Here is a 57671-nt window from a genome sequence, read left to right as displayed (position 1 = left end):
CTTGGTTTTCTTGGCCCGGTTCAGGTGATAATTTACTGAAATACTCGAATAAATTTTTATCTGCTTGCGCATCTAACGGGCTGTGGAATATTTCAGCTTGCTCCAAAGTACGCAATCGATAATCAATACCAGAATCTACGTTAACGACTTCAGTGTTTGCCTTTACCAAAGCAATTGCAGGTAAGAATCGTGCTCGTTGCAGTCCATTTCGATATAACTCATCGGGAATGATATTAGAAGTCGCAACCAATACAATGCCTCGCTCGAACAAGGCTTCCATCAAACCACCTAACAACATAGCGTCTGTTATATCTTGAACAAAAAACTCATCGAAACAGATTATGTCGGTTTCTGACTTAAAAGTATCAGCGATACTTTCAAGTGGGTTTTTAACATCTTTGAGCTTTTTTAACTCGTTGTGTACACGATGCATAAAACGGTGGAAGTGCACGCGCATCTTACGCTCTGTTGGCAATGCGTCATAAAAAGTATCGACAAGGTATGTTTTGCCTCGCCCAACGCCTCCCCAAAAGTACAAGCCCTTCACTTTTGGTTGCTCAGCCTTGCCAAACAGGCGCGAGAAGAAACTCTGCTTGACCACTGGCTGATTGATAAGATCATCGTATAAGCGCTGTAAATGCTTTACCGCATTTTCCTGTGCACTGTCATATTGAAAATCATCACGTTGTAGATCTTGCTGATATTTTTCCCAAGGCGTCATCGACTTAAATATTTTTTACGATTTGTTTGTGGGTTATATTAACACGACTGCATTCACAGCGTATATTTAACTCTATCAGAGTTTTTATTTTTATTTGCCTTAGGGCATACAGGGAGAAACCTATGACTACCGTTACTTGGCTTGGATTACTGATCATTGTTGCCGTGGCTGCATTTTTTCTTGGTGGTTTTGTCACTAAGAAGCAATTCAAGCATGACGAGTTAGAAGTACAAGCACAGCAAGCAAAACATGATTTAGAGCAATATCGACAGGATGTTTCTGACCACTTAGCTAGCACTAAAAAGCTAGTGAACAGAATGCAAGACAGTTACCAACAACTGCTGACTCATGTTGAAGAGACCAATCAGCTACTAACGCAAGAACGCCCTTCTCATCCTGCTGATCCATTTTTCTCAAAGGAAACTACTGAGCAATTACAAGCTTCTCTTCAAGCTCGTCCAGAAAGACGACGTAAGCAAGATCCGAGCTTTGAAGTACCTCCTAGTGACTACGCAGAGGGCGAAACTGGGTTGTTTTCTGGTCAAAAAAAAGAAAGTGAGCAAATTAAAGCCTCTTGATGAAACTTTTTGTAGACCCCATAGTCTTTAAAAGAAGTTATTGATTCTAGGGGCTAGTTAGCAGCCCCTTACGAACTATATAAACGCTAATAGCGGAGTACTTCACGACTATGAAATTTAATTTATCTTTGTTATCGGCCGCTTTACTTTCTTCAAGCCTGTTGTTAATACCACAACAGAGCGTGGCCAAACTTCCTGTTGCCGTTGATGGTCAACAATTACCGACACTTGCACCTATGTTAGAAAAGGTAACGCCGGGTGTTGTTAGTATTCAAGTAAAAGGTGCAAAAGAGGTGCGCCGCCGTGTTGACCCATTTGACTTTTTCTTCGGTCAACCCCAACCTCGCAGCCAAAAGCGACCTTTCAGTGGATTAGGTTCGGGTGTCATCATTGACGCAAATAAAGGATACGTGGTTACTAATAACCATGTAATTGATGATGCCGACGAAATGCTGGTAACTTTAAAAGATGGCAGAGAATTTGAAGCAAAGCTCATTGGTAGCGATGCAGAATCTGATATCGCGTTGTTGCAGATCGATGGTGAAGACCTTACAGAAGTTAAGTTGGCGGACTCAGACAGATTAAGAGTGGGCGACTTTTCGGTAGCAATAGGTAACCCATTTGGCTTAAGCCACACAGTAACCTCAGGTATCATCAGCGCACTTGGTCGAAGTGGCTTGAATATAGAAGGCTATGAAGACTTTATTCAAACCGACGCTGCTATCAACCAAGGTAACTCTGGGGGAGCGCTTGTTAACCTCAATGGCGAGCTAATTGGTATTAATACCGCTATTCTTGGTGCATCCGGTGGGAACGTAGGTATTGGCTTTGCTATCCCATCAAATATGATGAAAAGCCTAGTCGATCAAATCATTGAATACGGTGAAGTGCGTCGCGGCTCTTTAGGGATCCATGGTCGTACTCTTGATGCAGGTCTTGCTAAAGCACAAGGCTTTGATGTTAAGCGCGGTGCTTACGTAATGCGCGTTGTTGAAGATTCAGCTGCAGATAAAGCAGGACTAAAAGCCAATGATGTAATTGTCAGCCTCAATGGTGATGAAGTCGAAAGCATGGCAGAGCTTGCTAGCAAGGTTGCCACTTTAGGTGAAGGCCGAGAAGTCAGGCTGGGCGTTTATCGAGATGGCAGAACCAAATTTATTGACGTAGAACTTGGCGGCAAACAAGAAGAGCAAGCCAATGCTGAAGATGTGCATCCAAACCTTCGTGGTGCCGTGCTTGAAAGTGGCGAGCGTGATGGTAATGAAGGAGTCGTAATTACTTCAGTTGAACCTCGCTCTCCTGCGGCTCGCGTCGGTCTCGAAGAAGGTGATGTGATCATGCAAGTGAACCGCAAGCGTGTCACCAGTGTCAAAGAGATGTCCAAACTAATTGATGGGATCAGAGGCAATATTGTACTTGGGATCAAACGCGGTCGTGAAACTGTATTCTACCTAATTCAGTAACACTTTGACCCAATATTAAAAAATGAAACACAGCGAAGCTTGTCGCTGTGTTTTTTTTTGTGTCATTATTAGTAATATTAAATAACGATAAATATAAACACGCGTGTTCAAATTAATTAAATTCATTTTTCCACCTCTACTAGCTGGACTTGGGATAGCGTTCATCATCATTTGGTTTAACCCTGAACTCAGGGCAAATCTACCAACACTTGAAGCGCCCCGTATTAAATCTCAGCATATGAGCTTTGCCGATGCTGTTGAAAAAACGGCTCCTGCTGTGGTAACGATTTTTTCTGAGGGGTTTAGTACGCAGCCAAGGTATCAACGCCAAAGCACGGTTCGAGAGCTCGGCTCAGGTGTTATTATGAGTCGTGACGGCTATATTCTCACTAACTACCACGTAGTGAATAATGCCGATCAGATAATTGTATTGCTTCCAGATGGCCGCCAATACAGTGATACTCAACTTATTGGTTTTGACACCATTACGGATTTAGCGCTACTGAAAATTCCTGGTGAAAACCTTCCCGTTATTCCAATCGACCCGAGCTATCAACCGCGGGTCGGGGATGTCGTGCTTGCCATTGGTAACCCGCTCAATATAGGACAAACGATTACACAAGGGATTATTAGTGCGACCGGCAAACAAACGCTGACAGAGAGCCAGTTTAATAGTTTGCTGCAAATGGATGCTGCCATCAATGTTGGTAATTCAGGAGGAGCGGTCGTCAACTCAAACGGCGCACTTGTTGGGATTACTTCAGCGCAGTTTCGTACCCGCCTCAATATTGACATTCAAGGCATATCTTTTGCAATCCCTTTTGATCTCGCCATGGATGTAATGCATAAACTCATCATGGACGGTAGAGTTATCCGAGGTTATCTAGGGTTTAGGGGTACACCTGTTGATAGCACAGGAAAAAGCGTCACCGACCTTTACACACCAATCATCGGCCTAGCCGTCAGTGAATTAGATCCATTGGGACCTGCTTGGCAAGCTGGTATGAAAGAGCATGATATTGTGGTGAAAGTCGGTGGGGAGTCTGTCACTAACCCACAAAGAACGTTGAAGCGAATAGGTAACACAGCCCCAGGCACAGAGCTCGAGTTTGAAGTGCTAAGAGCAGGTCAGCGCCTTACTATTACAGTTGAAGTCGCAGAGCTAGAAACGGGACTATATTGACCTGAACTCAGGTTATATTAAGCAAAAAGCGTCCAAGTGGACGCTTTTACTCAGACGATTAAGTTCAAGTTTTACGGCGCTTTATATTAGCTCCTAACCGACTCAATTTATCTTCTATCTTTTGATACCCTCTATCAACATGATAGATACGGTCAACAATAGTCTCACCTGTAGCGACGATCCCTGTGAGGATCAAACTTGCTGATGCACGTAAGTCCGTTGCCATTACTTGTGCACCAGACAAAGAAGCAGTATCGCCACAAATCGCTGTGTTCCCTTCTAAGCGAATATTCGCTCCCATACGCTGCAATTCTGGCACATGCATAAAGCGATTTTCAAAGATGGTTTCTGTAATTGTTGCGCTCCCTTCTGCTACTACGTTTAGTGCAGTAAACTGAGCTTGCATGTCTGTTGGAAACCCTGGATGTGGCATAGTCTTAATATTTACCGCTTTCAACGCGCGCTGACGCATGTCCACATAGATACTATCATCATTGACTTCAACGATAGCATTGGCAGCTCGAAGCTTTTCAAGAACGGGTTCAAGACTATGATAATCCGTGTTTTTACAAAGCACCTCGCCCTTTGCCATCGCCGCTGCAACAAGGAAAGTCCCCGTTTCAATGCGATCTGGAAGGATCTTATGCTCACACCCGCTGAGATGTTCTACACCTTCGACTTCAATTCGGCTAGAACCTGCACCACTTATTTTTGCTCCCATAGCAACCAAGCACTGGGCTAAATTGATGATTTCAGGTTCTCTGGCAGCATTTTCTAATACGGTTTTACCATCAGCAAGTGTGGCAGCCATCAGCAAGTTTTCGGTCGCACCAACACTGACCGTTTCCATGAAGATCTCTGCACCACGCAATCGCCCTTCTGTCGTTGCATGAATATAACCATTCTCAACTTTGATGGTTGCACCCATTTTCTCTAGGCCTGAAATATGTAGATCAACAGGACGAGCACCAATAGCACAACCACCGGGTAACGATACCTGTGCATTACCAAATCTAGCCACCAAAGGACCGAGCGCCAATACCGATGCGCGCATCTGCTTCACCAGATCATAAGGAGCAAGCACATTGTTTACCGTCGCGCCGTTGATTTCAAGCGTGTCGCCATCCCACTCCACTTCGGCACCTAGAGTCTTTAGTAATGCTTCTGTCGTACCGATATCACGTAAGTGCGGTACATTAGAAAAACGGCTTTTACCTTCGCCTAATAGCGCAGCAAATAGGATAGGAAGGGCTGCATTTTTAGCCCCAGAAATAGTGACTTCACCGGCAAGAGTGGTGCCACCTTGGATAACAAACTGATCCATTGCGGCACCCCGTTATTGTGGAAGAATAAATTTACGCTCTTTTTGCCACTCATCAGGCGTGAATGCGCGAATGCTCACCGCATGGATAGTCCCATCTTTGATGGTATCCATTAGTGGTCCATAAATTAACTGTTCCCTTTTTAGCCTTCTTAATCCGTCAAAACACGTTCCAACAGCAATGACTTCGTAGTGACTACCGTTTGCTTTTACGATAATTTCGTCAAGCGATAGCGCATCTTTTAATAAAGTTTCGACTTGATTTGTTTCCATTAGACTCACTCAAATAGGGTTGTCACCTGCCCCAACTCCATTAAATTTTGCAGTTGCTCAGGTGTATTTCTCAGCTCGAGACGAATGTCGCGCTGCTTTAATTGACCTAAAGAGTGAATTAACCAAGCTAAGCCCGCGGTGTCAACCCTTGAGACCTTAGAAAGGTCAAAATAGACGGTTGATTGTGCATTTTTCAGCAATTGAACGATAGCCGACTGTTTCAGTGCGCTTGGTAAACTCGCTCTTGTTAGTTCACCAGTTAACACGATTTCACCTTTACTTTCGGTGAATGAAATTTTAGGCGTCACCATCATCCCCTCTAAATTGCACAGGAAGCTTGCTCTTTTTGTCCAACAACTGGATCACATGTTCAATACCTTGTTGGCGCAAGATACCATGCAACTCACTTTGTTTGGCATCTAATAGGCTGATCCCTTCTGCCATCATATCAAAGGCACGCCAATCATTGTCTTTACCGCGCCTGACTTTAAAATCAATTTTAATATCCGGTTTACCAGCCTCAACTATTTTTGTTTTTACAATAGCAATATCTTCTTTATCAAATGGCCGATGTTCACCGAATTCTACTTTTTGATCTTTATACTGAGTAAACACACCTGCATACGTTGCTACCAGATAGCTTTTAAACACCTCAATAAAGGTTTTAATATGCTCAACTGCAGCTGCTTTTTCCTGTTTATCTTCAATGTTACGTACTGTTTGAATGTAGGATCCCAAAACGCGATATGCGGCATATTTGTAATCGATGTAAGGCAAAAGCTCTTCTTCGACGATAACACGTAGGTGCTCTTTATCCTTTTCGATAATGCTCTGCTCTTTTGTTACACGCTGAAAAGTTTGTGCTGCAACTTGCTCAACCATTTTATATGGATCGCTTGAGTCCACTTCTTTTGCCTGCAATGACATCGTAACCATAATGGCAACCAGCCAAATCAGGCATTTGGTATAAAGATTCATTAACATATTTACTCGCTCCCTTGATTAAATAGGAACTGACCAATCAACTCTTCTAATACAAGCGCAGACTTTGTGTCTGTGATCATATCGCCGTCTTTAAGCGCTTTTGTTTCCACCCCGAAGAGAGACTCAAGATCAACACTATCTTCGCTCGTCACTTCTTGACCTAAACACTTTTGCTTAGCTGACTCAGCGGCAATTACTGGAGAAATACCAAGATATTGCTCACCTAAAATGCCCGACGTTAATATAGAAACTGATGAAGTATCAGAAAACTGACATTCATAGTTTTTGTCGATACTCATCGAAACCACAGGTACAAATTCCTGCGGGTGTATCTGAATGCCATCAACACGGCCAATAACAACTCCGCCCACTTTGATTGGTGCACGTGTTTTCAGTGAACCGATATTCTCAAACTTAGCTTGCAGCATGTAGGTTTCACCATTACCACTCAAGCCTGAGTTTGCCACTTTGAGCGCTAACATGATAAATGCAGCGACACCCAACGCTACAAATAGCCCAACTAAAATTTCAATTTTCCGTGTATTCATTTTTTAAAACCTTTTAACTTGAGAACATAACCGCTGTTAATACAAAGTCGAAGCCAAGTACAGCCAGTGAAGAGTGTACTACTGTCTCTGTCGTCGCCTTACTTATCCCTTCAGATGTAGGGACACAGTCATAGCCTTTATACAACGCGATCCAAGTCACCAATAGTGCAAATACGAAGCTCTTAATAAGACCGTTTAAAATATCTTTTTGGAACGATACCTGTGATTGCATGATAGACCAGAAGCTACCAGAATCGACTCCTAACCAATCCACCCCAACCAAATGTGCACCTAAGATAGCGATTGCTGAAAATATCAACGCAAGCAGTGGCATACTGATAAAGCCTGCCCAAAATCGTGGTGCAATAACGCGCTTTAATGGGTCAATAGCCATCATCTCTAAACTAGATAATTGCTCAGTTGCTTTCATTAAACCAATTTCAGCAGTCAGTGCACTACCCGCACGCCCAGCAAATAACAGCGCCGTAACAACGGGACCTAATTCTCTTAGTAGACTCAACGCCACCAACGGCCCAAGGCTATCCTCAGCGCCATATCCTACTAATACGGTATAGCCTTGTAGCGCTAAAACCATACCAATAAATAACCCCGAGACCATAATAATCAACAGTGACTGATGACCTACCATGTAGAGTTGTTTGATTAATAGCGGTGTGCCTTTGCGAAAGTTAGGTAAACTAAATAACGCCCCAAATAGCATATTGGTTGCACGACCAAGAGCAGCAAAGCGACTTAGTGTTTTATGACCTATTTTTTGTAGAAAATCGACCAACTCTACTCTCCTTGCAACAGTGCTTGTTGATAATCAGGGGCATTGAAGTGAAATGGTACAGGGCCATCGGCAAGCCCTTGTAAAAACTGCTGCACTAGCGCTGAGTCATGCTTTAGCATTTGCTCAGGCGTCCCTTCACCTATCACGCCTTGCTCAGCGATAATGACAACATGATCCGCGATACTCAGTACCTCTGTCACATCATGGGTTACGATTAAGGATGATAGACCTAACACTTCATTTAGTGACTTAATTAAACGTACCAACACCCCCATCGAAATGGGGTCTTGCCCAGCGAATGGCTCATCATACATGATAAGTTCGGGGTCAAGCGCTATCGCACGCGCTAGAGCAGCGCGCCTCGCCATGCCGCCAGAAAGCTCTGCAGGCATTAAATCCTTTGCACCACGAAGTCCTACTGCTTGCAGCTTCATCAATACTACTAACTGAATGAGCTCTTCTGACAATTCCGTGTGTTCGCGCAAAGGAAAAGCGACATTGTCAAAGACACTCATGTCTGTGAACAACGCACCGCTTTGAAACAACATGCTCATGCGAGTTCTTGCTTGATATAATTCACTACGGGACATACTTGGGATACTGTTTCCAGCAAAAAGAATATCACCACTATTAGGTTTTAACTGGCCACCGATCAATCGCAGCATAGTCGTTTTACCTATGCCACTTGGCCCCATTATTGCGGTGATTTTGCCTTCTGGTACGGAAAAGCTCATGTTTTTGTAGATGATCCTTTCACCCCTGGAAAAGGTTACATCCTTGATTTCTACAATTGATTGCGACAAGTCGCTCTCCAGATCAAGACTATATTCATCGGAGTATGATACTTTTTTTTCAAACAAGATGGAAAATCGTTTTGGTAAAATTTTGTAAGTCGTTAAATGTGACGGTTTGCTTATACTTTCCAAGGCGCATTTGGTAGTATCTAACGAAATTTTAATCCTATTGGCTAGAGGTTCATGGTTTTATCGTTTGTTATTCTCATTCTTGGCTTTATTGCACTGGTTTGGAGTGCCGACCGCTTCGTTTTTGGCGCAGCAGCTTTAGCTCGAAACTTTGGTGTACCAACATTAATTGTTGGCTTAACCATTGTCGCCATGGGCTCTTCAGCCCCCGAAATGATGGTTGCTGCACAGGCCGCTCTTGCAGATAAAACAGACACAGCCGTTGGTAACGCCGTAGGTTCTAACATTGCCAATATATTATTAGTCCTTGGGATCACCGCCTTACTCCGGCCACTTTCGGTTGGCTCAGGAATTTTACGTCGAGAAATGCCACTTCTTATCATTGTTTCCTTGGGAGCTTGGTATATTGTCAGTGACAATAACTTCAGTTTTGTTGAAGGTATATTACTGCTTATTGGCTTCACAGCATTTCTCCTTACCTTAATTATCATTACCAAACGCAGCGGCAACAGCAATGACGATCCTTTCGTTAGTGAAGCGTGTGAAGAGGTGCCGGATAATGTCCCCACACAAAAAGCTATTTTTTGGCTTGTTGTTGGTATGATTTTGCTCCCCGTTAGCGCCGATTATCTGGTGGGTGCAGCTGTTGATATTGCAAAGTACTTTGGGATGAGCGACTTATTGATTGGGTTAACTATCATCGCGGTAGGAACCAGTTTACCTGAACTCGCAGCCTGTGTAGCTGGCGTATTAAAAAATGAAGACGATTTAGCGCTAGGTAATATCATTGGTTCGAATATTTTTAATATCCTTGCGGTACTGTCTATTGCGGGGATCATCAATCCCTCCGTATTAGATACCAATATCGCGGCTCGTGATATATTTATTATGCTTGGTGCAACACTATTGCTACTTATTATGAGCTTAAGCATTACTGGTAAACGTCGTATCAACCGCTTTGAAGGTGGTTTGTTACTCGCCTGCTTTATCGGATATATTTACTACATCATTTAAGGAATACACGTGACAACGACCCCATTTATTGAATCTGCTAATCAAGTGTTTGCTACTGAGCTTGCAGCAATAGAGGAAGTGCAGCAGTTTGTCGATCAACAGTTTGAGCAAGCTTGTAAAATAATGTTTAATTGCCAAGGTCGAATTATTGTTATTGGTATGGGTAAGTCAGGTCATATTGGAAATAAAATTGCCGCTACACTCGCCAGCACAGGAAGCCCTGCTTTTTTCGTGCACCCAGGTGAGGCTAGTCATGGCGATTTAGGTATGATCACCAAAGATGATGTGGTTTTGATGATATCAAATTCAGGTGAAACCCAAGAAGTTATCTCAATCTTACCGATAATTAAACGTTTAGGTGCACCTGTGATCTCTATGACAGGCAACCCAAGCTCAACCATGGCTCGCAACGCTAGTGTTCACCTTTGCGTTAAAGTGTCAAAAGAGGCGTGCCCACTAGGATTAGCGCCCACAGCAAGTACCACAGCAACGCTGGTTATGGGAGACGCATTAGCAGTTGCTCTACTTGAAGCCAGAGGATTTACTGCCGATGATTTCGCGCTTTCTCACCCGGGAGGAAGTTTAGGCAAACGACTATTACTCACAGTCGCTGACATCATGCACAAAGACAGTGCCATTCCTATGGTCAGTAGCAACTGTACCGTCAAAGAAGCCCTTTTCGAAATGTCTGCAAAAAGTCTTGGAATGACAGCGATTGTCGACGAGCAGACACAATTGCAAGGTATTTTTACAGACGGTGACTTGCGCCGTATCATAGAACAAAAAGTAGACATACACACAACGCCAATCACACAAGTTATGACCGCAAAAAGTACCACCGCACGCGCCGATATGCTCGCTGCTGAGGTGCTAAATATTATGGAAAATAAACGCATCAATGGACTAATTGTGGTTGACGAGAATAATGTCCCTGTGGGTGCATTGAATACCCAAGATTTACTTAGAGCGGGAGTGCTATGATGCAGTTTAGTGACCTTTATCAAGATATCTCAACAGATGCTTGGCAAAAAGCAACTCAAATTAAACTCTTAATTTGCGATATTGACGGTGTATTCTCTGACGGACGCATTTATCTAGGTAACAACGGTGAAGAATTAAAGGCATTCAATACCAAAGACGGCTTCGGTATCAAAGCGCTAGTAAACTGCGGTATTGAGGTTGCGGTCATCACAGGTAGACATTCACAAATAGTTCAGCAACGCATGACTAGTTTAAATGTAACGCATATTTACCAAGGTCAAGAAAACAAGCTAGTGGCATATGAAGCACTAAAAACGCAGCTTAATCTGAAGGATGCAGACATTGCCTATATTGGCGATGATGGCCCTGATCTGCCAGTGATGGAGCAAGTTGGCTTTGCTGTCGCCGTGAATGATGCACATCCGCTGATAAAACGCATTGCCCACTATACCACTTTGATGCCGGGAGGCTTTGGCGCCGTCAGAGAGTTAACAGATCTGCTCATGCTCAGCCAAAACCACCCTCTTACCACTACAGGGTCAAGTACATGACTGTGCTTCGTGTCATTCTGCTCATTACTTTTAGTGCGCTGATGATTTGGCTGTGGTCGCCGATGTTTAACGCATCAGAAATCAACAAGAAAAGTGACGATGAACCACTTGCTAAACCCGATTATGTGGCGACCGCATTAGAGCAGACTACCTACAGTGAAAATGGCTTACTAAACTACCATGTGACTGCTGATAAAATGGAACTTTATCAAGACCTTGGTTTTAGCCACTTTGCAAAACCCATTTTTACATTATATAACGGTGAGCAAAATTGGCAGATAAGCGCATTGGAAGCCACATTATACGAGAACAACACCCTGATTTTAGAAGGGGATGTTTTAGCAAAAAACCTCACACCAGACGCAATGATCAGTACTATCAATGCCGACAATGTCAGGGTTGAAATTAAACAAAAGTTGATGAAATCAGAACACCCCGTCATTATCACAGGCCCTAGCCTTAAAATTACCGGTAAAGGCCTACATGCAGACTTGCAAAAACAGCTGATTGAGCTCATCAACCATACAAAGACAATTTATTATGACCAGTAAAATAATTAACAAATTAGTTTTCTTCGGCTTGCTCGCAAGTTCCACTTTCGCAGCTGCTGCAGAGCAAAATGAAGTCATTATCGATGCTGGCCGTCAGCAAGCTCAACTGCAAAGTAACATAGGCATTTTCGAGCAAAACGTTGTCATTATTCATGGCACAAGAAAAATCAATGCTGATCGTTTGGAAGTGCACCGCCGCGCTGAGCTTGGTTCAAATAAGCAGCTACTAATTGCTACTGGCAACCCTGCGGTTTTTGAAGAAGCTCAGGCAGATGGTACAACCTTACGCGCAGCGGCTAATGAAATTCGCTATGATGTTGCCGAATTAAAATTAGTACTTACTGGCAATGCTGAAATATCGCAAGCGGGTCAAAAAAGTAGTGCACAAGTCATTACTTATCATATCGAAAAGCAACTCATTAGTGCCGAGCGCTCTGAACAGGGCGACTCTCGGGTTAGAACAATTCTGGTTCCTGTTGAAAAGAAATCTGACACCAGCGTGGAAAAAAGTGAAGATCCACAGGAAAAAGGTAACAATTCATGAGCGAGCTCAAAGCAACAGGCTTGGCAAAAAGTTATAAAGGTCGCCAAGTTGTCAAAAATGTAGGACTGAGTGTCGAAGCAGGTAGCATCGTTGGTTTACTTGGCCCTAATGGTGCGGGGAAAACCACTACTTTTTATATGATTGTGGGCTTAGTACCAAGTGACAAAGGCTTTATACAAATCGATGATGATGATATCACCCTACTCCCGATGCACAGTCGCGCACGCCTAGGGATTGGATATTTACCTCAAGAGTCATCCATATTTAGGAAGCTAACGGTATATCAAAACCTCATGGCTATTTTGGAAACCCGCAAAGATTTGTCTAAAGTTGAAAGAGAAGCTCAGCTTAATGAGTTGTTGGATGAATTTAATATCCAACACATCCGTGATTCTCAAGGGATGGCATTATCTGGAGGAGAGAGAAGACGGGTAGAAATTGCTCGTGCTTTAGCCGCTAATCCTAAGTTTATCTTGTTAGATGAACCTTTTGCTGGCGTTGATCCAATTTCAGTGTTAGATATAAAGACAATCATTGAGCACCTTAAAAATCGTGGGATCGGTGTACTGATCACCGACCACAATGTAAGAGAAACGCTGGACGTATGTGAAAAAGCCTACATCGTTTCACACGGTGAATTAATCGCCGCTGGTACGCCAGAACATGTTTTAGCGGATCAAACCGTAAGAGATGTCTACCTAGGCGAACAATTCAAGCTATAGTTAAGACGTAGTATTAATAACTGTTAAAAGGGATTGTTAGAGATACATGAGGCAATCATTACAGCTGCGCATGGGGCAGCAACTTACAATGACTCCACAACTGCAACAAGCCATACGCCTGTTGCAGCTTAGTACGTTGGATCTACAGCAAGAAATACAAGAAGCGTTGGACAGCAACCCACTATTGGAAGTGGAAGAAAGCGATACCGCAGACGCAGAAAGTACTGAACAACAAAGCCAAGATAAAAATAATACGGACGATAGTCAGCAAAGCTCAGATGAAGCGCCTGTCAGCGAGTATGAAATGGACTCAGATACCGCCATGAGCAAAGAAACGGTTAGTGATGATCTTGCCATGGATGTGACTTGGGATGAATATATGAGTGCTGCACCAGCATCAAGCGCAGCTCCTTTACCTGATGATGATAACGTCTACCAGGGAGAGACTTCCGAATCACTACACGACTACCTAATGTGGCAGTTAGAACTTACGCCATTTAGCCCAACAGATAGAGCCATTGCTATTGCCATCATCGAAGCGGTAGATCTGTCTGGCATTTTAACGCTTTCCTGTGAAGATATTTTAGAAAGTATCAATGATGAAAACAGTGAAGAGCCGGTAGAGTTGGATGAAGTCGAAGCCGTACTTAAACGTATCCAGTTGTTTGACCCTGTCGGTATTGCTGCACGAAGTTTGCAAGAATGTTTATGTATTCAGTTAAATCAATTTGCACCTGACACACCGTGGATCACCGAAACCAAGATGATCCTGACCGAGCACATTGATTTACTTGCGAGCCGTGATTACCGTACCTTAGCGAAAAAAACACGCTTAAAAGAAGCTGAGCTAAAAGAAGTTATGACGCTGATCCACAGTCTTAACCCTAAGCCAGCTGCGAGTATTATTCATGAAGAACCAGAATACGTTATTCCAGATGTGTCGGTAAAAAAAGTGAAAGGCCGCTGGGTTGTAGAGCTAAACCCTGATGCGATGCCTAAGATTAGAGTAAATGACCACTACGCTGCGATGTCGAGAACTGCTAAATCGAGTACTGATAGCCAGTTTATTCGCTCACACCTTCAAGAAGCAAAGTGGTTTATTAAGAGCTTAGAAAGTCGCAATGACACTTTATTGAAAGTTACCAATTGCATTGTGCAACAACAACAGGCATTCTTTGAACATGGCCCCGAAGCGATGAGACCTATGGTGTTAAACGATGTCGCAGAGATGGTTGATATGCACGAATCTACGATTTCTCGTGTCACCACCCAAAAGTACATGCACACACCAAGGGGCATATTTGAGCTGAAGTATTTCTTCTCAAGCCATGTCAGTACCGAAAATGGAGGTGAGTGCTCCTCAACAGCAATACGAGCACTCATCAAAAAGCTAATAGCTGCGGAAAACACTGCTAAACCATTAAGTGATAGCAAAATTGCAGATATTTTAGCTGAACAAGGAATTAAGGTAGCGAGACGCACGATTGCAAAATATCGTGAATCCCTAGCCATTCCACCGTCAAATCAGCGTAAAAGCTTGATATAAGACGTTAAACACAAGAAGGAAAAATGCTTATGCAACTAAATTTAACTGGTCGCCATGTAGAAATCACTGACTCTTTAAGAGATTATGTCACCAACAAGTTTGCGAAGCTTGAGAGGCACTTTGATCATATCAATAACGTTCATGTGATCCTTGATGTCGAAAAACTAGTTCAAAAAGCAGAAGCAACATTGCACGTAAATGGCGGCGAGCTATTTGCATCAACAGAGCATCAAGACATGTATGCAGCAATTGATGGCCTGATTGACAAACTAGACCGTCAAGTAATTAAACACAAAGAGAAGCTCACTCGACACTAAAATGAAATTAAGTGAATTAGTGAATAAGGACTGTAGCAAAGCTGCGGTCCTTTTTAGTAGCAAAAAACGTATTCTCGAGTACATTAGCGAATTAGCGCATAGCCAAATCCCTGATACCAGCCAGCACACTATCTTAGATGCCCTTATGGCACGAGAAAAGCTGGGAAGTACAGGTATAGGTAAAGGGATCGCAATTCCTCATGGGCGACTTGAAGGTATTGATAAAATACTGGCGATGGTCTTGGTAAGCGAACAAGGGATCCCGTTTGAGGCGATCGACAAACAGCCTGTCGATATTTTTGTCGCATTCATCGTACCTGAAGGAGATAATCAACAACACTTAAAGACCTTAGCTGCGATTGCTGATACACTCAAAAATAAGTCATTTTGCAAAATGCTCAGGCAAGCGAAAAATGACGATGAGTTATATGCAGTGATCCAAGGTGAATTTGATGAGTGATGAAGAAAAAGGACTCGAGCTTATCATTATCAGTGGCCGTTCTGGTTCTGGTAAGTCTGTAGCACTTCGAGTATTAGAAGATTTAGGCTACTATTGTGTCGACAATATTCCGGTTAATTTACTCCCCTCTTTAGTTCGTAGTGTTTCTGACAACTACAACAAAGTTGCTGTTAGTATCGATGTCCGCAACCTCCCCAAAGAACAAGATGAGTTCAACGATATACTCGAGTACTTACCAGGTTTTGCTAAACCAATCCTGTTTTATCTAGACAGCGATGATCAGACGCTCATTAAACGTTTTTCAGAAACGCGCCGTTTGCATCCATTATCAATACACAACCTGCCTTTAGACGTTGCAATTAAAAAAGAGCGTGAGCTGTTAGATGTATTGACGACTAGAGCTGACTTCTTAATTGATACTACCAGCCTTAGCGTGCACCAACTGGCAGAAGATATTCGTGAAAAGATTTTAGGTCAGAAAAATAAACAACTTATCATTACCTTTGAGTCTTTTGGCTTCAAGCACGGTATTCCAAAACAAGCAGATTACGTATTTGATGCGCGTTTTTTACCAAACCCGCACTGGGAACCAGAGCTAAAGCCATTAACGGGGCTAGATCAGCCGGTAAAAGACTATCTCTCAAGTCATAGCATAGTGCAGAAATTTACTTGGCAAATTCAAACGTTTGTCCAAACTTGGTTGCCACACCTTGAACGAAACAACCGTAGCTACTTAACCATAGCTATAGGCTGTACTGGTGGCCAGCACCGCTCTGTTTATTTAGCACAAACGATTGGTGAGCGCTTTGCAAAAACACACTCTAACGTAAAAATCCGCCATCGTGAGCAAGAGAATAATGTGTGAAGATACATTTTTAATCCAAAATAAGCTTGGATTACATGCTCGAGCAGCGACTGAACTGGCTCAGCTTGCCGTTCAGTTTGATGCAGAGGTGACTTTATATCAGGGCGATAAAAGCGCGTCAGCGGATAGCGTTCTGGCACTGCTACTTCTGGAGAGCAGCCAAGGTAAAGAAGTTAAAGTTGTGTGTAGCGGCCCTGATGCGCAGCCCGCACTGGATGCTATCGGTATGCTGATCCATAATAAGTTCAATGAATCAGAATAACTCCCCACAACCGTAACAGGTATTGTGTCAGCACCAATTCATATAACATGTGCTACACTTCGATACGCAAATTCAATTAAATAAGTCTCGCCTACTCGCCTGTAAACCTTGGTAGAACAAAGAAAACTGCGTTACACTGTAGTGGCTGTTAGCGCTAAAACTGGCTGCTAGAAGGGCGTGATACCAACTGTCTTAATACTTGCTCAATTTGAAGGGGTAAGCCTGACGCTAGTAACTGCGTTAAAAAACTCTTATTTAGAATAAATTAATGCTCCTAAGCTGAGGTGATTATTTCGATACATGAGGCTAAACGAAGCTAGTATGGTATATCCCAGTTTTGAGTCGGTTGAGGTGGTAATTCATTTATAATAAATAAAGCTAGAATAAACTGGCAGCCCACCCACGGAAATATATTGTGTCACATTTTTACAAGACATGGTTTCTGAATACATTACAGCATGTTGGGGCGAGCAAACCACTATCATTTACTGTCAACATTATCAAAAAGGACGCGTATGCCTGAAGTATTTGAACAAGACTATACACTGGAGCAACTTCAAAAGGTTACCAAAGCCTTAAACAGTGGTCAGTTTGTTCAAGTAAGGCGTATGCTAGCAGAAACCGCTCCTTGTGATACCGCACTCCTACTAGAGTCATCACCTCATAAAGTTCGCTCTATGCTCTGGCAACTTGTTGACCCAGATATTCAAGGGGATGTGCTCGAGGAACTGTCTGAGGATGTAAGGCTAGGGATCATCGCTCAGATGGAACCTGAGCTTATCGCAGCTGCAACCGAAGACATGGATGATGATGACTTAGGTGATGTCCTTCGTAGCCTTCCTGATACCGTTTATCAGGATGTTATCGGTGCGATGGATACACAGGATAGAGAGCGTGCTACACAGGCATTATCCTACAAGGAGAACTCCGCTGGCGCTCTGATGAGCACAGATACGGTCACTATACGGCCAGATGTCACTTTGGAAGTGGTATTTAGGTACCTTCGCCTCAAAGGTGAGCTACCTGATGGTACTGATGAGCTGTATGTCGTGGATAAAGATAACTGCTTTTTAGGCACGCTACCTGTCAATATTTTACTCACTAATTCACCAGATAGTATTGTTCGCGAGTTGATGGATGAAGATAAGGAAACCATTCCTATCTCCATGGATGAATCTGAGGTTGCACAACTGTTTGAGCGTCATAACTGGATTTCAGCTCCTGTCGTTGACGATAATGCCCACCTTCTCGGCCGTGTTACCATTGATGATGTGGTCGATGTTATTCGTGAAGATGCCGAGCACAGTCTATTAAGTATGGCCGGTCTTGAGGACGAGGAAGACACCTTTGCTCCTGTTCTTAAAAGTAGCAAGCGCCGTTCAATTTGGCTGGGCATAAACTTGCTTACAGCGTTAATGGCAGCATTCGTCGCCAGCTTTTTCGAAGGTACTTTAGATATTTTGCCAATCCTTGCAGTACTAAATGGCATCGTACCAAGTATGGGTGGGGTTGCAGGTAGTCAAACGTTAACACTGGTTATTCGTGGTATAGCCCTTGGTCATATCAATCAAACCAACCAGAAGTTTTTAATGGGTAAAGAGCTGGCCATTGGTGCATTAAATGGGTTGCTATGGTCGTTGTTAATCGCGGGTGTCATTGCAGTGTGGCAGTGGGATTTCACACTCGGTGCAGTCATCGCCTTCGCTATGTTTATGAATTTAGTCGCAGCGGGTATTGCTGGTGCAAGTATCCCAATTATGCTGAAAAAAATGAATATCGACCCTGCTCTAGCAGGAAGTGTGGTGCTAACAACAGTCACTGATATTGTCGGAATTTTTGCATTCCTTGGCACTGCAACTTGGCTGCTCGTTTAACAATGACAGATAATGCTGGCAATACCGCCAGCATTACTTAATAGGGTGCAGTGTTATTCTCCTGCAATCTGCATGCTATTGAGTAGCACCGAACCAGTTTGTACCGCGCCTCGACATTCGATATCACCACCTAACCCTTCAATGTTGGCAAACATGTCTTTTAGATTACCTGCAATCGTGATTTCACTGACAGGATACTGTATCACACCATTTTCTACCCAAAACCCTGCTGCACCTCTTGAGTAGTCACCAGTTACCGTATTGACCCCCTGTCCCATCAACTCGGTTACCAGTAAACCTGTGCCCATAGTCGCCAGTAAAGCGCTCAAGTCATCATGGGTAGGTTTTACTAGCCAATTATGTATACCACCAGCATGCCCTGTAGCTTGCATATTCATCCTGCGCGCCGCATAACTTGCCAATAAGTAAGTATTCAGTACACCGTCTGTGATAATTTCACGATCTATTGTTTTCACTCCTTCACTATCAAATGGGCTTGATGCTAACCCTTGCAGCAAATGAGGCTTCTCTTCGATATTGACACAAGTATTAAAAATTTGAGTATCTAAAGAGTCCATTAAGAAACTTGATTTTCGATACAAAGCGCCACCACCAATGGCTGACACTAAGTGTCCAAATAAGCTATTGGCAATATCAGCGCGGAAAATCACAGGCACTTTGCGTGTAGATAGCTTTTGACTACCTAGCTTCGCTAACGTCGACTGAGCCGCTTCAAGTCCAACAGCATTAGCAGATTTAAGCTCAGTATGTACGCGGGAAAGCGTAAACGCAGAGTCTCTTTGCATTTGCTCTGCTTCTTTCCCTATTACCATAGTGCTTAAACTGTGTCTTGTTCGTGGAAAGCCCGCGATCAGTCCATGACTATTACCATACACTCGGATCCCTTGGTGACTGGATAAACTCGCACCATCCGAGTTAACTATTCTGGGGTCGTAGTCAAGCGCTGCTTTTTCCGCCGCGATACACTGCTCTATGGCTTCATCCGGAGAAACTTCCCACGGGTGAAATAGATCTAGTTCAGGAGGAGACATTTCCAATAGCGCCTCATCTGCGACCCCATTACAAGGATCATCCGATGTAAACTTGGCGATATCGATTGCCTTTTCTACAACCGAGCGCAATGCCTTAGGGCTAAGATCAGCTGTCGATGCAGAACCTTTGTGGTTGCCAACATATACACTTATCCCCAGCCCACCATCTTGGTTAAATTCAATGGTTTCAACCTCTCCCATACGCGTACTTACAGATAACCCTGAGGTACTTGACATTGCAGCCTCAGCGGAGGTTGCTCCTAGTTTTTTTGCCTGTGCAAGTACTTCAGCAACAGCATTTTTTACATCATCAATTTGGCTAAATATTGGGTGTTGTTGAGGTTGAGTCATAGATACCTTGTCCGCTTGCTCATCTGACTAAAGCTGATTAAGTTAATATGCTAACACAGCTACTCACTATTGTAGTGATCAATTGTGGTATACTCTAGGGTTAGAGACCTTAATTATTCAAAGTATAGACAAGAGCAATGGCTAAACACGAGCAACCGACTGAAGAAGAGATTATTTACGTTTCCAAAAGTGAGCTAAAACGTGAGGCGCAGGAATTACACGAGCTTGGCTGTGAGATTGCAGGGCTGGGTAAAAAACAGCGTGAGAAGCTCCCTTTAACCGATGAGCTCAAAGAAGCAATGGCCGTTGCTGATAAGATCCGAGCCAAAACAGATGCTTATCGCCGTCACATGAATTATATCTCGAAAACGTTACGTACCACTGCAAACATTGATGATATTCAAGCGGCAATGGATTTACTCCTTAATAAGAACAACCAAGCAGACGTTTTGCTCAATAAAATTGAGCATATTCGAGATGATGTTATTGCCAAGGGTGACAGTAAAATTAACGAATTATTGCTAGAGTACCCTGAACTTGAGCGCCAAAAAATGCGCCAAATGGCACGCCAAGCAAGCAAAGAGTTAAAGGCAGAGAAACCTGGTAAAGCGTACAGAGAGCTATTTCAATATTTAAAAGAAGTGATTATGCCATAGCTCACCCGGGCCAATGAATAAGGACAAAAAGGCGCATCAGCGCCTTTTTATTGTCGACAAAATAGTATTAAGCGGTGCCACCCACTGTTAGCTCATCAATTTTCAAGCTTGGCTGACCAACACCAACAGGAACGCTTTGGCCATCTTTACCACACACACCAACACCTCTATCTAACGATAAATCATTACCAACCATAGAAACTTTTTTCATCACTTCAGGGCCATTGCCAATCAAAGTGGCTCCTTTAATCGGTTGGGTGATCTTGCCATTTTCGATTAGGTAGGCTTCTGAAGCTGAAAATACAAACTTACCAGACGTAATATCGACCTGACCGCCACCAAAATTATTAGCAAATATGCCTTTATCAACGCTGCGGATGATTTCCTCTTGCGTATGCTCTCCCGCTAACATGTAGGTATTTGTCATTCTCGGCATAGGTAGATGCGCATATGACTCGCGACGAGCATTACCTGTTGGCGCAACTCCCATCAAGCTCGCATTTTGCTTGTCCTGCATGTAGCCTTTTAAAATACCGTTTTCAATCAACACATTGTAAGCTGCTGGAGTCCCTTCATCATCTATATTTAAAGAGCCTCTGCGATTAGCAAGCGTACCATCGTCAACCACAGTACATAAGCTAGAAGCAACTTGTTCACCAATACGGCCGCTAAATGCTGATGCACCTTTACGGTTAAAGTCACCTTCTAAGCCGTGTCCAACAGCCTCATGCAACAAAACTCCAGGCCAACCAGAACCGAGGACGACAGGCATAGTGCCTGCCGGAGCATCAATGGCTTCAAGATTAATTTGAGCTTGCCTTACCGCTTCTTTTGCAAACTGCATCCATCTAGGTTCACCATCTACCAATTCCTTAAAGTAGCCATAATCTAAACGCGCACCACCTCCAGCACTGCCGCGTTCACGGCGACCATTTTTCTCTAATAGTACTGAGCAATTTAAGCGAATTAATGGACGAATATCGGTCGCAAATGTACCGTCACTCGCAGCAATTAACACCTCTTCATATACCGCGGATAATGAGCTAACGACTTGTTGTGCTTCTGGTGCTAAGTCACGGATACATTGCTCCATTTCTCTTAACAGAGACACCTTATCAGCATCAGCCATGCTAGTAATAGGTTGTGCTGGTTGGAATTGGATTGGTGCTGATACATCGCTAAATACTTGCACTTTATGACTTTCACCAGTTTGTGCAATACTACGCGCAGCCTCAGCCGCTTTATTTAATGCTTCAATATTGATGGCATCTGAATAACTAAAACCCGTTTTTTCACCACTGACGGCACGCACACCAACGCCACGCTCAATATTGTAGCTACCATCTTTGACTATACCGTCTTCAAGTACCCAGGTTTCGTGGTGACTCGATTGAAAGTATAAATCGGCATAATTTACTTTGTGCTGGTGAATATAATCAAGCGTTTGTGTAAGTTGCTCTCTCGTCAGCTGGCTATTGGTCAGTAAATTTTGCTCTACATTACTCATAAAAACTCACTTTTAAATCGGTTGTGATCCATTACCGGCATGTTTCTTCGGATAGAATCAAGAAGTGCTCTATCAATCTTTTGGGAGATGGGCTCCAAACTCGTCTTTGTGTCTGCCAAAATCTCACCCCAAGGTGATACGATTAAGCTATGACCGTATGTTTCTCTACCATTTTCATGGTTACCAGACTGTGCAGCCGCTACCACATAGCACTGATTTTCAATTGCTCTTGCTTGTAACAAGGGCTGCCAATGCGCTGCCCCTGTTGCACAAGTAAACGCACTAGGAACTAAAAATAGCTCAGCGCCTAATACTCTCATCGCTTGATATAAGCTTGCAAAGCGTAAGTCATAACATACACTGAAGCCAATTTTACCGAATGGACTGTCAGCAACCACTATCTCCTGTCCAGGAAGGGTTCGCTCAGACTCTCGGTATTGTTTAGTCTTGTCACTTATATTGGCATCAAATAGGTGGATCTTATTGTAGCGTGCTACTATCTCTCCACACGAGTTAAATAAATAGCTGGCTGCCAAGTACTTTTCATCAACACCCAGTGTTGCAATAGTGCCAGCAGCAAGCCAAATGCCATATTGACGACAAAGAGCTGATAGCTCTGTAAGGTACTGCTCACTGTGATGTGCACCTTCCCAAGCTTGCTGCGCATTCTCACAAAATGCCAGCCAGCTTTCAGGCAAGCAAACTAAAGTTTCTTCCTCAATGACCAACAAAGCTAACTGACGACGCAGATAAGCTAGGTTTACCTCTGCGGTCTGTGCCGAGCACATCGGTAATGCGATGACTTTAGCCATTGCCACCTTCCTTATTTTGCGGCTCTATGGACTGCTTTTCTTGTTTAAGTGTAGCATCCCCACTTTGAACTGGGGGCTCAGTTGCTTCGTTCTGGTTGTCACTTTTTATTGTTTCGTCGTCTGGTAATTGCTCACTTACCGGAATAATAGGCGTCGGTAACTCGACCTCTTTACTCTTACGATCAACCTCTGTCACTATGGGTTCTTGCATCGTGCCGGTGATCTTAAAGTTTATTTCAGAGATAACCCGTGCAGAGTGGATCACTTTGTCTAGTGCCAATGCCGCCAACCCAGTAACGGGATTCACCGCCCACGCCATTATCACAGGTAAACTGGAGGTGACTTGGGGTGCTACAGCCAAATCATAATTAATTTCGTACGTATTGAGATCAGTATAACCCCGTATAGCTAAATCTGCTGGTACGCCATCTAATTTAGTGTCTTCAGTGACTGCTACACCATTATTTAAGTGTACTGAGCCACTCATACCATTGTAAAAAAAACCTTTGGAGAACACGTCTCTGAAGTCAAGGCGCAGTTTTCTAATCAACGAATCTAAACTCAATAATGAAAATACCCGCGCCCCTTTATCGCTTATCTCTGCCAAATGCCCTTCCCCTAAGCGCCATGTTACGGTTCCAGCAAGACTTGGCATGTCCAAATCATAGGGCGCACCTTGCCAGTCCATAGCAAACTCTATATTGGCGCGAGAGTCTTTGATAGTAGATGTAATATCAAATTCATCCATTAATTCCCCAAAATCATCACTGGCAAGTACGCCCGTTAGGCTCGTTTTCCCTTGTTCAAACCGGCCACTGGCATTTAATTTATGTTCTTTTTTATCAATAACTAACTCGGAAATAATCAGCTTGTTACCGTCACCAAATAAAGAAAGGTTCACCTTGTCTAATTGATAGTCATCAACCTTACAGTCGGCACATACAAATTCAGTGGCAGGCAATTCGAGTAACCAGTCAAGAGAATCAATCTCTGCGGGTAAACCTTGCTGTGATGACGCCTCTTTGGGCAAATTAAGTCGTAAATAGTCACTATTAATGTGTATCGGTCGGCTAGAACTAGACCTTGGTATTGCTACCTGAGTGCGCATTTCTTTACTATTGATTTTAAGCTGCATAGCGCCATTTAAAGGCGTCATTGCAAAATCAACATCGTAAAATGGAATATCCGAAAAAGTTACTTTTGAAAACGTCCCACTAACCTGATTCAATGCAGGCAAAAATGCGCTGTCGGTATCACTACTTGGTACCGAAACAATACGGTCAATCAAAGGTAACCAAGGAAGCAGTTCGATCTCTTGTTGTTTTATCGTAATATCAAACCCTTCGCTATTTAAGCCTTCGTCTTTACTTCCGATTATCAGATGCGCATTGCGCATGGTCCCCGTGCTGTTATCTATGATGCCATTAAAATACAATTGACTGTCTAGTCTTGCCGTGATCAGGTTAGAAATATCATCACCTAGCACCGTACCACTTAGTAGTTTGGTTTGATGTGCTGGTTTAGCAAACTGATCAGGTAAATAACTAGTTATACCACGTAGATCACTATCAAACGTTGCTTTGTAGTTGAAGCCAGAGTCAGCAAAGTTGAGTGTTAACTTAGTATTGAGCATGCTAATCCCCTCAAAATAGCCATCAATAATGCCATTTGCATAGGGTGTTAGTTGGGTGATTCCAGCTTGTAAGCCAATCTTGCTACTCACTTGATAACTTTGCTTGTTACCTGAGCCGGATAAATTCATAGACAGTGGCATATCAAGCCAAGTCGCAGTTAACTCATTCACCTGAATATTGTCATCATCGAATGCGATGATGCCATTTACCTTCTCCAACTGCATACCTGGTTTTGCTAAAAAAACCGAATTATCTTTAAGATAAACATCGCCTTGAGCACGCACAGCGCCATCATGTAAATCCATAGTGAGAAGCACTTCTCCTGTCGTGTTCCCTTTTGCCTGAACAATTTCTAATATATTTTCGAGCGGATCAGCAATTGGCGTTGCACTGAAGAAAGGTTGTAATGTACTGGCTTCAGTGTTGTGAAGAATATCTACAGTGAGTACATCTGCTTGATTGAGATCTTCAATGCTAACCACCACACCTTGATCAACTGTCTGATTAACCAGTTCACCACGATGTACATAAATATCCATTCTTTCATTTGCAAAGTGTAAAGTAACATCGCCAGACGTTACGCTTGGCCAACCGGGTGCAAAGTTAAATTTAACTTCATTCAAACGTGATTTAACTTCAAACTGGCCTTGCTTATCAGCAAACGGGAAATGCGAGAGAGGACCATTAAGTAACACTTGGGTTTGTAAATGCTGACCGCCCTGTATACCTGATTCTAGATAGTCGACTAGGCTTTTACGCATGATACTTACCGGATAATATCGAGACGCTATCTCACCTCGCCCACCCGATAACTCTGCATATAAGTCTAAAGTAGGATCGTCATTTAATTGTAATGAAAACTCCGCAGCTAACGCCACGTCTTGATTACTTATCCAAAAATTAGGGCTAGAAACTTGCCACCCTCTTAGCTGTTGTTCTCGGATGAAAATATCACCACTTAACTGTTGAATTTCAATATTATTCTTAAAGGTTTCTTTTGATAAAAGCTCACTTTGATCAACACTAACATTTAACCTAACTTGATTATCCAACGCCACAACTTCTAATCGTGCGCCATAAATACCTGGGATCCCTTGATACGGTTCCACTGCAATATTTTCAACGACCCCCCATGCTGACCATGAAGCGTCATCGCTAATACTGAACTTAGCCGCACTCAGTTGGCCATTAGGATTCATACCATAAAGTAAGTCCCGCCCAGGAAACTGCGCCAGTTGGGCCAACTCCGCCAGTAAACTAGCGTTGATATTTTCGAGCCAAAACGTTTTATTGTGCTTAAGCCATTTTGCTTCAAGCTGGATTGGTTCGAGTGCTTTTTGGTTATGCGTAAACTGAATACCACTACTTTGGATCCACAGGCCTTCAGAATCGGGGGTGAGTAGAAATTGTGCGTCATCTAATACCAGCGTGCGCTCACGCTCATCCTCAACCCATGTCAACGCACTTGGTTTAATGTCTACCGTGATGTCTTGCAGCTCGCCCTGTTCAAACCCAAGCCATAGTTGCGCATTAATGTCTGCACTGAGGTTGGGATAGGTTAACGTCACAAGTTCTTCTAACCAGTCAACAGGATCTACTTTGTCAGCAGACACATAAATATCGCCCGCCAGTTCACTTAGCTTTCTTCCGGATAAAGATATGCGAGCATTGAACTGTCCCTGCGAAAACCCCGGTAATGCAATTTCCCCTATCCCTTCATGCAACGCGCTGGAGTTTTGCCATACCAGGTCTTTAAGCAGTAAGCGATGTGTTTTACCACTGGCAAAGGTAATGTTAAGGCGACTGCTTTGCACAGCAAAGTGCCCCACATCTCCCAAAAACAGACTTTCAAGCAGTGCTTGCTGCTCAAATTCATTTTGCTCTTGGGTATTACTGAGCTTGCGAAGGTCAATATCAGCTTCAAAACCTTCCAACACAAAGTAATTAGATGCGATTTGCATCTGCCGCACAGACTCAAACACATTCAGCTGTAATGAAGTTTTCGCAATATTAATGGAAATAGGCGAATTCTGGTTATCTTTAAAAGAGAGTGATTCCAGCACTAAAGCTGGGCCATTACCCTCCCAGCTTGCACTAATTTGTCCTATACTGATGTCAACATTGAGCTGCTTTTGGATAAGCGCTTCGATGTTACTTTTATAATCATTTGCATAGGGCAAGGCATACTTTAACGCAGACACCAGCACCGCAAGTGTCACTAAAGTGATCGCAAAAATTTGCCATGCTTTGCGCAGGCAGAAAAAACAAACGGCCTTAGCCTGCATGTACCACTACCTTTTACATCATTACTACATCAAACTGTTCTTGGCTGTATAAGCTCTCAGTTTGAATACTGACCTGTTTACCTATAAATAGTTCAAGCTCAGCCAAGTTATGGTACTCATCATTAATCAAAGCCTCACTCACCGCAGGAGAGGCATACACCATGAACTTATCAGCGTCATACGCTCGATTAACACGGACTATTTCACGTAAAATTTCATAGCATACGGTTTCAACTGTCTTTAACGATCCTCGCCCAGAGCAAGATGGACATACATCACAAAGAATGTGCTCCAAGCTTTCACGCGTGCGTTTTCGCGTCATCTCAACAAGCCCTAGCGCAGAAAGTCCATTAATATTGGCTTTTGCTCGGTCTTTGGACAACGCAGTTTCTAAAGAGTGCAATACGCGGCGTTTATGCTCATCCGATACCATGTCGATGAAGTCAATAATGATGATACCACCAAGGTTTCTGAGCCTGAGTTGCCTTGCAATAGCAGAAGTCGCTTCAACATTGGTATTAAAAATGGTTTCTTCTAAGTTACGGTGGCCAACAAACGCTCCAGTGTTGACATCAACCGTTGTCATCGCCTCAGTTTGATCTATGATCAAGTAGCCGCCTGACTTTAATTCTACCTTGCGATGTAGTGCTTTTTGTATTTCAGATTCGACATCAAATAAGTCAAAAATGGGGCGCTCACCAGGATAGTATTCCAGTGCGCTTGCCAGCTGTGGAACAAACTCTTCGGTAAATAATTTTAACTCTTGATAGGTCAACTTTGAGTCAACACGGATGCGCTCCATGTCCTCACCGACATAATCACGCAATGTTCTAAATGCCAAAGTCAGATCTTCGTGCAAGATCCTTGCTTTACTGGTTTTGCGGCGGCGCGTCACTATCTTCTGCCATAACTTTTTCAGAAATTCCGCATCGTGTTTTAGTTCTGCTTCTGAAGCACCTTCGGCAGCGGTGCGAACAATAAAACCGCCATTTTCATCATTATATTGAGCAACGATTTCTTTTAATCTATCTCGTTCTTGTTCTGTTTCAATACGCTGGCTCACACCGACATGTGTCGCATCTGGCATAAATACTAAATAACGAGACGGAATGGTGATATCTGTGGTTAGCCTAGCGCCTTTAGTACCCAGCGGATCTTTCACCACTTGCACCATGATAAATTGCCCTTGCTTTACCAGTTCGCGAATATCTTGTACTTTTTTAACTGGTGAATCTGCAACTCCTTCTTCGATAGAAGCACTGTTGACAATATCAGAAGCATGTAAAAACGCAGCTTTCTCCAAACCAATATCAACAAACGCAGCTTGCATACCGGGCAACACTCGGCTCACTTTTCCAAGATAGATATTGCCAACTATTCCCAAGTTGCCGATGCGCTCAACCTGTACCTCTTGCAGCACACCATTTTCTATTAAGGCTACACGACTTTCACTGGGGGTGACGTTAATTAGTAGTTCGCTACTCATAATTATTTAAAAACCGTTGTATTAATTCATCCGTCTCATATAAAGGTAAGCCCACAACTGCAAAATAGCTACCTTGGATCTCAGTAACAAAGCGCCCGCCTAGCCCCTGGATCCCATAACCACCCGCTTTATCTTGCGGCTCTTTGGTCTGCCAATATGCTTCAATTTCAGTGTCATCTAATTCCTTAAAGGTCACATCCGTTGTCACTACCTGACTCAATACTTTATTAGGATCAGCAAGTGCGATTGCGGTCATTACCTGATGAGTATTGCCTGATAGGCGTCGCATCATGCTGATAAAATCAGCTTTATCACGAGGTTTTCCAAGTGCCTCGCCATCAATCACCACAACAGTATCACTGCCCAATACAGGTCTGTCGGTATAACCTTTTGCGACGCCCGACTGCGCTTTTAAACGCGCGAGCCGCTCAACCAATTGTATGGCGGTTTCACCAGCCAATGGGCTTTCGTCAGCATCAATACTAAACTGCTCAAAGGCATAACCTAGTTGCGATAACAATTCACTGCGTCTTGGAGAAGCCGAAGCGAGATATAAATTGGTTGGCATTATCGGATCCTAAACTGTCTACGGTATTTTCTCAGTAGCGGGAATATCCACAACCAGCACACCATGCCTGTAACTGCAGGCCACAAATAATGCGGGTTAAAGTAGATATCAAGCAAGAAATGATTAAGCCAGAATTGTAACAAATGATAGAGAGCCAAAAACAATCCAATTAATACTGCCTGCTGCCAAATAGAGAAGTTACGAATTTTTTGAAAATTACTGGCTGTGATGTAAATGCAAATTGAGTAAGTTAGTGAGTTTACTCCAAGTGGTGCCCCCATAGCCAAATCAATGATTAATCCGGTTACCCAAGCCCAACCAATATTAACACGGTGCGGTACAGCCAAAGACCAATACATTAGCACTAGTAAAACCCAATCAGGGCGAAATGGCTCTAGGGAAAAAGGTAGTGGCATCAAGGCCATGATCAGAGCTACAAATACGCTGAGCGCAATTAATAAACCACTATTTTTACTCATTATTAATTGCCTCTTGCCTGCGCTTACCTAGCACCACTAACAATCGGATCCGATCAAGTTGTGCCACAGGCTCAGCCTGCACTTGTGCAAATGGCAGCCCTTCATCACGGTCAATTTCAGTCACAACTGCGACAGGGTAACCCTCTGGAAATGTCCCACCTAAACCTGATGTCACTAATATATCCCCAATTCGAATATCCATACTATGGGGGACATGCGCGAGGCGTACACTGTTTATTTTACCGGTTCCCTCTACTACTGTTCTTACGTCATTTCTTAAGATCCTAACCGGTGTTGCATGGGTAGTATCCGTCATCAGCAAGACACGCGATGTTGTAGTACCAACTTGGGTAAGTTGCCCGACTATACCCATTTCATCGATCACAGCCTGGCCTTCACTAATGCCATCAATAGTGCCGCGATTGATTACGACCTGGTGACTGTATGGATTTGAATGTACAGACAACACCTGAGAAATAAGCCTTTGGTTGCCTTCTCTAGCAGAAGCTCGCAGTAAGGCACGTAGTTCCTGGTTTTCCTTTTGCAGAAACTGTAATTGTTGCAGTTGCTCACTTTGTAACAGTTGTTTTTCTCTGAGTAACTGATTTTCTTGTTGTAATTTATCTCGCGTATTTAGGCTCTTTAACCCAAAACTAAATGCTTCATATGGAATATTGGCAACGTACAATAAAGGACTCACGAGCGTATTCAAACTCGTTCTTACCATCGTGCCGCCAGCTGTGTAGCGATCGCCAATGATCAGAATAATACTAAGCACAACTGCGACAGTAAGTCGCAGTTGTAATGGGATGGTTCGGCCAAAGAGTAAATTCATCAGTCGTAGCTAAAAACATCACCACCGTGCATATCAATCATTTCTAGCGCTTTGCCTCCCCCTCTGGCGACACAAGTCAATGGATCATCAGCAACGACAACTGGTATCCCGGTCTCTTCCATTAGCAAGCGATCGAGATCTTTTAGCAAGGCACCACCGCCTGTGAGCACCATACCATGAGCAGAAATATCAGATGCCAACTCTGGTGGGGACTGCTCAAGAGCAACCATAACCGCACTGACAATCCCCATTAATGGCTCTTGTAACGCTTCTAGGATCTCATGCGAGTTTAGGGTAAAGGAACGCGGCACACCTTCAGCAAGGTTACGGCCACGAACCTCGATTTCAATCGGCGTTTCACTCTTAAAGGCAGAGCCAATTTCATGTTTAATATGCTCGGCCGTTGCTTCACCAATTAAACTTCCAAAGTTGCGACGCACATAGTTGATAATAGCTTCATCAAACTTATCACCACCGATACGTACTGATGAAGAATAAACGACACCATTTAGCGAGATAATCGCCACTTCTGTAGTACCGCCACCAATGTCGACAACCATTGAACCTGTGGCTTCAGATACCGGTAAACCAGCACCAATTGCCGCGGCCATCGGCTCCTCAATCAAGTATACTTCGCGCGCGCCTGCTCCCATTGCTGACTCACGGATAGCACGCTTTTCAACCTGAGTTGCACCACACGGTACACAAATAAGTACGCGTGGGCTAGGACGCATAAAGTTATTATTATGTACTTGCTTAATAAAATGCTGCAGCATCTTTTCTGTCACATAAAAGTCAGCGATTACACCATCTTTCATTGGACGAATGGCTTTTATATTACCCGGTGTTCGACCCAGCATTTGCTTTGCAGCAGTACCAACAGATGCGACACTTTTTGGTCCACCGGCACGCTCCTGTCGAATAGCAACGACTGACGGTTCATTCAGTACTATGCCTTCTTCTTTTACATAGATAAGTGTATTAGCTGTCCCTAAGTCGATAGAGAGATCGTTAGAAAATAATCCGCGTAATTTTTTAAACATGAGGCTGGGTGACCTTTCAGAATTCTGTCAAACAAAGCAGCGTTAATCGCTGCTCTTAATTTACTACTTAACGCTCTCGAACAAGTCGAAAGCCTATATAATTCGCTCTAAAATCTGGTGCTAAAGCTAAGCGAGTTGATACTCTTGCCAAGCTCGGAGCAAAATTCCACGCACCACCACGTACAGTAACATCCTGTTGAGATGCACGCTTCTGCGTCCACTCCCATACATTTCCAACTGTGTCATACAGACCGTAACTATTTGGTGAAAACTGACTGACTGGAGCTGGGCTTTTATTTGACCACTCACTTCCGCACCAGCCACAATTTGCTAAATTTCTACCAATTTCATTTCCCCAAGGGTACTCTGAAGTTGTACCTGCGCGAGCAGCATATTCCCACTCGACTTCATTGGGTAATCGATATTGTTGTCCTTTTTCACCAGATAACCAATTAGCGTACGCTTTAGCGTCATCGTAAGCAACGCAGACAACGGGAAAATTATCTGATTGCTCATAGCCTGGGTTTTGCCAGTTAAATTCAAGTTCCCAAACAGGTTCACCGTTTTTATAAAATGCGCACCCTTTACCCTGCTCAGCTAACGTTTTATAACCCGTGCTTTGTGCAAAACGCCGAAAGGCGGCAACCGTGACTTCAGTACTTTGCATTGCATATGAGTGGCTTAGCACTTTTTCCACAATTGGACGCTCATTTGGCAAGCCATTACCCGTTAAGTCTCCCATCTTGAAAGTGCCAGCTGGAATAATCGCGAGTTCATTTTCAGTAGGTGACTGAGCAATAGACTGAACCGGTGAAGTGTTAGTTCCTGTTTTTTTACTGACTAACTGAGTAACTGACTGACGCTTTTTGACTAACTTTGCATTGATAGTTTGTGCTGCTTGTAGATGAATTCGCGCTTTGTAAGGTTCGTAACCGATTTTTCTGATTTCAACATCATAGAAGCCCGTTGGGATAGCAACCGTCGTTTTGGTCGCACCATAGCTCACTCCGTTGATGAATACTTCGTCATCGTAAACATTAGACCGTAATGTCAGCTCGACTGTTTTATCAGCCGTTTGTGACTTTTTTACAAGGGGGGTCTCCACGATGGGTTGTTTAGCAATAGTAGCCACATCCACCGTCGTGCTTTGTTTATCTGTAAAAGTCAGTTGGTCGTCGCTGTATATTGCCGTGTAATTTGATTGGTAATTGACGGCCAGTGGAGTGCCATATTCAACACAATAACGGTTATCTAAGCTTAACAAGTTACATAAACGACTGCTGTTTACATCGCCACGCATCGTCACACTTAAATTCACGCTGTAATTGCCTTGACCACTAAACCCGCTATTTACAACATGACTACTAACTACGTGTACCTGCGCTCCGGCCATATTGCGTTTTGGCTCAACCACTCTGCTTTCTGTCAAGTTAGCAAAGATTTGGTCAATAAAGCGTTTCGTTGCTTTTTGCAAACCCATCTGTTGACCACGCTGTTCACAAGCAGCCAAGGTTTCTGTGCGTTTACAATTAATCGTATGCTCTATCTCTAATGTACCTTCGCGAGTAAATTCGTTGCGAAGCCTTTCAACTCGTGCAGTACCGAGTTGATCCTTGAGGTTTTCAAGTGTATTCACCAAAGTATGTTTGGTGATGCGAACCTGCTCAATATCTTTTCGTTGAGATGCAATTGCCGCTATTTGCATCGCAATATCTTCTTTGTTTTGCTTGTGATCTGCTACCGCTTGTTGATAACGAGACTGCGCTGCGGAAATATCAATAGAGGGATCGTCAATCAACCTTCTATACAGCTCATTCATCGCATCCAATGCTTGATTTTTCTCTTTGTCTAACTCTCCAGACCGTTTGCGCAGTAATTCAAGCTGAGATTGTAGACGTGTTTCTTCTGCTAAGTGCTTTTCCAACACAACCGAGTATTTATCTAATTCAGTTTGCTTAGTAGACAGCTCAGATTCAATGGCTGTGACCGTCGCAGTGTCTTGCGCCATAGCGCTTGAAGCAACAGTACTCATGGCCAGAATAGAGGCCGAGACAATAAAAGTTAAAGGAGCAATTCGCATATGTTCCATTCCCAACAGCGGCAGTTGTTTGGTCTTGTTATTTCTTATAGTTAGGGCTCTATGCTATGTACTTACAAAGTAAAACACAAGCTTTGCACAATTAATATCTGAGTTTACAACTATTAACCAGCGTCTTGCCAGTTTTTAGATGAGATTTTGTCGATTTTTCTCTCTCATTACGCTGCGTTACACATTTAACATGACAATCTTCGCATCACTTAAAAAAGTAGTAACAAACACTGGAGTGAAATGTTGATGCTGTTTACCATAACACAGTGTCTGTTCATACCAACCTCGTCATGTTAGCAATCAAAGATATTAAAGAATCGCCAATTCAAATCATCAATCATCCGATACTGGAAAAATATGGTCTTACATTGCAAGTGAAACGTGATGACCTGATCCATCCAGTAATTCAAGGAAACAAATGGCGGAAGTTGAAATATAACTTACTTCATCTACAAAAATCCGGACTTGAAGAGCTGATCACCTTTGGCGGTGCTTTTTCTAATCATTTATACGCTACGAGTATGGCATGTAAACTATTTGGAATAGCAGGCCACCTGATTGTCAGAGGTCCAGAACTGGACTATCACAACCCTACACTAAAAATGGCGAGCGCATGTGGGCTAACCCTACACCCCGTCAGTCGCATAGAGTATAGACAAAGGTCGAATCCTGATTATTTACTGCGGTTGCAAGCCAAGTTTGAAAATGCCTTTATTATACCTGAAGGAGGAAGCAACCACTTTGCTTTACAAGGTATTCAAGAGCTTGCCACTTCACTACCACAGAGTGACTATATAATGACAGCTGTCGGTAGCGGAGGCACACTCGCAGGCCTGATAGCTGCATCGAAAAGTTCCCAAGTACTTGGTGTTACCGTGTTAAAAGGCGCGCAATACTTAGAACAAGAAATAAAAGCGCTACTACCCAACGATTGCTTTAATACTTGGGGACTTCTACATGACTTTCATCATGGCGGATATGCCAAAACCACACCGGAATTACTCTCATTTTGCGCTCACATGAAGGAAAAGTACGCACTCCCCTTGGAACCTATTTATACAGGCAAACTATTTTTCGCTATATTCTCTTTGGCACAGCAGGGTTATTTTGATAGCGGCAGTGTGATCACCGCTATCCACACAGGTGGATTACAAGGACTTGATGGGATGCGTTACATGCAGCAAGACCACCGTTAATCCTTGCGACACGGTGGTGTAAGTACATAATCAATATGTTGTGAGGATATTTATTGCTACCGCCACATCGGGTTAGTGAATATCCGCAAGCTGTTCCAGAGGCGCTGAAAAATAATGTCCTTGTGCGCCTTTAACGCCTAAGCTTTTAATACAACTTAACTCGCTTTGTGTTTCGATGCCCACAGCGTATACAGGGATCCCTAACCCTCTAGCTTGTGTAACAATTTGCCTTACGGTTCGTTTCCGATAAGCCGATTTCTCAATTTCATGCACCAATTCATAACTCAACTTAATCGCTTTGACCTGTTTGATAAGTGGGGTAGAAGCCAGAGATACCGTTTGTGTTACATTGTCCAAGTAAAGGTCACAACCTAAGCCTTTGAGCCGTCTAAAGGCTTGAAGCAATCTTTCTCCATGTAAATGCACATCTTCAATACTAAGCTCAAAACCGATTGCAGAGCCACCATGGGCAGCGACTATTTGCTGCTCTAACCAATCAATAAAAGTTTGATCTAGCCAGCTATTGATATGCAAATTTATACTGACCTTACCAAAGCTCTTTTCTTGTTGATAAACCGAAAGTACTTGCTTAACAATAGCCCTATCAAGAAATTGAAATTGCTCTGGTGTGTATAGATGCTGCATCACTTGTTTTGCAGAAATGCGTCCCATTTCCTTATGAGAGACCCTTAACAAGGCTTCGCTCACAATGACATCTTCCACCAAAAAATCGAACAGCGGCTGAAAAAACAATGAAAATTGTCCTGTTTTAAGATGAGTGAGCAGCATTTCACCATCTTCATTTAATCTTCTTGCGAGTAACTCTGTCAGGTGAACTAAGTGGGTATGTTGCCACACTTGATTTTGCGCAATCGCAAGTGCAGACTTTGCACTCTGATAAACTTGCGTTTGTTGCTTATTCTCTTGATAAAGACACGCCCCAAGCTTTACTTTGCTACGCGATAGGTCACCACGAAACGCTAACATGACTTTAAAAACGATTTCATGCATCTGCTTCGCCAATTCCATGCCTTTACTGGTATCAACCTGCTTTACGGTAACCGCTAATGCACCCGATGGTAAGTATTTTACCGCCACCGTACCAAACTCACTGAGCCCCTTAACCAATGCAAGCTGAAAGTGTAGCTGTAGATCAACCTCTTTTGGTGAATGACACTGCCAATGTACTAGTGCAAACAACGCATAACCTTCTTCAGATTTTATTGGTAACAATGTGCGCTCATCGTTATCTTCTTTGGGCTCAGGCTTACCGTATAAGAACCACCAGCGATGAACGAAAAGAACAAGACCAAAAAAAAGCAAATTGAAAAAAATAAGTAAGTGACCATGACTGACCCAGACAGGTTCATGATAGAGCACAACCGACCTTTCGTTAACCACAAACCGGTGAGCTTCGTGCTTTGCCAGAGGTAAAGTGCTGAAACCATGATTTGCCGCAATGCTCTCAGCATCCTGTTCCACTTTACTGGCTGTTAATTGAGTTATTTCAGCAGCAGCCGCTTCTCCTTGGCTGTGAATTTGCATGTGCAGCAAGTGTTGAATTAGAAAATTTAAGCATAACAACACAACCAAGCTGACCGCGATTAACTTGTTCCTGTATTGACTACTACATCCATCTAACAGCTGACTTGGCATAAGGCTTGATTTGGTTTGAAAGATAACTGAAGTGTTGTTCAAAATTGCACAAAACTCAAGCAAGGTTGAAGGTTATACCAATTTTCTTAATTAAGTGGACTATTTTGAGGCGAGAAAATCTTGTCGATAACCAGGCAAAAATTTTGCTATTTAGTTGTTCTAAATAAGAAATTTTTAACGCTGTTAGCGTCAGATTTACTCCTTCAAATTGAGCAAGTATTAAGTCAAATTGGTATTAAATTACCTCTATAAACTAAGCACCTGAGAACAAGTCAGAAAAGTGGTCGCGTTCAATATCAATTTATACGGAAAGGTTCCTATGAGGAAATCAATTACAACAACCCCAGCACGAGGCTGGGGTTAGAAAAAATTACACTATTTCACATGTTCTTTAGAACGGAATATCATCATCAAAATCGATTGGTGGCTCCATAGGGTTTGAGCTACCGCCTGACTGTGACTGGTTTTGATTCTGTTGCGGTGCAAACCCACCTTGCGATTGACCACCAAAGCCAGAAGATTGTTGTGTATTCTGCTGCGATTGCTGAGGTGCAAAGCCACCTTGTTGCTGGTTTGACTGCTGCTGTGGCTGCGCATACTGTTGTTGTGGCGCTTGATTATAGCTTTGTTGGCCATAGTTATTTTGCTGTTGCTGACCACCTTGGTATTGACCGCCGCCTTGGCCTTGCTGCTCACCACGGCCACCCAACATCTGCATTTGACCACCCATGTCTACAACAATTTCTGTTGTATACTTTTCTTGGCCGCTTTGATCTGTCCACTTACGAGTCTGCAAACGCCCTTCGATGTATACTTGTGAGCCTTTTCTCAGGTACTCACCAGCCACTTCTGCTAGCTTGCCAAATAGTACAACTCTGTGCCACTCAGTGCGCTCTTGTAGTTGACCGGTATTTTTATCCTTCCAGCTGTCTGTTGTCGCGATGCTGATGTTAGCCACACCATTACCATTTGGCATATAGCGAACTTCAGGATCTTGGCCCAGATTACCTACCAAAATTACTTTATTAACACCACGTGCCATGGCATTGTCTCCTCACATTATGACAAGCCTAGCAGTTGCTTGGCTTGCTTCAAATCAAAAACTTTATCGTCTACTTTCAAGTAACTACGATTCTCGTCACTCACGACTGTCGCTTCAAGCACACCTGGCAATAGAACTAGCTGTTCTGCTAACTTCGATGCTTGCTGTTCACTACCTACAGCAGCAACCAGACTAATCGTTTTGCTTTTTGGTGGCACTTGCATGCCCCAAGCGATAACGAACCATATTACCCCAATAATAGCCGTTGCGGCAAATATCGTATCGATCGCAAAATTTTGTGCCAACACTCCACCAAGTGCACCACCAATAAAGGCTCCCATAAATTGTCCAGAGGAGAATATCCCCATCGCAGAGCCCTTTTGATTTGCAGGAGCAATACGGGAAACCAGCGCAGGCATCGTTGCTTCAAGAAAATTGAATGCAATAAAATATATTAGCATCGCACCTGCAATAACCCATAAGGAATCAACGTAACAATATAAAATAGCTGAGCTTACTACTAACATTGCTATCGACAGTAAAAAGGTTTGCTTCTCTTTTTGTTTACGGATAGCCACTATCATCATCGGAGCCATTAATAAAAAGGCTAACAAGAAAACTGGGATATAAAGTTGCCAATGTTTGTCAGCTGCTAATCCATCTCGAATTAACTGACCAGGTAAAGCAACAAAAATAGTCGTTAGGGTTAGATGTAGAAGAAGCACACCAAGATCAAGCCTCAGCAGCTGTGAGTGTTGCAACAGACGTCGAATATCTGAAAAACTGGCGACCGTATCGCCTTTTGGCGCTTTATTAACGGCGTTAGGTACCATAAAAATAATAATGGCAATGCCGACAAACGCCAGTAGTGTCGTTAACCAGAAGATCCCGGCAATACCAAATGAAGCAGCAACCATAGGTCCTAAGAGCATAGCAAAAGCAAAACTCATACCTATGCACATACCAATAACAGCCATTACTTTAGGACGCTGCTCATCACGACTCAGGTCGGCAGCTAAGGCAAGTAGCGCGCTTGCAATTGCCCCCATTCCCTGTAAAGCACGACCAAGTGTGACCCAATAAATACTATCTGCTAACGCAGCAATAATAGAACCTAATGCAAATACCAGTAAGCCTGCAATGATAATAGGTTTACGACCAAACTTGTCAGATAACCACCCCATGGGAATTTGCAACAATGCTTGAGTTAAACCATACGCACCAATAGCTAACCCTATCCATAACGGTGACACATCTTCTAGGGATTGACCGTAAATAGCCAATACCGGCATCAACATGAACAAGCCAAGCATACGAAAAGCAAATACACCAGCAAGAGAAATAGCGGCTCGCTTTTCTATCGGATTTAAAGAGTCAGTAGACATAAGGCGGAATTCGTCCCTAGCAAAAATCACGCGCAAGTTTAACAAACTCTAGTGCTAACTTACACTAATTAGCAGAATAAAGTGTGTGATAGAAAAGCACGGTTAGACCTCAGTTTACGCTATATTTTTCAGTTATCTGATTTAATTTACCACTGCGCTTTAAGCGCTCAAATGCCTGTGTTAAGCGCTGTAATCGCTCAATCGAAGTGCGCTTTTTGCTGAAAGCAAAATAAACTGGATCTTCGTTGATAATCAGAGAGTTTATTGTAAACATCTCAAAATCTGGGTTGTTTTGACTCTGGTATAGAATATTGAATTTCTCTTCCAAAAAACCAGCAATACGCCCCTTTTTCAGCAAATTAAGTTTTACTTGATTATCTGGAACAAAGATGAATTGTGTTTCATTGTCTTTACGTTGTTTGAGCCGCTGAGTAAATGCCTCACCGTAATAGGCGTTACGTTGAATGGCAATTGGCTTTGAGAGGTGGAACAACGACTCTAATGAATCTAATTGATATGGCGCATGTGCATTCATTGCAAATACAATCGTTTCCATTCTTTGAGGACCAATAAAATAGGCATACTGTTCACGCAAAGGTGTTTTGGTAACACTTAAAATAAGATCTATTTCTCCTTCTTCTAGCAGCTTTAATGCCCGCCCCCAAGGAATACTCACAAAACGATAACGGCAACCCGCTTCATCCAGTAAAGCCTTAGCAAAATCCACATCCATTCCATGCCACACTAAATCCTCATCCAATTTTGATTGTGCCGCATAATTTTCAAACCTTACCACCAGCTCACAAGCCATAATACCCTGACAAAACAGCGCGAATAAGAGTAATAGTCGATACAAAGTACTGATCTCTGACTGATCGGTTTAATAAGTTTAGTTCGTTTAGCACAGATAACTTAATTTTATATTCGGGATGCGGTAATCTGTTCACTTCACATCATGTTATGACTGGTTCATATTTCATTTTGATGAATTAGTATCGCTCACTCACTACAGCACACGAGAAGACACAAGGGTCGTATGGATAAAATAGAAGTCAGGGGTGCCCGCACCCACAATTTAAAAGACATTTCTCTCACCATCCCTAGAGACAAGTTAATAGTGATCACAGGTCTCTCAGGTTCAGGTAAGTCGTCGTTAGCATTCGATACTTTATACGCGGAAGGTCAGCGACGCTACGTTGAGTCATTATCGGCATACGCGAGACAGTTTTTATCATTAATGGAAAAACCCGACGTCGATCATATCGAGGGGTTATCTCCAGCCATCTCTATTGAACAAAAATCGACCTCTCATAACCCACGCTCAACGGTCGGCACAATTACCGAGATATACGATTATCTTAGGTTGCTATTTGCTCGTGTAGGAGAGCCGAGATGCCCAACTCACAATTTGCCTTTAGCCGCGCAAACTATCAGCCAAATGGTAGACACTGTTTTAGCATTGCCACAAGACAGTAAATTAATGCTGTTGGCACCGGTGGTGAAAAATCGTAAAGGTGAGCATGTCAAGCTACTAGAGGAACTTGCCAGTCAAGGTTTTATACGGGCGCGTATTGATGGTGAAGTCTGCGATTTATCAGATCCACCAACACTTGAACTTCAGAAAAAGCACACTATCGAAGTTGTAGTCGATCGCTTTAAAGTCAAGCCTGGACTTGAACAACGCCTAGCAGAATCCTTTGAAACGGCACTGGAGCTAGCTGATGGCATCGCACAAGTTGCCTATATGGATGACAACCAAGCGGAAGAATTGGTCTTTTCAGCTAATTTTGCTTGTCCAAGCTGTGGCTACGCGATGACCGAGTTAGAGCCTCGACTCTTTTCTTTCAACAACCCAGCCGGAGCTTGTCAAAGCTGTGATGGCTTAGGAGTAAAGCAATACTTTGATCCAAAACGAGTCGTCCAAAATCCGGAGCTCAGTTTAGCTGGCGGGGCAATCAAGGGATGGGATAAGCGCAGCTTTTATTATTTCCAAATGCTAAGCTCTGTTGCAGAACAATACGGTTTTGATCTTGAAACTCCATTTAAAGAGTTACCTAGTAAATTCCAAAAAGTCGTATTGGAAGGATCAGGAAAAACCAAAATCGCTTTTAAATATCGCAACGATAGAGGCGATTTGATCACGCGTAATCACGAGTTTGAAGGTGTACTGAACAATATGAACCGCCGTTATCGAGAAACGGAGTCTAGTTCTGTGCGTGAAGAGCTTGCAAAATATCAAACCAGTCAAGCCTGCCCTAGCTGTGATGGTTCGCGACTGCGAGAAGAGGCGCGTCATGTATTTATCGGTGCGACCAACTTACCCGCTATCACAACTATGAGTATTGGTGAAGCAAGTCAGTTTTTTACTGAGCTGGCGCTTAGTGGGCAAAAAGCCCAAATCGCAGACAAAGTATTGAAAGAAATTCGCGATCGACTGTCATTTTTGATCAATGTTGGCTTGAACTATTTATCACTAGAGCGCAGTGCAGACACTTTATCCGGCGGAGAAGCTCAGCGCATCCGTCTTGCTAGCCAAATTGGAGCTGGTCTTGTTGGCGTAATGTACGTGTTAGATGAACCTTCCATTGGGCTACATCAACGCGACAATGACCGTCTGCTCAAAACGCTGACTCATCTAAGAGATCTTGGTAATACTGTTATCGTTGTTGAACATGACGAAGATGCTATCCGCGCAGCCGACCATATCATTGATATTGGGCCAGGTGCAGGTGTTCATGGTGGCTATGTTGTCGCTGAGGGTAATCGCGATGACATAATGCAGAGTAAAGACTCACTCACTGGGCAATATCTCAGTGGTGAAAAACGCATAGAAGTACCAGCGCAACGACACCTCAGCGATGACAAATGGTTAGAGTTGAAAGGTGCAACTGGCAATAACCTTAAGAATGTTAACTTGAGCGTTCCAGTTGGTTTAATGACCTGTATTACGGGAGTGTCAGGTTCAGGTAAATCCACTTTAATCAATGACACCCTATTTAAGCTTGCTCACCAAGAATTGAATGGCGCAACGACCCAAGAAGCGGCCCCCTACGAGTCAATCCAGGGTCTTGAGCATTTTGATAAAGTCATCGATATTGATCAAAGCCCTATAGGCCGTACTCCAAGGTCTAACCCTGCAACTTATACCGGTATTTTTACCGCCATCCGTGAACTATTTGCAGCGACCCAAGAAGCGCGTTCACGTGGCTACAAAGTAGGTCGCTTCAGTTTCAATGTCAAAGGTGGTCGTTGTGAAGCTTGCCAAGGCGATGGTGTCATTAAAGTAGAAATGCACTTTTTGCCGGATGTTTATGTACCTTGTGATGTATGTGCAGGCAAACGTTATAACCGTGAAACACTTGAGGTGCTTTATAAAGGTAAAAACATCCACGAAGTACTAGAGATGACTGTTGAAGATGCCAGAGCATTTTTTGATAAAATCCCAGCAATTAACCGCAAACTGCAAACGTTAATGGATGTTGGCCTTTCTTACATTCGTTTAGGGCAAGCCGCAACAACTTTGTCTGGAGGCGAAGCACAGCGGGTTAAGCTTGCGCGGGAGTTATCAAAACGAGATACAGGTAAAACACTCTACATTCTCGACGAGCCGACAACTGGGTTGCACTTTCATGACATACAACAACTACTTGCCGTGCTCCACCGTCTGCGTGACCATGGCAATACAGTACTTGTAATCGAGCATAACCTAGATGTCATCAAAACCGCGGATTGGATTGTAGATTTAGGTCCTGAAGGAGGAGCTGGAGGCGGACAAATATTGGTATCCGGAACGCCTGAGACAGTGGCAAACTTTGCAGGTTCTCATACCGGAAAGTACCTAAAACCTTTATTGTCATAATTTCTAAAAATCTCTATTATTGGTGCATAATAATTATAAACTTGCTTATTATGCACCAACTTCTTGCACCCAAAAATTTTACCGCCTACTTAGCTAAATTACGCTTTGGTTTTCAGCAATTTTGGCAAAGCCTAACACTCGCTCAGCGATACTACTTAATTAGCTTCCTTATTTTCCTCTTCAGTGTTACACAACCCGAAGATCATATTTTTACCGCGTGTTTGATTTTAATCACCACAGTTATTGCGTTGTGTTACGAATTTTGGCCCCGCATCATCACATTTTGGGAAAGCATTCCTGGTAAAACATTAATTCTGTTGTTTTACGCCTTAATCGCCAATTTTGTTCTGGTCCAAGCAGACGGCAGGATAAATGATTTAACTGGAGTCAGTACCGATAACTTTCCTTATACCCATAACCTCAGTGTTTTACTGTCATTACCAACATGGTTTTTTATTACTAGCACTTTCTTGTTGATACTGACGCAGCTTTTAATGACCTTCTATGTGGTGCTGCTATTCTTACTAAAGCCACTTCGTATCAAGCCATTTTGGCATGAAACCCACTATCGATTCCCTGCGACTACCGCAATCATTCGGCTTATCATGTGTTTTGTTCTACTTGCTTTTTTGGTGCTAGGTATAACAAAGTCAGGAGCTTCAAACACCATTGGAGAGCTTTCATCTGATTTTAAAATCGATGAAAATGGCATTACCTTTGAGGCGCGAGGAACTGTACCAGAAGCAGCCGAGTCTCTCACGACGGATATAAAAGCAGCGTCAACTGAGCTGAATGAGCTTCAAACAACGCCACCAGAAACACAAACTAGTGAGTCAACGTCGCTCTCAGTTTCTATTAACAATGGTTCAGAAACAGATAAGTCAGATGCTAGTCAAAACTATGATGAGGTGCTCAACCAAATTCTCGCCTATTTTATCTTTCGTTTTGAATCCGACGGTAGTTCGCGTTGCGAACATACCGAAGGGAGTAACATAGTCGAGCTAAACGATTATGAAATATTGGAGATCATGCCAAACAGCACAGCTAAATATGGTTATACATATACTGTTAAGCCCTGCATCTCCGCAGCCATAGGTCACCAGTTTAAAGGGCTTAAACCATAAAGTGAGCTAACGACTCTCGCTCTTGTTGACTAAGTGATTTTGAAGACTTTGTAGCAAAGTCATATCGAACCATAGTTGTTCTACCTTCAGCGCAGCACTCTTGGTGCTGCCAAGCTTGCTGTAATATCACAAAGGAGCTATTGCCAACACGCTCAATCACGGTCTTTATCTCCACCTCTTGACCATAAAATAGCTCGCCTTTAAAGGTTACTTCTATCTTCGCTACGATTAACTTCCATGCTTTGGGATTTAAATCAGGTGTAAATATTTTGAAAATAGGTGTGCGCGCAGCTTCAAACCATACGGGTAGTACGGTATTGTTAATATGTCCAAGCACGTCGGTGTCACAAAAACGCGGCATAAGTTTTTCAGACAACATGATAACTCCAATAAAAACTAGGGAAAAACATGAGTGATTTTATTCGCGTTTATGATAACGCACTCAGTTCAGACTTTTGTGATGAATTTATTCAGACCTTTGATCGCAGCCCACACTTACAGCAAGGAACCACATCTGGTGGTGTGGATTTGAACAAAAAGGTGAGTCAAGATCTCTATTTAAATTCTTATCCTGACTATGCCAAACAGTTACAGTACATTCAACAGGTTACAGCAAAGCACTTATTTGAATACCTTGAAGAACACTTTTTTATGATCATTGGTGCGTTCGGGCTTAAAGTGTACCATCCAAAAACAGGGGAACCTGTCGATGTAACTGTGGATAACTTTGAAGAAGTCGGCAAGCCACAACTCCCCGTGCTCACTCAGCAGCTGTTTCGTTTAGGTGCAATTCAAGCACAACGATATCAAATAAATAAAGGCGGCTACCCTTATTGGCACAGCGAAGTTTATCCTCAACACGACCATAATGAGGCTTTACACAGAGTACTATTATTTATGTTTTACCTTAATGATGTAGAGGAAGGTGGTGAGACTGAATTTTATTATCAGCAACGTAAAATTGCACCAGTAAAGGGTTCAATGGTTATCGCTCCTGGGTACTTTACTCATACTCACAGAGGCAACATTCCCATTTCCAACGACAAATACATATTAACCTCTTGGGTCTTGTTCAATAGGGCAGAGCAACTTTACGGCACACCTAAATAAGCTGAACCTTGCAGAATAAATAAAATGCGATGAGCAAAATCAGATGTACGAAAACATTATGTACTAACACTCATTTTGCTCGTATAAACTCAGCCCACTCCTTCAGCATTGGCATAAAATCTTCGTAACCGCAAATGGCCATCATACCTGATTCATCTAACGCTAACGCATCTTCTTGATACTGCATCACGTCCTCACTTTCATGAAACAACGCGTGACTTTCAAACAAGGCTTCTTGTGGGGTAAAAGTCGCGCGAATTTCTTTACCTGTGAGAATAAGCTCTTCCTTTTGAAAAGAGAGCACTTCTAATTGAGAAATTAATGCTCTTACACTGTTATGATCAAGTTCTTCAGACAACCATCGGCCGATTAAAGCATGTTCATCATTAAAGCGAGCACGAAAGCCTGAAAGTGGATCACGAATAAATTGGTATTCCATTGTTACTATTTGCTAAAAAATACACCTTTGCATTATACCCCAGTAGTACCCGCTAAGCATTCATTGATAGAATTGCGCCTAGCTTAATTATATTTGGTTTGCGCATGTCACCTTTTGAGATTTTATTTCCCCTTATTTTTATTGTGTTATCTGGGTATGTCAGCGCCAAAGTTGGCTTTATTCCCATTAAACAACTTGATGGCTTGCGTGCCTTCATTTTTAACTTGTGTATTCCTGTTCTGCTATTTAGCAGTATGATACAAGCCGATTTAAGTAATTTAGCGGCCGGCTCCTTACTACTGTCATTTTACTTACCTGTGGCGCTGACTTACCTCGCGCTATATTTACTACTTTTTAGGGGGCGTAAATTTCCTAAGGCCGATTGTGCAACAAAGGCTTTGGGAGGAACCTACTCAAATACGGTGTTAGTGGGACTGCCAGTTATTTTGATGGCGCTCGGTAAGCAAGCTGGTGCAATGGTTTTTATGATCATTACTTTTCACAGTCTGATGCTGTTTTTTATGACTTTTTCTCTGGCCGCTAAAAATCAAGCTCTTATAGGGATCGTTAAACCTTTATTACTCAACCCGATAGTTATCAGTATTACTTCTGGATTAGTACTAAACATAGCTGGTGTCGAACCACCAAGCTTGTTGATGGAAAGTTTAAGCTGGCTGGCTAAACCCGCCATTCCAGGTGCTTTATTTATTCTCGGCGCGAGTTTGCTGCAATATGGGATAAAAGGACATCTGAAGGGGGCGCTATGGTTAAGTAGTGTAAAACTGGTTCTGTTACCCGCATGCGTTTACTTGTTTGCAATTTATCTAGAACTACCGACGCAACAGGTGCAAGTCATCACATTAATGAGCGCCTCTCCACTGGGTGTAAATGCTTATCTTGTTGCGCGTCAGCTAGACAGTCAAGCGGCGACGCTTGCCGCCACCGTAGTGCTGTCTACTATGCTAAGCGTTGTCACGCTTTCAGGTTGGCTATTCCTACTGGTCTAGCCATCAATACCGAGGGGGCGTATATTTTGCTGCATCAATAATAGCCCAAATATGGAATATTCCAGCAACAATGGCTGGGATGAGAAGAAACCATAACGCATAGCCACCGAATACAATGATAGCGAAAATCAGGGCAGATAAAATTCGCCCTTGAACCAACTGGCCAAGGCCAGGGAAAAATATGTTACAAAGCGCAGCGATGACATTACCACCAGAACCTTGTCCAGACATAGTTACCTCTCTTAGTTACTTTAAGTCTTTATTTTGATGTATCAGGTTTCGTGCCAAACTTAACCTTTTGATTTTATTTAAAATAAAGCAAACCAACCATTTTCTATTTACTAAAAGTTCGCCTAAACCACTAACTTTTAGCTTAAAGTTTAGCTATATTGTGCTTCGCAGCTCAATCTTTATGATTTGCAAAGAACAATAATGAAAACAGGATGTCCTATGCTGAGCAAGTTTACCACCCCACTCACTAAATTAGTCGATAAGTACCTTCCAGATCCATTTGTTATTGTACTTTTGCTCACTTTTTCGGTGATGCTACTGGCCTTTGCGTTTACACCTAGCACTCCTATCTTAATCATAGAAGCATGGGGCAATGGTTTTTGGAAGCTACTTACTTTTGCCATGCAAATGTTACTGGTTCTGTTATGTGGCCATATGCTCGCAATCACCCCCCCTGTGGCTAAGCTGTTAGATAAGTTAGCTCGAATAGCCCAGACCCCGTCTCAAGCTATTATGTTAACGACGCTCGTCGCTATGAGTGCTAGCTGGCTTAACTGGGGGTTTGGCCTTGTGGTCGGTGCTTTATTTGCTAAGGCCATCGCAAAGCACGTAAGAGTAGACTATCGCCTCTTAGTGGCTAGCGCATACTCAGGTTTTATTGTATGGCATGCGGGGTTAGCAGGCTCAATTCCGCTAACCATCGCGACACCTGGGCACTTTAGTGAGCAGAGCATAGGTGTTATTGCCACCACCGAAACTATCTTTTCACCATTTAACCTATTGATGACATTGTGTATCTTTATTGTTTTGCCGCTTTTAAATAAGTTCATGCTACCAAAAGATAACGAAGCCATTATCATAGATAAAACAAAGCTACACGATGACTCCCCGCAAATTAGTCATCACGATACCCCAGCATCTCAATTAGAAAATGCTGCATGGATAGGAATATTGAGCGGAATGCTAGGTATTTTTTATTTGGCCTACACTTTCATTTTCAACGGAGGGACACTCACTCTCAATACCGTTATCGCTCTCTTTTTGTTCTTAGCCATGATGCTACACAAAACCCCAGCTAATATCTTAGCCAGCCTGCAACAAGCAATCCAAGGTGGTGCAGGGATTGTCATTCAGTTTCCGTTTTATGCTGGGATCATGGCGATTATGATCGATACTGGTCTTGCACAACAAATATCACAAGGCTTCGTATCTATAAGTAGTCAATGGACACTGCCTGTTTGGAGTTTTTTAAGTGCTGGTCTGGTTAATATCTTTGTGCCTTCTGGTGGTGGTCAATGGGCTGTACAAGCTCCAATCATTATTCCTGCGGCTGAAGCGCTAAATGCAGACATATCCAGAGTCGCAATGGCTGTCGCTTGGGGAGACGCTTGGACTAACCTTATCCAGCCTTTTTGGGCACTGCCTGTACTTGCCATTGCGGGGCTCAAAGCCAAAGATATTATGGGTTTTTGTTTAGTACAGTTATTGGTAACAGGCACAATCATCACTGCGCTCTTATTGCTACCATTGTAATAAGGCGCTTTACGCGCCTTATTAGTTATTTTAGCTGGATAAAATCTTCATCGGCAAACTCAGAATTGGATTGTCAGAATCAGCAAAGTGCATCATTACAGCAACATGCCCACATACCACCAACACGTACATTAGGGCACTGACCACCTGACCATATCTATCTAATGGTATTAAGTGACTGTGGTGACGCCCTCGCCATTCCAGCAAGATTTCAAAACTCCCAACCAAAATAAAGATAACGAGCAATATCAATCCAAATGTATAGCTGATCCAAAGGCCCAGCATCACACCAGCCATACATGCTAATAGTCCCACCCAAGAGCGCATCGAAAAACTAATGCTCTTAAGTACATGGCCACCGTCCAGTGGCAAAATGGGTAATAAGTTAAATAAGTTGAGCAATGCGCTCAATACCGCGACGCCTGCGAATATTTCCATTTCTGTCGCGTAATAGAGCACGACACCTAAAATTGAGGTAATTAATCCAAAAGCAGGCCCCATCAAAGAGATCACTACATCTTGCCAACGTGTCACTATTTTATCATCGCTCACCGCAAGACCGCCGACAAATGGAATTAGATAAATCCCTTTTGTCTTGATACCAAAATAGCGCATCGCTCTAACATGACCATATTCGTGCACAACCAAACAGGCTACGAGCATAAGTGCAAATTGCCATGAAAATAGCCAAGCATAACCAGCCACAGACGCTCCAGCTAGAGCAGCTTTAACCACTTTTGCACTTTTAAATAGCTTAAGCCCCAGAGCAGCTAAACCAAAAAGGCTGCGTTTTTCTTTGGGTGTCTCGTTGCTTACCTCTACCCACTGAGTATCGGAGTCGTTAACAATAATACCCAAAAGCCCTTGTGGAAGTTGCTCTGTACGTACAGCTAAGGCTTGACCTTCAACTGACGCACTGACGTAACCTCCATGCTCCTCAAAAGCAATCGCTTGCTGCTCAACAAATATTTGTACAACCTGCTGTTGATTAAAAAATATAGATACAGCCTTCTCGGCTAGCGATAATTCGACTCTATTCATATCCAAACCCAAAAATCGTTTGCAGTATTATCACTAAAACTAGGCATTGCACAATGTCTTTACCGTTACTAGGTTAGAAAAATCAATGCAAAATTCGATAATGGGATTAAAAGTTGAGTAAAAGTCATGTCGTTAAGAATGCGCGAATTTAAGCACTTTGGAATATTTGTACTAAGCTTTAAGAAGGTTCGGTATACGAAGGAATTGTTAATGTCATTAGCAAAAAATCGGATAATGGTAGTAGATGATTCTCCAGCAATACTCGTTGTGATGCAGGCCATTATGACAGAGTTAGGTATTGAGCATGTCACCACCTGTTCAAGCGCGATCAATGCCCTTGAAAAAGTTCGGCAAACTCCTCACCAGTTTGATGCCGTTTTCACCGATCTCAATATGCCTGAGATGGATGGCATGGAGTTTATACACAAGCTCGGAGAACTGAAGTTTTCTGGTGGTATTATTATTATTTCTGAAATGAATGAAAAGATAATTGACCTAGCAACAAACCTAGCCCGCCAATCAAATGCACACCTCATCGGTAATATAACCAAGCCAATACAGCTAATCGATGTCGAACGCATGCTGAAAAAAATGTCAACCTATACAACCGTTAAACGCAATAGCATTGAAAAAGTTACTGAGGGTCAATTACTTCATGCAATCAGCCACAATGAAATAACGCCGTATTATCAGCCTAAAGTGAACCGGGGTGATAAGAAAATTAAGAGTGTTGAAGTGCTGGCACGCATAGTGTCAAAAAGTGCGACCAAAGTCATATTACCGGATCACTTCATCGGGGTAGCAGAAGACACTGACCTAATTAATATCATCACCTTTCAATTATTTGAAAAAGCAACCAATGAGTTTAAAGCCATCAAGTCAGAGCTAAATTACCCAATTAAACTGGCATTCAATTTATCACCAGTTCAGCTCAATGATCTAAGCTGCCCAGATAAACTTGCATTAATATTGGAAATCAACCGCTTAAAACCGAGTGATATTATTTTAGAAATCACCGAAAACCAGCCAATGAATCAGTCAATTCAATTGGAAACAATGAATCGATTACGGATCCGTGGTTTTGACATTTCATTGGACGATTTTGGTACGGGCTTTACCAATATCCAGCAGTTAAAGTCTTTACCCTTTACTGAGATAAAAATCGATCGCTCTTTGATCACCCATGTCGAGTCAGATAGATTTTCGCAAGTTCTCATCGACAGCCTTATAGACATAGCGCAGAATCAACAGCTTGATATAGTTGCCGAAGGTATTGAGCGCATTGAAGAGCTACAATACCTTGATCGTTATAAACATAGCCTGTTGATGCAAGGCTTTTTAATCAGCAAGCCAAAACCATTAGATGAACTCATAAGCTGGATTCATTCTTGGCAGCGTATGATTAATTCGAACCCTTAACCTCAGGCTGTTCGGGCTGCTCTGCGATTTTTTCCGCTTCCAGATGCTCAAGCGCTTCAGTCTCATCAATATCCTCAATCAGGTTATCATGATTGTCTACACGCTCTCGCCACTTTTGTTTTGCAGCCGCCTGCATATTAGTCGTTTGTTCCCTTTCATCGACAATGTCCATCCCCATTAGGGATTCGAGTAAGTCCTCTAGGGTGACAATACCTTGTACATCTCCGTATTCATCAACCACTAATGCAATATGTAAGCGCTTCGAGAGCAGCGCCTTAAATAACTCAGGAGCTGCTAGAGTTTCAGGTACAGTGTATAGCGGACGAGAAAGCTTACCAATTTTATATTCTTCCCCTAAACGGTGATAGGCAAGCATGATGTCATTCTTATGAACAAAACCGATAATATCATCGGTGTTTTTATCAAATACCAAGACTCGAGAAAATGCAACCGAACCATGCTCTGATAAGTATCCATGAACCGTCATATCTTTGTGGACTTTGAACAACACTGTTCTTGGGGTCATAATACTTTCAAGTCGTGCATGGCGAAAACGTAGCAGGCTTCGGATAGTCTCGGTCTCATCTTGGTGTAAAGCACCTGCTTCAGAACCAATTTCAGCCATCGCTTCTATTTCTTGACGAATATAATGCGCTTCATCTTCTTTTCGGCCTATTACTTTGGTTAACTGATCAGACATCCATACAAACGGTTTAAGCACCCGCACTAACCATACCAGCATACTGGACACTACAGGCGTTAAAGCACGCCAATAAGTCGCCCCTAAAGTTTTTGGAATAATTTCGGATAGTACTAAGACGAGCAATGTCATGATTGCAGATGCAATACCAACAGCTGCATCTGAAAATACCACAGCAGCTTGCGCCCCAACCCCAGCTGCACCAGCAGTATGGGCAACGGTATTAAGTGTTAGGATCGCAGAAAGTGGCTGATCTATATTATCTTTGAGCGTTTGTACACGATCGGCTAACCCACCATTGTCTTGTCTAAGTATCCCGATATGGCTTGGCGTAATACTTAGCAATACGGCTTCCATCACCGAGCAAATAAACGAAATAGCTATCGCCAAAAACATATAGGTTAAAAGTAGGGTCAAGTATGTACTCCTCTTAATTTAAAACATAAGTATGGGGGCGCGGTATGCTCGATCAAACAATTAAATGAGAGCTCGCCAGCTTTATTGACGCCAAATCTTAAATTTAGGACGTCTATCGCAGCAATACAACCGAGTTAAAATACTATGATATAGTTTTATCATCTAATTACCTACATTAGGCGCAAATAAATGAAATTACATACAGCCGTTACTCTACTATTTACGGCAGTTTCAACACAACTATCCGCAAGCCCATTAGATGAATCGAAAATACAATTTTTGGGGCCGATTGCAATCAACTCGACAATTAAGCCTGCCGACACCGCACACCGCGATGCGATTATCGACAATTTATTGCCTACTCTACAAAAAAATACAAACCAAATAATGCTCTTTAATCAGCAGAGCAAGTGGCAGCCATTAAATAAAATATCAAAGTTAACGATACCTGGTTTACAAGCGCTAAAGTTTAACTTCACGACTGAGCGCTTTGTATCTGGCAAACTAAAGCTCGAGGGTATTGAGAAAGCCAAGGTCTTTTTAAATGGTGAAGCCGTGAGTGGCATTAGCGAAATCCAACTGGATGTTGCCAAAGGAGATCATCAAGTCCTTGTGGTTGCGGAGCAAGTGAACGATTGGAACAAGGTAGACATTAGTTTTGAAGGTAAAGCTGACCATGACTCCATTACTCTAACCGACAAGCAGACTAAAGCACTTTCAGCTAAGCAGCTTTTCGATGCACCTACTGTAAGCGCAATTTCATTATCTCCAAATGGAGAATATTACATCACAACGATGCGTCGTTATAACGATGAAAAAGGTAACTCTGCGATTACAGAAACCACTTTATATAATGAAGATGGTGAGGCCTTATATCACTTTGATGGTATGAATGCCGCTAATTTTGCTTGGCGTGACGACAGTGAAAAGCTTACCTACTTATCTGATAATAAAGCGTATATCTTTGACTTAAAGACAACTAAAAGGACTCAGGTTGCCAGCCAACTAAATGGCGCAAATAGCATAACCTTCTTCGACGAAAATACACTCATTTTTGAATGGACCAACAGTGGCAAAGAAGAAGGCAAGTTGACCAAACACTATCAAGGTCTAGAAGACCGCTGGTCATATGCTCGCACTCAATCACAAATATTCTTACTAGATATTACTAGCGGTCTGCTTAACCCTGTTACTGTCGGCACACAAAGCCATCAGCTAGCTGACTTTGATGCTAAAGCGAACACAATTCTCGCAACTCGTCATCAGCAAGATTATGCTCAGCCACCACATATGCTGACTGAGCTGATAGAAATTGATTTATCAAACTATCAGCAAAAAGTGATTGGTCAATATCGAACGTTCAATAATGCACAATATACAAAAGAGGGGATCTATGTTACCGCAGGCCCCGATTTTGCAAACGGAGCAGGTAGAAACTTACCAGAAGGTATGCTAGCGAACAATTACGATGGTCAGCTCTATCTCATGGATCGAAGCGGGCAAAACGTTAAAGCATTGAGTAAAAACTTTGACCCTGCGATCAGTAACTTTACCGTACTGAATAATGGTGATGTTGTACTAAAAGCGACTGATGAAGACCGCCAGCAACTTTTCTTGTTTGACGAGAGCAAAAATAAATTCAAAAGAATAAACACAGGACTAGATGTCGTTGAAAAATATGCTGTATCAGATGAACGTCATGCTCAAGTATTATTTACTGGCACGACGGTCTCAACACCACAACAGCTGAAAACTATACACGTCTCAGATAACCGCTCAAAAACACTCTGGGACTCAAAAGGTATCGCTTATAAGGGTGCTGAAATAGCGAACCTAGAAGAGTTTAACTTCACAAACAAAGAAGGTGTGGAGATAAAAGGTCGTGTTTATTTGCCTCATGATTTAGATAAATCTAAAAAGTACCCTGCACTTGTATACTATTATGGTGGCACATCTCCTGTTACTAGAGGCTTCTCTGGACGCTACCCATTTAATTTATGGGCAGCCAAAGGCTATGTTGTCTACGTACTACAACCAACAGGTGCAACCGGGTTTGGGCAAAAATTCTCAGCCGAACACGTCAACGCATGGGGTGAACATACTGCAAATGACATCATCATGGGAACTAAAGAGTTCGTAAAAGCTTATCCTTTTGTTGATGATAAACGCTTGGGTAACCTCGGCGCATCTTATGGTGGCTTTATGACAATGCTACTAACCACCAAAACCAATTTATTCTCAGCCTCTATCTCACACGCTGGTATTTCAAATATTACCTCTTACTGGGGACAAGGCTGGTGGGGCTATTTATATTCAGGCGAAGCATCAAAGGGAAGCTTCCCTTGGAATAATCCAACACTTTATTCACAGCATAGCCCTGTTTTTAATGCAAATAAGGTAACAACACCGTTATTACTTATCCATGGTGATGCAGATACAAATGTGCCACCGGGTGAAAGTCATAATATGTATACTGCGCTTAAAATACTCGGCCAAGATGTTGAGTTAGTGGAATACAAAGGAGCAGATCACCAAATATTCGCTCGCGATAAACGCTTCCACTGGTGGGATACCATGCTAGCGTATTTTGATAAACATCTTAAAAATGAGCCGCAGTGGTGGCAACACCTGTACGGTAAATAAATTTGTTTTACGGCGGTGTCTTTGGCACCGCTTTTTGATTATGTAAGCGGCAAATAGCACCATCATTGTATATAATTTAATAATATAAGGGCTATCTCTCTTGATTGTTCAAGAAAGGCGGGGTAACGTGCCCAATATATAGAGTTGTAAGAATTCGTTTCGTCTACTTCCAAGCAGCGATTCCTCAGTGCTATATTAACGACAATTAAACAACAATTAACAGTGAAAACATGAGCATAAAGGTTTTATTAGTTGAAGATGATGAACTCTTAGCAAAGCGACTATGTAGCCACTTTGATGATACCGAATTTAGTATCACTGTAGATAATACTGGTGCAGCAGCGCTTGAGCTTATACAAAAACAGACACAAAACCCATTTGCTCTTGCTATTGTTGATGTCGTCTTGCCCGCAACGGACGGTCTTCAACTAGCAAAAGAAATTAATACACTGTCAGATCTAGGCGTTATTATGCTTTCTAGCCGCGATTCTCAAGCAGACAGAATAGCAGGTCTTGCTCAAGGGGCTGACGATTACGTTTGTAAGCCTGTGGATGCGTTAGAACTAGAGCTGCGTATGCGCGCACTTTATAAACGGCTTGTAGGTAGTAAAGATGACGAATCCGAAGAATTCATTGAATATGCAGACTTCAAGCTACACCCCGATAACCGCACTCTGATTAATCAACACGGTACTGAATCGCGCCTAACTGAAGCTGAGCATAAAGTGCTTATCTGCCTGATCTCTAATGCAGGAAGAGCCACGTCTCGGGAGCGTATATCTGAAGATATAGGGCAACCAGATTGGAGCCCTAGCGACAGAACTGTTGATGTTCTAGTAGGTCGGCTACGTAAAAAGCTCGGGGACGAAAAAGAACAAAAGCGTATCGTCACTGTGCGTGGCAAAGGTTATATGCTCTCAACCTAATATCTGGTCAGTTGACCCAATAACCGCTCTAAAGCGCGATAACTTAGCGCCTCCTTTAGATGTACCAAACCAATATCAGTGACGCAGCTCAAATCTGCAATGGTTCTAGCGACTTTGATTATTCGGTGATAGGAGCGAGGTGATAACTGTAGCTTTTCAGCGGCCTTAGCTAAAAAAGCACGCTCCGCTTCAGCAAGGTAGCAAACTTTGTTTAGCTCTTTTACTCCTAACTGATCATTACACTTTCCCTGTCTTTGTAATGCAAGTTGGTAAGCTTTCTCGACTCTCTGCCTTATTGACGAACTTGGCTCACTATCACATTGATTTTGTAATTCTTCAGTTTTTAGTCGAGGTAATTCTATCTGTAAATCAATCCTATCTAGAAAGGGACCTGAAATCTTAGACAGATATCGTAACACTTGATCAGGAGAGCTTCTTTTGTCTGTATAACAACCGGTAGGACTTGGGTTCAATGCTGCGATGAGTTGAAAGTTCGCGGGATAATCAACTTGCCGAGCAGCACGCGAAATCGTGACTGTTCCAGTTTCCATCGGTTCTCTCAACGAGTCTAACACTTTACGGTCAAACTCTGGAAGCTCGTCCAAGAACAGTACTCCATTATTAGATAATGAGATCTCTCCCGGTTTAGGGTTTGATGAACCTCCGACTAATGCAACTGCAGAGCAGGTATGATGGGGAGCTCTAAATGGACGCATTTTCCAGTTAGATTGGTTGATTGGTTTTCCTAAAATAGAATAAATTGATGCCGTTTCTAGTGCTTGCTGATCCGTCATTTTTGGCATTATGGTCGGTAGTCGTTGTGCTAGCATCGACTTTCCTGTACCGGGAGGCCCTAAAAAAAGGACGTTGTGACCACCCGCTGCTGCAATTTCTAGTACTCTTTTTGCCCCTTCTTGACCTTTGACTTCTGCCATATCTATTGCAGAATCAATATCTTGAGGTAACTGTTGCACGATATGATATTTCTGGTTAATTTCCAATGGTGATTGGCCGCTTAAATGCGACCAAGCCATTTTTAAATTATCTAGCGGCACACGAATGGCAGCAGAAGCTAAGCTCGCAACAACATCGTTAGCAAGAGGTAAGTAGCACGCTCTGCTTTTTGTTGCTGCTGCCATTACTGAAGGCAGAATTGCCGTTATCTCTCTCAATTCACCATTCAATGCAAGTTCACCGTAGAACTCTTTATCGATTACAGATTGACTATCTAGCTGACCTGAAGCGACTAAAATTCCCACAGCTATCGCTAAGTCAAATCGTCCACCCTCTTTAGGTAAGTCAGCTGGCGCTAGATTCACAGTGATTCTTTGCTCAGGAAACAAAAAACCAGTATTTGCCATCGCACTTCGGACTCGCTCTTTTGCTTCCTTAACCGATGCCTCTGGCAAGCCCACTATATTGAAAGCAGGTAAACCATTGCTTAAGTGAACTTCAACAATGACCTCTGGTGCTGTGATCCCAACTTGTGCGCGTGTGAACACTTTTGCTAAAGACATCCATGTCTCCTAATAATTAGTTTGGATATTTAAAAACGTGCAAAACCAAATTGTATCTCATTGCAGCAAGACGTAAGAATAGTGTCGACGCCATAGATAAAAGCATCACATACTCTGTTGCTAAACCCAGTTTAATAGTTTGAGTATAGACTATCCCTCCAAAAATACAGGTAATAGCGTATAACTCACCTTTTAATAACAGTGGAATTTCTCTGGCCAATACATCGCGGATCACTCCGCCAAAGCAGCCCGTTAATACCCCCATAATGATTGCTGTCATATCAGGCATACCTATACTTAGCGCTTTTTGAACCCCCATTACAGCAAAAAATGCAAGTCCTATTGCATCGGCAATTTGCAGTAAGGTGCGCGGAATATTTTCGTGTCGGTTAAGCCAAAAGATGCTGATAAGAACCGCGCACAATATGGCGTATATATAACTAGTATCATGTAGCCAAAAAACGGGTTGGTCTAAAATTAAATCCCTGATAGTGCCACCGCCAATACCTGTTGCAGCAGCAAGAACAATCACTCCAAAGCCATCCATATGCTTGTTATGCGCAATTAGCGTTCCTGATATGGCAAAGACCATTACCCCTAAAAGATCAAACCAATGGTAGAGTTCTGTCATTTTGTATTAAGTAATGAGGAAAAAGAGAAATCATAGCTAAGATCCAAAGCAAAGGGTAGTCGAACAAGCTGCTTTGCTACTAGAAAGCTTCATTTATGAGTCCAATGTCATACAAATGAGCGATAAAGCAAAAAACCCGCTGCATCCCTGCAGTGGATTTGACGTACATGGATATACTTATGTCGATTAGAACCATGGATGGATGCTGTTAATCAACCTTTAATGATGCTCTTGCTTGCTACGAAGTAGGATGTTCTGCTTTCAGATACACGCAATGAGAGCGAGGCTACGCTTCGTAGCTCTTAGGGGTAAACGCATGTAGGCTTCTTTATTCTTTTTGTTTGGCAAGCACAACGGCTCGGCGGGTAAACCCCCTCCTACCACAGTGCAGTATTTTGTTGATGTCGTGGTGGGAGCGAGTTTAGCTCGCGATGTTACAGAGTAGACTGTTTTATTCTTTTTGTTTGATAGACCTAACAGCTCGGCGGGTAAACCGCCTCCTACCAGTGCAGCACTATGTTGAT

At 42.8% G+C, this 57671-nt stretch carries 55 protein-coding genes (1 of these 55 running past the window's edge); 25 read left to right on the top strand and 30 right to left on the bottom strand.

Translation table 11 applies throughout. From position 1 onward, the window contains the following. On the bottom strand, positions 1 to 721 hold the 5' portion of the coding sequence (gene zapE / locus HUZ36_RS13620) for a cell division protein ZapE (protein ID WP_128731596.1). 368 nt of this gene lie to the left of the window's left edge; only the first 721 of its 1089 coding nucleotides appear in the window; the start codon lies at positions 719 to 721; its stop codon lies beyond the left edge, outside the window. A 122-nt stretch (positions 722 to 843) separates the two neighbouring features. On the opposite strand from zapE, the gene HUZ36_RS13615 reads away from it, so the two are divergent. From HUZ36_RS13615 to HUZ36_RS13605, 3 genes are all read left to right on the top strand, one after another. Next, positions 844 to 1299: a YhcB family protein gene (locus HUZ36_RS13615; RefSeq protein WP_125251164.1), complete on the top strand. Its 456-nt coding sequence runs from the start codon at positions 844 to 846 to the stop codon at positions 1297 to 1299. A 110-nt stretch (positions 1300 to 1409) separates the two neighbouring features. Further along, complete coding sequence (locus HUZ36_RS13610; RefSeq protein ID WP_176033142.1) at positions 1410 to 2762, top strand: DegQ family serine endoprotease; 1353 nt, start codon at positions 1410 to 1412, stop codon at positions 2760 to 2762. Positions 2763 to 2865: 103 nt separating this feature from the next. Beyond that, positions 2866 to 3945, top strand: a complete 1080-nt coding sequence (locus tag HUZ36_RS13605) for a trypsin-like peptidase domain-containing protein (RefSeq protein ID WP_176033141.1) — start codon at positions 2866 to 2868, stop codon at positions 3943 to 3945. 64 nt (positions 3946 to 4009) lie between these two features. Here the strand turns inward: HUZ36_RS13605 and murA are convergent, their stop codons facing one another. Genes murA through HUZ36_RS13570 form a run of 7 tightly spaced genes read right to left on the bottom strand, consistent with a single transcriptional unit; the run spans position 4010 to position 8667 of the window. Then, positions 4010 to 5269: a UDP-N-acetylglucosamine 1-carboxyvinyltransferase gene (murA, locus tag HUZ36_RS13600; RefSeq protein WP_125251167.1), complete on the bottom strand. Its 1260-nt coding sequence runs from the start codon at positions 5267 to 5269 to the stop codon at positions 4010 to 4012. 12 nt (positions 5270 to 5281) lie between these two features. Continuing rightward, positions 5282 to 5539 (bottom strand): BolA family protein, encoded by a 258-nt coding sequence (locus HUZ36_RS13595; protein WP_099643171.1) that lies wholly within the window; start codon positions 5537 to 5539, stop codon positions 5282 to 5284. 5 nt (positions 5540 to 5544) lie between these two features. Continuing rightward, positions 5545 to 5850, bottom strand: a complete 306-nt coding sequence (locus HUZ36_RS13590) for an STAS domain-containing protein (protein ID WP_125251212.1) — start codon at positions 5848 to 5850, stop codon at positions 5545 to 5547. Then, on the bottom strand, positions 5837 to 6523 hold the full coding sequence (locus tag HUZ36_RS13585) for an MlaC/ttg2D family ABC transporter substrate-binding protein (protein ID WP_125251168.1): 687 nt from the start codon (positions 6521 to 6523) through the stop codon (positions 5837 to 5839). Before HUZ36_RS13585 ends, HUZ36_RS13590 begins: the two co-directional genes overlap by 14 nt. A 2-nt stretch (positions 6524 to 6525) precedes the next feature. Next, on the bottom strand, positions 6526 to 7071 hold the full coding sequence (gene mlaD / locus HUZ36_RS13580) for an outer membrane lipid asymmetry maintenance protein MlaD (RefSeq protein ID WP_125251169.1): 546 nt from the start codon (positions 7069 to 7071) through the stop codon (positions 6526 to 6528). Between the two features lie 13 nt (positions 7072 to 7084). Then, positions 7085 to 7864 carry a lipid asymmetry maintenance ABC transporter permease subunit MlaE gene (gene mlaE, locus HUZ36_RS13575; RefSeq protein WP_128730851.1) on the bottom strand — a complete coding sequence of 260 codons (780 nt, stop codon included), beginning with the start codon at positions 7862 to 7864 and terminating at the stop codon, positions 7085 to 7087. 2 nt (positions 7865 to 7866) lie between these two features. Beyond that, positions 7867 to 8667 carry an ATP-binding cassette domain-containing protein gene (locus HUZ36_RS13570; protein ID WP_176033140.1) on the bottom strand — a complete coding sequence of 267 codons (801 nt, stop codon included), beginning with the start codon at positions 8665 to 8667 and terminating at the stop codon, positions 7867 to 7869. Between the two features lie 174 nt (positions 8668 to 8841). Here HUZ36_RS13570 and HUZ36_RS13565 point away from each other — a divergent pair, with 174 nt between their 5' ends. The 12 genes from HUZ36_RS13565 to mgtE all read left to right on the top strand — a co-directional run bounded on the left by HUZ36_RS13565 (position 8842) and on the right by mgtE (position 18474). After that, positions 8842 to 9801 (top strand): calcium/sodium antiporter, encoded by a 960-nt coding sequence (locus tag HUZ36_RS13565; RefSeq protein ID WP_176033139.1) that lies wholly within the window; start codon positions 8842 to 8844, stop codon positions 9799 to 9801. A 9-nt stretch (positions 9802 to 9810) separates the two neighbouring features. Continuing rightward, a complete protein-coding gene (locus HUZ36_RS13560; RefSeq protein ID WP_128730850.1) occupies positions 9811 to 10782 on the top strand; it encodes a KpsF/GutQ family sugar-phosphate isomerase in 972 nt (323 codons plus the stop codon). Continuing rightward, a complete protein-coding gene (kdsC, locus tag HUZ36_RS13555; protein WP_125251213.1) occupies positions 10782 to 11333 on the top strand; it encodes a 3-deoxy-manno-octulosonate-8-phosphatase KdsC in 552 nt (183 codons plus the stop codon). The genes HUZ36_RS13560 and kdsC overlap by 1 nt, the downstream gene beginning before the upstream one ends. Further along, positions 11330 to 11884 (top strand): LPS export ABC transporter periplasmic protein LptC, encoded by a 555-nt coding sequence (gene lptC / locus HUZ36_RS13550; protein WP_176033138.1) that lies wholly within the window; start codon positions 11330 to 11332, stop codon positions 11882 to 11884. Before kdsC ends, lptC begins: the two co-directional genes overlap by 4 nt. Further along, positions 11874 to 12428 (top strand): lipopolysaccharide transport periplasmic protein LptA, encoded by a 555-nt coding sequence (gene lptA, locus HUZ36_RS13545; protein WP_176033137.1) that lies wholly within the window; start codon positions 11874 to 11876, stop codon positions 12426 to 12428. The genes lptC and lptA overlap by 11 nt, the downstream gene beginning before the upstream one ends. Then, the gene (gene lptB / locus HUZ36_RS13540) at positions 12425 to 13150 is read left to right on the top strand and encodes an LPS export ABC transporter ATP-binding protein (RefSeq protein ID WP_176033136.1); all 726 of its coding nucleotides are present in this window, start codon (positions 12425 to 12427) and stop codon (positions 13148 to 13150) included. Before lptA ends, lptB begins: the two co-directional genes overlap by 4 nt. A gap of 46 nt (positions 13151 to 13196) precedes the next feature. Beyond that, complete coding sequence (locus tag HUZ36_RS13535) at positions 13197 to 14696, top strand: RNA polymerase factor sigma-54 (protein ID WP_176033135.1); 1500 nt, start codon at positions 13197 to 13199, stop codon at positions 14694 to 14696. 29 nt (positions 14697 to 14725) lie between these two features. Beyond that, positions 14726 to 15013, top strand: a complete 288-nt coding sequence (gene hpf / locus HUZ36_RS13530) for a ribosome hibernation promoting factor (RefSeq protein ID WP_010376661.1) — start codon at positions 14726 to 14728, stop codon at positions 15011 to 15013. Position 15014: 1 nt separating this feature from the next. Continuing rightward, positions 15015 to 15473: a PTS sugar transporter subunit IIA gene (locus HUZ36_RS13525; RefSeq protein WP_125251178.1), complete on the top strand. Its 459-nt coding sequence runs from the start codon at positions 15015 to 15017 to the stop codon at positions 15471 to 15473. Beyond that, entirely contained in the window at positions 15466 to 16338 is an 873-nt protein-coding gene (gene rapZ, locus HUZ36_RS13520) for an RNase adapter RapZ (protein WP_128730847.1), read from the top strand. The genes HUZ36_RS13525 and rapZ overlap by 8 nt, the downstream gene beginning before the upstream one ends. Further along, positions 16328 to 16600 (top strand): HPr family phosphocarrier protein, encoded by a 273-nt coding sequence (locus HUZ36_RS13515; protein WP_167508234.1) that lies wholly within the window; start codon positions 16328 to 16330, stop codon positions 16598 to 16600. The genes rapZ and HUZ36_RS13515 overlap by 11 nt, the downstream gene beginning before the upstream one ends. Before the next feature lie 515 nt (positions 16601 to 17115). Next, positions 17116 to 18474 (top strand): magnesium transporter, encoded by a 1359-nt coding sequence (gene mgtE / locus HUZ36_RS13510; protein ID WP_125251181.1) that lies wholly within the window; start codon positions 17116 to 17118, stop codon positions 18472 to 18474. A 53-nt stretch (positions 18475 to 18527) separates the two neighbouring features. On the opposite strand, the gene pmbA is transcribed toward mgtE, so the two are convergent. Next, positions 18528 to 19877, bottom strand: a complete 1350-nt coding sequence (pmbA, locus tag HUZ36_RS13505; RefSeq protein ID WP_176033134.1) for a metalloprotease PmbA — start codon at positions 19875 to 19877, stop codon at positions 18528 to 18530. A gap of 137 nt (positions 19878 to 20014) precedes the next feature. Here pmbA and yjgA point away from each other — a divergent pair, with 137 nt between their 5' ends. Further along, positions 20015 to 20533 carry a ribosome biogenesis factor YjgA gene (gene yjgA / locus HUZ36_RS13500; RefSeq protein ID WP_125251183.1) on the top strand — a complete coding sequence of 173 codons (519 nt, stop codon included), beginning with the start codon at positions 20015 to 20017 and terminating at the stop codon, positions 20531 to 20533. Between the two features lie 67 nt (positions 20534 to 20600). On the opposite strand, the gene tldD is transcribed toward yjgA, so the two are convergent. The 9 genes from tldD to HUZ36_RS13455 form a co-directional block, all read right to left on the bottom strand. Further along, the gene (gene tldD / locus HUZ36_RS13495) at positions 20601 to 22040 is read right to left on the bottom strand and encodes a metalloprotease TldD (RefSeq protein ID WP_128730845.1); all 1440 of its coding nucleotides are present in this window, start codon (positions 22038 to 22040) and stop codon (positions 20601 to 20603) included. Continuing rightward, entirely contained in the window at positions 22037 to 22852 is an 816-nt protein-coding gene (locus HUZ36_RS13490; protein ID WP_176033133.1) for a carbon-nitrogen hydrolase family protein, read from the bottom strand. The genes tldD and HUZ36_RS13490 overlap by 4 nt, the downstream gene beginning before the upstream one ends. Continuing rightward, complete coding sequence (locus tag HUZ36_RS13485) at positions 22845 to 26771, bottom strand: YhdP family protein (RefSeq protein ID WP_176033132.1); 3927 nt, start codon at positions 26769 to 26771, stop codon at positions 22845 to 22847. The genes HUZ36_RS13490 and HUZ36_RS13485 overlap by 8 nt, the downstream gene beginning before the upstream one ends. 13 nt (positions 26772 to 26784) lie before the next feature. Next, complete coding sequence (rng, locus tag HUZ36_RS13480) at positions 26785 to 28257, bottom strand: ribonuclease G (protein ID WP_125251187.1); 1473 nt, start codon at positions 28255 to 28257, stop codon at positions 26785 to 26787. Further along, on the bottom strand, positions 28250 to 28825 hold the full coding sequence (locus HUZ36_RS13475; RefSeq protein WP_147389362.1) for a Maf family protein: 576 nt from the start codon (positions 28823 to 28825) through the stop codon (positions 28250 to 28252). The genes rng and HUZ36_RS13475 overlap by 8 nt, the downstream gene beginning before the upstream one ends. Beyond that, positions 28825 to 29304 carry a rod shape-determining protein MreD gene (mreD, locus tag HUZ36_RS13470; RefSeq protein ID WP_125251189.1) on the bottom strand — a complete coding sequence of 160 codons (480 nt, stop codon included), beginning with the start codon at positions 29302 to 29304 and terminating at the stop codon, positions 28825 to 28827. The genes HUZ36_RS13475 and mreD overlap by 1 nt, the downstream gene beginning before the upstream one ends. Then, on the bottom strand, positions 29297 to 30139 hold the full coding sequence (gene mreC, locus HUZ36_RS13465; protein ID WP_128730842.1) for a rod shape-determining protein MreC: 843 nt from the start codon (positions 30137 to 30139) through the stop codon (positions 29297 to 29299). Before mreC ends, mreD begins: the two co-directional genes overlap by 8 nt. Further along, positions 30139 to 31182: a rod shape-determining protein gene (locus HUZ36_RS13460; RefSeq protein WP_010376642.1), complete on the bottom strand. Its 1044-nt coding sequence runs from the start codon at positions 31180 to 31182 to the stop codon at positions 30139 to 30141. Before HUZ36_RS13460 ends, mreC begins: the two co-directional genes overlap by 1 nt. A 67-nt stretch (positions 31183 to 31249) precedes the next feature. Beyond that, a complete protein-coding gene (locus HUZ36_RS13455) occupies positions 31250 to 33262 on the bottom strand; it encodes an SUMF1/EgtB/PvdO family nonheme iron enzyme (protein ID WP_176033131.1) in 2013 nt (670 codons plus the stop codon). Between the two features lie 299 nt (positions 33263 to 33561). Here HUZ36_RS13455 and HUZ36_RS13450 point away from each other — a divergent pair, with 299 nt between their 5' ends. Next, entirely contained in the window at positions 33562 to 34467 is a 906-nt protein-coding gene (locus HUZ36_RS13450) for a 1-aminocyclopropane-1-carboxylate deaminase/D-cysteine desulfhydrase (RefSeq protein ID WP_176033130.1), read from the top strand. Between the two features lie 72 nt (positions 34468 to 34539). On the opposite strand, the gene HUZ36_RS13445 is transcribed toward HUZ36_RS13450, so the two are convergent. The 4 genes from HUZ36_RS13445 to HUZ36_RS13430 form a co-directional block, all read right to left on the bottom strand. Continuing rightward, entirely contained in the window at positions 34540 to 36012 is a 1473-nt protein-coding gene (locus HUZ36_RS13445; RefSeq protein WP_252094951.1) for an EAL domain-containing protein, read from the bottom strand. Between the two features lie 502 nt (positions 36013 to 36514). Continuing rightward, entirely contained in the window at positions 36515 to 37165 is a 651-nt protein-coding gene (ssb, locus tag HUZ36_RS13440; protein WP_125251194.1) for a single-stranded DNA-binding protein, read from the bottom strand. Between the two features lie 17 nt (positions 37166 to 37182). Next, positions 37183 to 38550, bottom strand: a complete 1368-nt coding sequence (locus HUZ36_RS13435) for an MFS transporter (RefSeq protein WP_176033128.1) — start codon at positions 38548 to 38550, stop codon at positions 37183 to 37185. Positions 38551 to 38659: 109 nt separating this feature from the next. After that, the gene (locus tag HUZ36_RS13430; protein WP_125251196.1) at positions 38660 to 39406 is read right to left on the bottom strand and encodes a substrate-binding periplasmic protein; all 747 of its coding nucleotides are present in this window, start codon (positions 39404 to 39406) and stop codon (positions 38660 to 38662) included. A 180-nt stretch (positions 39407 to 39586) separates the two neighbouring features. On the opposite strand from HUZ36_RS13430, the gene uvrA reads away from it, so the two are divergent. Continuing rightward, positions 39587 to 42409, top strand: coding sequence for an excinuclease ABC subunit UvrA (gene uvrA, locus HUZ36_RS13425; RefSeq protein ID WP_147389515.1), 2823 nt, complete (start codon positions 39587 to 39589; stop codon positions 42407 to 42409). 50 nt (positions 42410 to 42459) lie between these two features. Then, complete coding sequence (locus HUZ36_RS13420; RefSeq protein ID WP_125251198.1) at positions 42460 to 43533, top strand: hypothetical protein; 1074 nt, start codon at positions 42460 to 42462, stop codon at positions 43531 to 43533. Here the strand turns inward: HUZ36_RS13420 and HUZ36_RS13415 are convergent. Then, entirely contained in the window at positions 43523 to 43912 is a 390-nt protein-coding gene (locus HUZ36_RS13415) for an acyl-CoA thioesterase (protein WP_176033127.1), read from the bottom strand. The two genes, HUZ36_RS13420 and HUZ36_RS13415, sit on opposite strands and share 11 nt — an antisense overlap. A 29-nt stretch (positions 43913 to 43941) precedes the next feature. Between HUZ36_RS13415 and HUZ36_RS13410 the strand changes: the two genes are divergently transcribed. Next, entirely contained in the window at positions 43942 to 44643 is a 702-nt protein-coding gene (locus tag HUZ36_RS13410) for a 2OG-Fe(II) oxygenase (RefSeq protein ID WP_125251200.1), read from the top strand. Between the two features lie 70 nt (positions 44644 to 44713). Here HUZ36_RS13410 and HUZ36_RS13405 read toward each other — a convergent pair whose 3' ends face one another. Further along, a complete protein-coding gene (locus HUZ36_RS13405) occupies positions 44714 to 45082 on the bottom strand; it encodes a YacL family protein (RefSeq protein ID WP_176033126.1) in 369 nt (122 codons plus the stop codon). A 104-nt stretch (positions 45083 to 45186) separates the two neighbouring features. Here HUZ36_RS13405 and HUZ36_RS13400 point away from each other — a divergent pair, with 104 nt between their 5' ends. Next, positions 45187 to 46089 (top strand): AEC family transporter, encoded by a 903-nt coding sequence (locus HUZ36_RS13400; RefSeq protein WP_176033125.1) that lies wholly within the window; start codon positions 45187 to 45189, stop codon positions 46087 to 46089. Between the two features lie 3 nt (positions 46090 to 46092). On the opposite strand, the gene HUZ36_RS13395 is transcribed toward HUZ36_RS13400, so the two are convergent. After that, positions 46093 to 46320, bottom strand: a complete 228-nt coding sequence (locus HUZ36_RS13395) for a hypothetical protein (RefSeq protein ID WP_125251203.1) — start codon at positions 46318 to 46320, stop codon at positions 46093 to 46095. 219 nt (positions 46321 to 46539) lie between these two features. Here HUZ36_RS13395 and HUZ36_RS13390 point away from each other — a divergent pair, with 219 nt between their 5' ends. After that, a complete protein-coding gene (locus tag HUZ36_RS13390; protein WP_176033166.1) occupies positions 46540 to 47853 on the top strand; it encodes a short-chain fatty acid transporter in 1314 nt (437 codons plus the stop codon). A 30-nt stretch (positions 47854 to 47883) separates the two neighbouring features. Here HUZ36_RS13390 and HUZ36_RS13385 read toward each other — a convergent pair whose 3' ends face one another. Next, entirely contained in the window at positions 47884 to 48894 is a 1011-nt protein-coding gene (locus tag HUZ36_RS13385) for a site-2 protease family protein (RefSeq protein WP_176033124.1), read from the bottom strand. A gap of 210 nt (positions 48895 to 49104) precedes the next feature. Here HUZ36_RS13385 and HUZ36_RS13380 point away from each other — a divergent pair, with 210 nt between their 5' ends. Next, positions 49105 to 50313, top strand: a complete 1209-nt coding sequence (locus HUZ36_RS13380) for an EAL domain-containing response regulator (RefSeq protein WP_147389519.1) — start codon at positions 49105 to 49107, stop codon at positions 50311 to 50313. Here the strand turns inward: HUZ36_RS13380 and HUZ36_RS13375 are convergent. Further along, the gene (locus tag HUZ36_RS13375) at positions 50297 to 51430 is read right to left on the bottom strand and encodes a CNNM domain-containing protein (RefSeq protein ID WP_167508245.1); all 1134 of its coding nucleotides are present in this window, start codon (positions 51428 to 51430) and stop codon (positions 50297 to 50299) included. The genes HUZ36_RS13380 and HUZ36_RS13375 overlap by 17 nt on opposite strands. A 189-nt stretch (positions 51431 to 51619) precedes the next feature. Between HUZ36_RS13375 and HUZ36_RS13370 the strand changes: the two genes are divergently transcribed. Both HUZ36_RS13370 and HUZ36_RS13365 read left to right on the top strand, forming a co-directional pair. After that, positions 51620 to 54073, top strand: coding sequence for an alpha/beta hydrolase family protein (locus tag HUZ36_RS13370; protein WP_176033123.1), 2454 nt, complete (start codon positions 51620 to 51622; stop codon positions 54071 to 54073). Between the two features lie 230 nt (positions 54074 to 54303). Beyond that, positions 54304 to 54999, top strand: a complete 696-nt coding sequence (locus tag HUZ36_RS13365) for a response regulator transcription factor (RefSeq protein ID WP_125251207.1) — start codon at positions 54304 to 54306, stop codon at positions 54997 to 54999. Here the strand turns inward: HUZ36_RS13365 and HUZ36_RS13360 are convergent. From HUZ36_RS13360 to HUZ36_RS21625, 3 genes are all read right to left on the bottom strand, one after another. Then, positions 54996 to 56516, bottom strand: a complete 1521-nt coding sequence (locus HUZ36_RS13360) for a YifB family Mg chelatase-like AAA ATPase (RefSeq protein ID WP_176033122.1) — start codon at positions 56514 to 56516, stop codon at positions 54996 to 54998. The genes HUZ36_RS13365 and HUZ36_RS13360 overlap by 4 nt on opposite strands. 16 nt (positions 56517 to 56532) lie before the next feature. Continuing rightward, complete coding sequence (locus HUZ36_RS13355) at positions 56533 to 57147, bottom strand: trimeric intracellular cation channel family protein (RefSeq protein ID WP_176033121.1); 615 nt, start codon at positions 57145 to 57147, stop codon at positions 56533 to 56535. Between the two features lie 261 nt (positions 57148 to 57408). Beyond that, positions 57409 to 57671 (bottom strand): hypothetical protein (locus HUZ36_RS21625; protein WP_217704678.1); only part of this gene is annotated, 263 nt, incomplete at its 5' end.

The sequence above is a fragment of the Pseudoalteromonas sp. McH1-7 genome (assembly GCF_013366255.1).
Classification (GTDB): domain Bacteria; phylum Pseudomonadota; class Gammaproteobacteria; order Enterobacterales; family Alteromonadaceae; genus Pseudoalteromonas; species Pseudoalteromonas peptidolytica.
This window is presented reverse-complemented; position numbering and strand designations above follow the sequence as displayed.

Coding starts and splice junctions, on each gene's coding strand:
- HUZ36_RS13615 (WP_125251164.1), top strand. CDS start 844: ATGACTACCGTTACTTGGCTTGGATTACTGATCATTGTTGCCGTGGCT.
- HUZ36_RS13610 (WP_176033142.1), top strand. CDS start 1,410: ATGAAATTTAATTTATCTTTGTTATCGGCCGCTTTACTTTCTTCAAGC.
- murA (WP_125251167.1), bottom strand. CDS start 5,269: ATGGATCAGTTTGTTATCCAAGGTGGCACCACTCTTGCCGGTGAAGTC.
- HUZ36_RS13595 (WP_099643171.1), bottom strand. CDS start 5,539: ATGGAAACAAATCAAGTCGAAACTTTATTAAAAGATGCGCTATCGCTT.
- HUZ36_RS13590 (WP_125251212.1), bottom strand. CDS start 5,850: ATGGTGACGCCTAAAATTTCATTCACCGAAAGTAAAGGTGAAATCGTG.
- HUZ36_RS13585 (WP_125251168.1), bottom strand. CDS start 6,523: ATGTTAATGAATCTTTATACCAAATGCCTGATTTGGCTGGTTGCCATT.
- mlaD (WP_125251169.1), bottom strand. CDS start 7,071: ATGAATACACGGAAAATTGAAATTTTAGTTGGGCTATTTGTAGCGTTG.
- HUZ36_RS13565 (WP_176033139.1), top strand. CDS start 8,842: ATGGTTTTATCGTTTGTTATTCTCATTCTTGGCTTTATTGCACTGGTT.
- kdsC (WP_125251213.1), top strand. CDS start 10,782: ATGCAGTTTAGTGACCTTTATCAAGATATCTCAACAGATGCTTGGCAA.
- lptC (WP_176033138.1), top strand. CDS start 11,330: ATGACTGTGCTTCGTGTCATTCTGCTCATTACTTTTAGTGCGCTGATG.
- lptA (WP_176033137.1), top strand. CDS start 11,874: ATGACCAGTAAAATAATTAACAAATTAGTTTTCTTCGGCTTGCTCGCA.
- lptB (WP_176033136.1), top strand. CDS start 12,425: ATGAGCGAGCTCAAAGCAACAGGCTTGGCAAAAAGTTATAAAGGTCGC.
- HUZ36_RS13535 (WP_176033135.1), top strand. CDS start 13,197: ATGAGGCAATCATTACAGCTGCGCATGGGGCAGCAACTTACAATGACT.
- hpf (WP_010376661.1), top strand. CDS start 14,726: ATGCAACTAAATTTAACTGGTCGCCATGTAGAAATCACTGACTCTTTA.
- HUZ36_RS13525 (WP_125251178.1), top strand. CDS start 15,015: ATGAAATTAAGTGAATTAGTGAATAAGGACTGTAGCAAAGCTGCGGTC.
- rapZ (WP_128730847.1), top strand. CDS start 15,466: ATGAGTGATGAAGAAAAAGGACTCGAGCTTATCATTATCAGTGGCCGT.
- mgtE (WP_125251181.1), top strand. CDS start 17,116: ATGCCTGAAGTATTTGAACAAGACTATACACTGGAGCAACTTCAAAAG.
- pmbA (WP_176033134.1), bottom strand. CDS start 19,877: ATGACTCAACCTCAACAACACCCAATATTTAGCCAAATTGATGATGTA.
- yjgA (WP_125251183.1), top strand. CDS start 20,015: ATGGCTAAACACGAGCAACCGACTGAAGAAGAGATTATTTACGTTTCC.
- tldD (WP_128730845.1), bottom strand. CDS start 22,040: ATGAGTAATGTAGAGCAAAATTTACTGACCAATAGCCAGCTGACGAGA.
- HUZ36_RS13490 (WP_176033133.1), bottom strand. CDS start 22,852: ATGGCTAAAGTCATCGCATTACCGATGTGCTCGGCACAGACCGCAGAG.
- HUZ36_RS13485 (WP_176033132.1), bottom strand. CDS start 26,771: ATGCAGGCTAAGGCCGTTTGTTTTTTCTGCCTGCGCAAAGCATGGCAA.
- rng (WP_125251187.1), bottom strand. CDS start 28,257: ATGAGTAGCGAACTACTAATTAACGTCACCCCCAGTGAAAGTCGTGTA.
- HUZ36_RS13475 (WP_147389362.1), bottom strand. CDS start 28,825: ATGCCAACCAATTTATATCTCGCTTCGGCTTCTCCAAGACGCAGTGAA.
- mreD (WP_125251189.1), bottom strand. CDS start 29,304: ATGAGTAAAAATAGTGGTTTATTAATTGCGCTCAGCGTATTTGTAGCT.
- mreC (WP_128730842.1), bottom strand. CDS start 30,139: ATGAATTTACTCTTTGGCCGAACCATCCCATTACAACTGCGACTTACT.
- HUZ36_RS13460 (WP_010376642.1), bottom strand. CDS start 31,182: ATGTTTAAAAAATTACGCGGATTATTTTCTAACGATCTCTCTATCGAC.
- HUZ36_RS13455 (WP_176033131.1), bottom strand. CDS start 33,262: ATGCGAATTGCTCCTTTAACTTTTATTGTCTCGGCCTCTATTCTGGCC.
- HUZ36_RS13450 (WP_176033130.1), top strand. CDS start 33,562: ATGTTAGCAATCAAAGATATTAAAGAATCGCCAATTCAAATCATCAAT.
- HUZ36_RS13445 (WP_252094951.1), bottom strand. CDS start 36,012: ATGCAAATTCACAGCCAAGGAGAAGCGGCTGCTGCTGAAATAACTCAA.
- ssb (WP_125251194.1), bottom strand. CDS start 37,165: ATGGCACGTGGTGTTAATAAAGTAATTTTGGTAGGTAATCTGGGCCAA.
- HUZ36_RS13435 (WP_176033128.1), bottom strand. CDS start 38,550: ATGTCTACTGACTCTTTAAATCCGATAGAAAAGCGAGCCGCTATTTCT.
- uvrA (WP_147389515.1), top strand. CDS start 39,587: ATGGATAAAATAGAAGTCAGGGGTGCCCGCACCCACAATTTAAAAGAC.
- HUZ36_RS13420 (WP_125251198.1), top strand. CDS start 42,460: ATGCACCAACTTCTTGCACCCAAAAATTTTACCGCCTACTTAGCTAAA.
- HUZ36_RS13415 (WP_176033127.1), bottom strand. CDS start 43,912: ATGTTGTCTGAAAAACTTATGCCGCGTTTTTGTGACACCGACGTGCTT.
- HUZ36_RS13410 (WP_125251200.1), top strand. CDS start 43,942: ATGAGTGATTTTATTCGCGTTTATGATAACGCACTCAGTTCAGACTTT.
- HUZ36_RS13405 (WP_176033126.1), bottom strand. CDS start 45,082: ATGGAATACCAATTTATTCGTGATCCACTTTCAGGCTTTCGTGCTCGC.
- HUZ36_RS13400 (WP_176033125.1), top strand. CDS start 45,187: ATGTCACCTTTTGAGATTTTATTTCCCCTTATTTTTATTGTGTTATCT.
- HUZ36_RS13395 (WP_125251203.1), bottom strand. CDS start 46,320: ATGTCTGGACAAGGTTCTGGTGGTAATGTCATCGCTGCGCTTTGTAAC.
- HUZ36_RS13390 (WP_176033166.1), top strand. CDS start 46,540: ATGCTGAGCAAGTTTACCACCCCACTCACTAAATTAGTCGATAAGTAC.
- HUZ36_RS13385 (WP_176033124.1), bottom strand. CDS start 48,894: ATGAATAGAGTCGAATTATCGCTAGCCGAGAAGGCTGTATCTATATTT.
- HUZ36_RS13380 (WP_147389519.1), top strand. CDS start 49,105: ATGTCATTAGCAAAAAATCGGATAATGGTAGTAGATGATTCTCCAGCA.
- HUZ36_RS13370 (WP_176033123.1), top strand. CDS start 51,620: ATGAAATTACATACAGCCGTTACTCTACTATTTACGGCAGTTTCAACA.
- HUZ36_RS13365 (WP_125251207.1), top strand. CDS start 54,304: ATGAGCATAAAGGTTTTATTAGTTGAAGATGATGAACTCTTAGCAAAG.
- HUZ36_RS13360 (WP_176033122.1), bottom strand. CDS start 56,516: ATGTCTTTAGCAAAAGTGTTCACACGCGCACAAGTTGGGATCACAGCA.
- HUZ36_RS13355 (WP_176033121.1), bottom strand. CDS start 57,147: ATGACAGAACTCTACCATTGGTTTGATCTTTTAGGGGTAATGGTCTTT.